Here is a 57,671-nt window from a genome sequence, read left to right as displayed (position 1 = left end):
TAATTCTGTTATCGGAAAATTTCTTTCCTCTAATACTTTTAACATAACGGTTCCTACCAGACCGGTAGCACCTACTACAGCTACTTTCATTAGTTTATATTTATTTTCGCATAAGCGCGAGGGTCATGAACTATTTAAATTCCTGCAAATTTGGGGAATATTTCCTAGACAGCAAGTGTTTATATTAAAAATATAGAAATTTATATCAATTGTTATATATGTAACAATCATAAAAAAATAACCGCCCAAAAAAGGGCGGTTTATAGTTAGAATATGTAGTATAGCGGTGCTATAGATAATACTATAAATAAGCTGTTAAGAATTTTGTTTTTTAAGCAAATCTCTTATTTCAGAAAGCAACTCTTCTTGAGTTGGTCCGGCAGGGGCTGCGGGAGCTTCTTCTTTTTTCTTGGATTTTTCGTAAGCCTTAAGTACAATAAAGATAAATAATCCAACAATAATAAAGTTGATTATTGCTTGTATTAAATTACCATAAGTCATAACTGCAGCTCCTGCTTCTTGTGCAGCAGCAAGTGTGGCATATTCTCCACCATCAAGAGCAATAAATTTTTGAGTAAAATCTGTCCCTCCTGTTAGGACACCAACAATAGGCATTATAATATCTGCAACAGCAGAACCAACAATTTTATTAAATGCTCCACCAATTACCACGGCAGTAGCCAGTGAAACAATATCTCCTTTTAAAAGGAAAGATTTAAAATCTTTAAAAAACCCCATAGTTAATTATATTTAGTTAGTAGTATGCTAATTTAACAAAAAATTAAAAGGTTGATTGAAATAAACAGAATGAATACAGCAATTTTTCCGATAAAAATCAAAAATCTTCGACAACAATACGTTTTACTCTGGAGGAAATAGCTGTAAGTAATTCATAAGAAATTGTTCCCGTATTTTCGGCAATTTTTGCGGCGCTGGAATTTGCATCAAAAATAATAACCTCATCCCCTTCTTCACAATCAATATCTGTTATATCTACCATAATCATATCCATACAAACATTACCTATAATATATGCTCTTTTATTTTGTATGGTAACAAATCCTTTTTTGTTACCATATTGCCTGCTTATTCCATCTGCATGACCAATTGGGATGGTGGCGGTTTTGGTATAATCGGTTGCTATAAATGCTCTGTTATAACCCAATGAATCTCCAGGGGACAGTTCATGAATTTGAGAAATTATGGATTTTAAGCTAGCTACAGGTTTTAATTCAGGATCGTATTTTGCATCGTTACCATATCCATACAATCCTATACCTGTTCGAACCATATCAAAATGTGCTTCGGGATAGTTAAGGATTCCTGAGGTATTAGATTGATGAAGAATAAGAGGATATCCTAATTTCTCAATCATGTTATCTGCTATTTTTTTAAAAGTATGGATTTGTTGTTCTGTAAATTTTTTCTCGTTACTATCTTCGCTGGCAGCTAAATGAGAAAGGAGTGCTATAGGCTTAACTATTTTTGTTTGGCTAAGCATATCAATAATAATATCTATCTCATTTTGACTAAAACCAATTCTGTTTAATCCGGTATTAAATTTAATATGTACAGGATATTGTTTTTGATCCAGCATAGAAGCTGTTTCTATAAATTGGTTAAGGACTCGTAAACTATATAGGCTGGGCTCTAAGTTATATTCAATTAGTTCTTTAAAGTTTACTGGTTGAGGGTGTAGTACTAAAATAGGGGTTTTTATTCCAGATTCTCTAAGGGTAATACCTTCAGATACATAGGCAACAGCAAAATAATCGGCTCCAATCTTTTCTAAGTGTTTGGCAATTATAGAGGCATCACTACCATAACCAGAAGCTTTTACCACTGCCAGCATTTTGACATTAGCAGAAACTTTGCTTTTGAGATAGTTATAATTATGAGTAAGATGAGCCAGATTAATTTCCAGAACGGTTTCTTGTGTTTTACTCATTAGGGTTTTCATTTTTTTTGGATATCATTTTAGGATCTTTAACCTCTATTTGTTTTACTTTTTCTTTTAGCATGGCTTTATAATATGCAGCCCTGCTAAGAGGTTCATACTCTTCTGTTTCTCCTAATAAAACCAAATTATCATTGGTTGATTTTCTATAGCTAAATTGTGCAAGGTTTCCTGTTCTGGTACAAACAGCATGAACCTTGGTAACATACTCTGCGGTAGCCATTAATGCAGGCATAGGTCCAAAAGGGTTTCCTTTAAAATCCATATCCAGTCCGGCTACTATAACCCGGATTCCTTTATTGGCCAGGTCATTACAAACCGCTACAATTTCATCATCAAAAAACTGTGCTTCATCTATACCAATTACATCACAGGTATCTGCAAGTATACGAATATTGGCTGCCGCAGGAACAGGAGTAGAGCGAATTTCGTTAGCATCGTGAGAAACTACCATCTCATCATCATAGCGGGTATCGATGGCAGGTTTAAAAATTTCAACATTTTGTTTCGCAAATTTAGCGCGTTTTAGTCTGCGAATCAGCTCTTCGGTTTTACCCGAAAACATAGAACCACAGATTACTTCTATCCACCCAAATTGCTCTTTATGATTTACCGTATTTTCGAGAAACATTTTGTATTTTTCAGCATCAATTAAAGAAATCCCTTCTCCTTACTCTAAAGATGAGGTAAATTTATTAAAAAACAAAAAGCGGTATTAAAAACGAAGAAGAAAGTTATGAAGAAGAAATTGGAAGCGGAACTTATAAGTATTGCACACAGAATCCTTCAGCTAAAGGACAAAACAACATTGTTTCAGTTGCAGGAAGAAGCAAGGCAGCTTTATGAAAAACTAACTATTCTTAGTTTTTCTGAATCTTATTTTGAAGATCCACAGCCTACTATTGGTCAAATTAGAACAGTTTTGGATACAAATATGTCCAAAAAAATAAAAGAACCAGAAGAATTACAAGAAGTAAAAGAACCAGAAAAAAAGGAAAAAGAAAGCGATCCTGTAAAAATAACTACTGAGATAAAAGATACGGTGCCAGACATTTTTTCTGCTCCTGTACAAGAATCTAATGAAAAGGTCGAAAATATAATCCATCAGGAAAGTAAACCCGAAATTATTATCGAAGAAATTAATGCCCGTGTTACCGAAGATCTTTTTGTTCCTGCAAACTCTGTATCTCCTGCATCTTCGTACCTAAAAAATGATATGAAAGATGTAGCTCCCACTGCTCAGGATATATCGTTGTCAGCAAAAAATGATATAAACGAAAGACCTAAATCGCTTAATGACCAACTTAGAAAAGAGATTCATATTGGATTAAATGATAGATTAGCTTTTATCAAATATCTTTTTGATGGTAGCTCCCCGGATTATAATAGGGTACTATCCCAATTAAGTACGTTTAGAAGCAAAAAAGAAGCAGAAGCATTTATTGCTACAATGATCAAACCAGATTATAATAACTGGACGGGAAAAGAAGAATATGAAGATCGTTTTATGAGTATTGTTTTAAATAAATTTAATCCATAGGGAAGCAAGATTATTATAATTATAAAGGAAGATGAACGATCCTTATGGTAATGCTCTGTGATGAATTTTGCCCCTATACAAAAAACGTAAAAAATAAACAGATGAAGATTGTATACTGGATTACAACGGTTGCTATGTGTGCTATTATGTTGTACTCTGCTCAAATGTATTTTTTTAATACACAAATGGTAAAGGGTTTTTTTGAGAGCTTTAATTATCCCCCTTATATTGTAATACCTTTGGCAATTGCTAAAGTAATGGCAGTACTAGCTATCCTTACCAATAAAATAAAATGGATTAAAGAATGGGCCTATGCTGGTTTTTTCTTTGATTTGGTATTGGCAACGGCAGCACATTATTATGCAGGACACCCCATTGGGTTATCTGTTTATGCAATTTTAATTCTAATTATTTCATATACTGTCGGTAAAAAAATAAGACCTTAATGTCAAAATTATATATTGTACCTACGCCAATTGGTAATCTTGAAGACATGACTTTTAGAGCTATAAAAGTTTTGGAAACCGCAGATCTTATTCTGGCAGAGGATACCCGAACCAGTGGTAAACTTTTAAAACATTATGAGATAACCACCCAGATGCAAAGCCACCACATGCACAATGAGCATAAAACTATAGATCGTATTGTGCAAAGGTTGCAGAGTGGTGAAATTATTGCGCTAATAAGCGACGCAGGAACTCCCGCAATAAGCGATCCCGGATTTTTACTTACCAGGGCATGTGTAGAAAACGGGATAGAGGTAGATTGCCTGCCCGGGGCAACCGCTTTTGTTCCGGCTTTGGTAAATAGTGGCTTACCTAATGACAAATTTGTTTTTGAAGGGTTTTTGCCTGTAAAAAAAGGAAGACAAACCAGATTACAACTTTTGGCAGAAGAATCCAGAACTATAATTTTTTATGAATCACCACATAAATTGCTTAAAACCCTGGGTAATTTTGCAGAGTATTTTGGCGCAGACAGGCAAGTTTCGGTGTCCAGAGAGCTAAGTAAGCTTCATGAAGAAACCATACGAGGAACTGTAGGTGAAGTTATAAAACATTTTGAAAATAAACCTCCAAAAGGCGAGATTGTAGTAGTTTTGGGAGGTAAAAAGTAAAGTATGAAAACATCCGATTTTTTTAAAAAACTAAGAACAAATCCAGAAGAAATCTCTTTTGAGGATACAATGCATATTATTGAAACAAATTATAATTTTGTGCCTACAGAATTTATAAATGGAAATCAAAATAATGCCGAAGGGCAAAATTCTGGTTCTTGCAAATTATTTTATTTTGCTAAGCTACATGATTTAACAAAAGAAGAAACCCTGCATTGTTTTGGAGCATATTACAGAGAGGACGTATTACAAAATCCCGATGCCGAAGATCATCAAAATATTCGTAATTTTATAAAAACAGGGTGGCAAGGAATTTCGTTTAAGCAACAAGCATTAATTGAAAAATAAGCCTAAGTATATTATTTTTTTGATAGCCATTATTGTATTTGTTATTTGGCAGTTACCATATTTTGGATGGGTACAGTATCCATTTATACTATTGGGAACCTGGTTTCATGAAATGGGGCATGGACTTACAGCAATTCTGGTAGGAGGGGATTTTAAATATCTCGAAATTTATGAAAATGGGGGAGGTGTTGCATATTATACAATTACCGATAGCTATATACCTGTTTCTATTGCAAACGCACTAGTAGCAATAGGAGGTTTGCTTGGGCCTGCAATTACAGGGTCTGTATTGATTATTAGTGGAAAATCACCTAAAATAACAAGGATAGCCCTAAGAGTTTTAATAGGAATCATGATACTGTCATTAATCTTATGGATTCGGTCTTTTTGGGGGATGGTTATACTCATATCCTTTATAGTTTTTTTGACAGGAATTACTTTTTTCAAAAACCAAAAACTAGAGGTAATAACCATATTGTTTTTGGGGTTGCAATCGGTTTTGAGCACATACCTTCAATTGGATTATTTATTTACCAAACAATTTGAGCGAGATGGCACTGTTCAAATATCAGATACCGAAGCTATTGCAGTAAATACTATAGGTACATATTGGATATGGGCAATATTAATTGTACTAATTAGTATTTATTTACTTTGGAAAAGTTTTCAGTTTTACTTTAGGAGAACTTCCTGATCCATTCTCACTCAAATAAATTTATATACCAACCTAAGCCTCGTATTTTTCTGAAAGTATTTCAAAATTAGTTCTATTGAAACTTAGGTTGATATGTTTTATAATCTAATTATAACAACAAATAATTGTTTTTTTACTTAGTAATTGTAAATATCACAAATGGTTGATCTCCTTTATCAATAATTCCTTTTAATGTATAACCATTTTGGCGTTTTTGAATACTGGGACGTGTACTATTTTGATTTAATTCATTTTCAGAAATAGGTTTAAAATCTACCAATACATTGTTTGTACTCGTTTGCGCCCAAGGAGCATAGGTGCCTAAACTAAATAATTGATTATTTTGTTTATAACTAATCTGGCTAAATGCACCTGTAGCGTTTCCAGTTTTATGAGTACTCATTGCAATACCATATTTTCCACTTGGTATTTTGTATGGAGCAGCAGCATAAAAATTACTTCCTACCCAGCTGTTAATATTATTTAAAATCAAGTCACTACCTGTATTATTATGTATGATAATTTTTGCTAGCGTACCAAACCCATAATCATTAGCTAATCTTTGCAATTCTTCTCTGGCTTCTTTTATAGAATTGTGAATTGTTGGGTTACCTGAAAGAACCGGAGCATTTTTAAAGTTGAACTCTGATGCAAGACCATAATGATCCGAGCAACTAAAATCTTCATTACCATAAAAACAATCATTAAGAACTCTGGAAAAAACAGGTTGTAAATTATTGGAACTCGATAATATATAATCTAATCGTAATCTGTAAATTTCTTCTTCAAAAAAGAAAGCTAGTTTATTTTCTTGACTATCATACGTATATCCTTTATTATTAGGGTTAAGAATTCGATATGAATCTTCTAATTTGAATGTGTTTCTCAAGTTGCTTAGGTTTATAGAATACTCAGAACTTTCTCCATCAAAATTTAAATCTCCTAATAGAATAACAGGTATATTATTTTTTGACAACTCTTCTTTAATTGTTTCGTCATTTATGATTTCTTTTATCTGCTTTTCTCTAATACTACTATTAGATTCTTCTGGTGCAATTACAACAAGTAGAGGGTTAATAAGTGCCTTAAATATATTTATAATAGAAATTGTTGCATCAGCTTGAAGATGACTTGAAATAACCATAAAATCACCATGTTGCGGATGTTCTAATTTGAGTTCCCAATATCCTTTGTCTGCAAAGGCATCTTCTCGACCTTCATTTTGAAATTCATTAAACACGGCATTTTTTATAGAAATCCCCCTTTTTACTAAAGTTAGTAAACCATCAGTATCAACAGGCAAATTACCTAGTGGCTGTTGCTGATTGTTAGTATAAGGAGCGGCAATATATTGTCCTTGTAAAGCATTAATTATTTCTTCTTTAGTGCTATTTTTCCATACTTCTGTTAATGCAATAACATCATAATCAAGATTTCTAAGGTACTGTATTAAGGCTTCTTTTCTTTGCTCTTCATCTTTTATGGTTGATATATATAATCTTGCATTAAAGGTGAGCACTTTTAATTGACCAGAACCGCTTTTAGCAACTAAGGCTGTGGATTGAGAATTTACTTCGTTTATATGATCATCCTGAGAGCAAGAATAAATAAACACTATAGCTAATACAGCTAAAATTTTTGATAAAACATTTTTTTTCATTTTCATTTTTTTTAAAATTAGAAAAGCTTGGTCTTATAGTGTTTCTAGTACTTACGGTAGTTGTGATATCTTTAGCAAACATTAACTAAAACCTATATTTCTCTAAATTTTAACTGTATTTATTAACAATATTGTTAATTTTTTTGAACACCTGTATAAAAACACAAGTAAAATTGTTTGTAAAACGAATTAAGAATATTTTAAACCTTGATTATTGATATCGTTTAGTCCGTTTTTTAAGTATGAAGATTAGTATTGTTTTTGACTAATACAATATAAAAGTAGGCACAAAAAAAATCGTAGACAATATTCAATAATCGTCTACGATAGTATATAGCTTTAAGAAAAACAAATAGTTGTTCAGAACATATTAGACATGTTTTCCTTTTTCCCAACCATGTCTGCCAAGGTATTTTTCACCAGATTCAATAGCACCTTCTTCTACCATTGTACCCATAGAGTCGTTCCAGCGATTTAGATATCCAAATAAAGAAATTACACCCAACATTTCAACAATTTCACCTTCATCCCAGTATTTATATAATTCTTCTTTGATTTTATCATCAACAGCGTTTGGAATTATTGAAGCGGCAAGAGAGAAATCGAGTGCTGCGCGTTCTGCATTACTAAAAGCAGGATGCGTTTTATATTCCCAAATATTATCCAATTGTTCTTGTTCTGCACCATAACGTTCGGCAGCTCGAATAGCATGCGCCTGACAATACCGACAGCCTGTAGCATTACTACTTACCCAAGCAATCATACGTTTTAATGCAGAGGTTACCCGTCCTTCATTTGCCATTACGGCTTTATTAAGATTAATAAATGCCTTAGAAATAGCTGGTCTTCTTTGCATAGTAAGTACAGAATTAGGGCAAAATCCTAATGTTTCATTAAAAAATGCTGCCAATTCTCTGGTCTCTGGATCATGATCTGCAGATAATGGAGTAACTAATGCCATGTGTATTTGTTTTTTATAAGTTTATAGTAAATCGATAATTTCGAAGCAAGCCTCGAAGAATTAATCCTCTCGTTAGGGGGATTAAAGTAAAGCAAAATACAAAACTAAAAGCAAATCAGTAGTGGTCAAGATGTTTTTTGTACTTTGGATTTTTTTAATATCAGAATTTACTAGACGAATGAGATGGACACTACAACCTAAGCCAGATGCTTCTATTATTAAAAAGTTATCCCAAGCGCTTAATGTAGATATTATAATAGCTTCTTTATTAGTACAAAGAGGAATAGAAACTTTTGATCAGGCAAAAAAATTCTTTAGACCATCCCTTAAGGATTTGCATGATCCGTTTTTGATGAAAGATATGGATTTTGCTGTTTCCAGAATTGAAAAAGCAATTACTCAAGGGGAGAATATCATGGTATATGGTGATTATGATGTAGACGGTACCACATCGGTAGCATTAGTATCTTCATATTTAAAGACATTATATACACAGATTGCTACCTACATTCCCGATCGATATGATGAAGGATATGGCGTATCTTATAAAGGGATAGATTATGCCCACGATAATGATATTTCTTTGATTATTGCTTTGGATTGTGGGATTAAAGCTATAGAAAAAGTAGCTTATGCCAAGTCAAAAGGGATAGATTTTATTATTTGCGATCACCACAGGCCGGGAGATCAATTACCAGATGCAGTTGCCGTTTTGGATCCTAAACGCGAAGATTGTGAGTACCCATATAAAGAGTTATGTGGATGCGGGGTAGGATTCAAATTGATTCAGGCATTAGCCATTGGTCATGGGCAAACGATAAAAGATTTAGTGCCATATTTGGATTTGGTAGCTACTGCAATAGGGGCAGATATAGTACCGATAACAGGAGAAAATCGTGTTCTGGCATATTATGGGTTGCAGGTTATCAATACAAATCCCAGAATTGGTTTTAAAGCAATGTTATCCAAAGTAAACAAAACAAGTTTAACAATAACCGATGTAGTATTTATAATTGCTCCCAGAATTAATGCGGCAGGAAGAATGAAACACGGATTGCATGCAGTGAATTTATTGACAGAAGAGAATATGGAAACAGCATTACAATATGCTGCAGAAATCGAACTTTATAACAGGGATAGAAAAGATGCCGACAAAAAAATTACGGAAGAAGCCCTGGTACAAATACAAAGTAATAAAGAAGAGAATAAATATACTACAGTAGTATATGAAAAAAACTGGCATAAAGGAGTAATTGGTATTGTAGCCTCAAGATTAACAGAGACTTATTATCGACCAACTCTGGTTTTTACTAAAAGTGGCAAAAAATTAGCGGCTTCTGCAAGATCTGTAAAAGGATTTGATGTATATAATGCATTAGATGCCTGTTCAGACTATATTGAGCAATTTGGAGGGCATAAATATGCTGCGGGTTTAACATTATTGGAAGAACAATATGAGTCCTTTAAACAAAAATTTGAAGAGGTTGTTTCGTCTACTATAGATAAAAAAATGTTGACCCCAGAGATATCTGTAGATATACAAATAGAGTTGCAGCAAATAACGCCCAAATTTTACCGTATCCTTAAACAGTTTGAACCTCATGGGCCAGATAACATGGCACCTGTTTTTATGACCGAAGGACTAAAAGATACCGGATATGCAAAATGTGTGGGAGCAGATGAAAAACATCTAAAATGCAGAGTCGAAAAAAATGGAAGGACAATAGAGTGTATTGGGTTTAATCTAGGGGCAAAATATGGGTTAATTACTAACGGACAGTTTTTTAAAGCAGCATATACTATTGATGAAAATGAGTGGAATGGAGAAGTATCCCTTCAATTAATATTGAAAGATATAAATTAACTTATTTTTATTTAGATTTATTATAAATAGTTGCTATTTTTGAACTAAATATGGATTCAGGATGAGCGCTATAGAAAAAATTTACAGTAACGAATTAGGGATTTCTTTTTTTTGGAAAAAGGACAAGCATATTTCTACACCCAAAATACAATTGGTATTTAGAGATATAGGTTTTTTACTCTCTTTACACGAGCTTAAGGATTTTTCAGATTCTTGTAGTGCTGCAATTAATTCTAATTGTTGTAGCCAGTGTAAAAGTTCACAAAATTGCAGATCTTTATTATTACGAACTCCTTCAGATAAAATAGATCTTGCAGTAAATAGAAAGGAGCTGCATCAAATTCGAGAATTAATCAACAGTACTATTTACAGAGTTGAATTAAAATACTGGATAAAAGATATGTGCCTTAATTAAAATGCAATTCTGCCATTTGAGTTTTCTTTGACTAATACGAGTTAATTTTCTTTAGTCAAAAAGTCTACGATTTTATAAGAGATTTCTTTTGCTTTTGTTTCTTGCAAAAAATGTTTTTCGTCTATAAAATGAATATCTTCTCCGTTTACTTTTAAGGCATTGGCAGCTCTGGTCTGTTGGGGTGGCCATTGTAACATGGTATCATGTATTCCCCAAATAACAGCAACAGGAACAGTAATGTTTTCAAAAACAGCAGAATAATCTGGCAGCTCATTGCATGTTTGACTGTAAAAATAGTACATAGCATCTGTTTTGCCTTCTAGCATAGGTGTTTTATATCCTTCAATATCCAGTGCATTGAGAGTATTTTCTTTAAGACCCTGGTTAAATAGGTTTTTTAAAAGTGTATTGGTGGTTACCCCATTTCTATATCCCCACATTGCTGTTTTGGCAAGTCCCCCTGGTTTCATACGTACAGGAGGATAAAATCCTGCATCATAAATAATGGTATTAAGGACAATCAATTTTTCAATCTTGTCCGGAGCTTGTTTTATAAGTTCCCATGTCCATAAACCACCAGCATCATGCATTACATGTGACCATTTTTCTACACCCAATGCATCCATAAGCAGCAAAAGGCGTTTAGCATGATTTTCTGCATTATATATCTCAAAACCCTCAGGAGAATCACTGGAGCCATAACCAAGCATATCTGGTACGATAACACGATATCCATTTGCGACCAAAGGATCTATCATTTTGCGATATAGCCACCCAGAAGTTGGTACACCATGTAGCAAGACAATAACAGGACCTTTTCCTTTGTCTATATATTTTATTAAACCATCATTGGTGGGATATAATCTTTGATTTGCTCTAAAATCCTCATAGGTAATCTGGTTTTTCCTAGCTTTAGTATCTTGATACGGTTTACACGAAAAAAGCAATACCCCTATTAGGGTTAGTATAAAAAACTTCTGCATGAGACTAATGATTTATATGTTGGCAATTTACTTAAAATCATTTTTGTATGCTACTCCTAAAAGACTTTGATACTAAAAAAATAATAAATGCGATTGTAGAACTTCTACAATCGCATTTATCTCTATAAAAGAGGTGCTTAAAATTATTTTCTTTTAAAGATAATTTTTTCTGTTACTGTTATATTACCATCATTATAACTACTATCTGTAATAACCAGCTCTCCTGCAATTATTTCAATATTTGCTCCTTCATAATAGATATATCCATCAGGATACTCTCGATTATCTGCTGCATTTAAGAAATCTTCATATTTAAAATCTATTACAGTTATGGTCTTTTTTTCTGCATTATAAGACCAGTTACCCGAGTATTTATCTTTATACTCATATGCTTCTGTATATACTGCAGTACAATTAAGGGAAGATGCTTGTGCATCCAAGCTTTTTCCTTTTTCATGATATGTTTCATAGTAACTACCATCTTCATTTAAAACAAAAATCCATTCGTCTTTTTCTTCCATATCATAAGGAACATCGTTAAGAGTGCTTCCATTTTCACATTCGATAGTAGTAGTGACTCCATTTCCTGTATCTGCAGGCTCTTCTCTGTCAAAAATCCACTCGCCTACAATTGCAGAGTTACCTCCCCAAGAATTAACTTGTACACATACTTCTTCTACTTGACTTATGTTGCCGTTAGCATCATAAATACAAATTGCATAACAAAATTTTCCAACAGGAACAGATTCTTCAAAATCTACGTTAATTTGAAGATCTCCTTCTTCATTTCTTTTTGTTGTTAAAGAAACTTTCTTTTTCCCATTGATTGAAGAAGTTTTTACTCCATCAGAATTGCTAAAAGCTTTCTCTGGGACATCATAATAGCCATTAGAATTATTACCATTTACATCTTTAAATTGAATGTAAGCTCCTTTAACTTCACCAGTAGATGCAAACGAAATATTGAAACCACTGTTTAAGAAAGCATCTTGTTCTGTTTTACTTATTTCAAAGTTTAATACACCCGTTGGATTAGGAGGTGTTCCTGTTTCTAGTTTTGCACTAGCAATAGTAACACCATTTGTAATTTGTTCTACAGAGATTTCATTGTTTTCTAATTCTCCAGAGTTACTGTCATCATCACTACTACAAGAGAATAATAATGTACTTGCCAAAAATACAGCTGTAAATAATAGATTTAGTTTTTTCATTAAGGATTTTTTTTAAATTTATAGTCCAATTTTTGTTTTTTAATATAACTTTTAAATTTGTTGCTTTCAACAAATTTGATTATTTTTATAGATACTATCATTAATAAACTATTTTGATTTCTATAGTGTTATCTCTAAAACGAATTTTATCTCTAGCAACTTTGCCTAAAAGAAGGTTTCCTATAGGAGAGTTTGGAGCTATAGCAAAATAAGGCGTCTCATTAACGATTAGTTGCCCAACAGAAATACTTATAAAGTAATTATTTTGTGTGGTAACTACCAAGCTACCTAAGCAAATATGATTTGCCTCAGATAAAGTAATCTTTGCAAGAACTTCTTGCAGTTTTTGCACTTCGGCTAGTTGTTTTCCTGCTTTTTCTCTTTCTAATTGCAGCATAGCACGTCCTGTTTCGTGTTTGTCCCCTGCGGTACTTTTGGTTTCAGAAGTTAACGATTCCTGAATATCAGAAATAGTATTTTGAATCCTTTGCAATCTTTGACTTACGTATTCCTGGCATTGGTTTAGTAATTCTTCTTTTATCTGTTTTGGGTTCATTATAGGTTTATGATTTAACGGCTTGTAGTCTATCTAAGGATCTTAAAAGAAAATACAAAGGATATTCTAAAACGTGTGTTTCGTTAAAGACTTTAAAACCATGTTTTTTATAGAAATGCATATTGCTTTCTGTGGTAGTTTCCAGATATATAGGTTTTGTGTTGCCATAATATTCTAATACTTCTTTTAGTAATTTAGTACCAATACCTTTTCTTTTAGATTTTGGTATTGTACCCATGATCCATAAATGTAAAAAAGATATTTTTGGATGGTTCTTCTTTAGAATTTTTTCTCTTAATATAACTTTATAAACATTATTAATACCAATACATTTAGTTACTAGATTAATATCCCAAAGAATTGTTTTTAGTGTTATTTTTTTCTTTTCAGGACTTAAAAACAGTACACAGCTTTCCTGATCATCACTAAGAAATACTTGCCCAAATTTTAAAGCCATTTTACATTGATATTTCATTAAATAGTGTATTCTTTCGGATCTGTTTTTATCTTGTTTTACAACAAAGTTTATAGAATTAGGGAAGGTTTCTGTTAAAAACGAAGAATGTAAAATGGTTATAATTGTATTTAGATCTTTATAAGTAGCTACTATCATTTGTACTATTCTTCGAGTATTAAAGTGCCATAATTGCGCATTTGCGCCTTAATCCATTCTTTTCTTTTTTGTATATAGGCAGAGGGGGGATTTGCCAAAAATTTTATTGGGTTGGGCAAAATTGCAGCTATTGCAGTGGCTTGATCCTTATGCAATGCACTAGCCGAGGTGTTAAACCAAAACCGGGCTGCTGCTTCGGCGCCATAAACTCCATCTCCCATTTCTATACTGTTTAAATACACTTCGAGGATACGTTGTTTGCTCCAAAAAGTTTCGATCAAAAATGTAAAATAAGTTTCCAGTCCTTTTCTGACCCAACTACGTTGTGGCCATAAAAATACATTTTTGGCTGTTTGTTGTGATATAGTACTGGCGCCTCTTAATCGTTTTCCGGATTGGTGTTCTGCTATTACTTTTTCGATTGCTTTTTTATCAAAGCCATGATGTTTTATAAACCTTTGATCTTCACTACAAATTACTGCAAGCTGTAATGTTCGGGATATTTTGGATAGGGGAACCCATTGATGTTTGATAGAGTATTCATTTTTGGATTGTAATTTTCGAACAACCATCAAAGGAGTGACAGATACATTAATATATTTATAAAATAATACCCAAAGGATACTTAATAAAATAAATGCGATACAACTTCTGAATATAAATTGAAAGTATTTTTTCAAAGTATGGGATTAAGCGATTTATAAAAGATCTGCTAATTCTGTTCCAACCAAACTACCTATTGCAACTCCCATTCCTCCTTGGCGCACGCCACAAAACACATTTTGAGATATTTGCTTGACGATAGATTTTTTTTGATCCCCAACTCCCATAATTCCACTCCAGCGTTGGCTAATTTCAAAATCTGTTTCGGGTAAAATTACGGTGCGCAAAATCTCTTCTAATTTTTTTTGAATTAATTCTGTTTGCCCTGATTCTGTGGTTTCTTCTGCTTTAAAATCCAGATTTCTGCCTCCTCCAAACAAAATCCTATTATCGATATTTCTAAAATAATAATATCCTTGATCCAGATGAAATGTTCCTTTAATATGCAAATCTTTAATTGGTTGTGTGATCAAAACCTGTGCCCGGGCCGGTCGCACTTCTTTAATCCCCAATTGCGATGCAAAACCATTGGTTGCGATCAATACTTTGTTTGTATAAAACGTAAAATCGTTAGTTTTTATTTCAACATTGGTAGTTGTATCCTGATACTCTTTTACACTACAATTATTTAGAATTTTAATATTAGAAGCTTGTACTTTTTTTAATAAAGCTTCCATCATTTTTCCTGTATCAATTTGACCTTCGAATGGATTAAGGATATATTGAGGTTGAATGTTTTTGAAATTAAAAGAATTATTGTGCGCACTAAAAACAGTATGGTTAAAAATTGGTTTTAATAGATGATTTACTTCTTCTATTTTAGAAAGACAGTATTGGTATAGTGCTTCATCATTTTTGGTAAAGAGTTCATATCCGCCATGTTGACAATAATCTATAGTTTGATCTCCCAAATGTTTTCGTAGTAATTGAAGTCCGTGATGCCTTTTCTTTACAAGTTCTAACACTTCTTCTTCCTGATGTGTGCTTAAATCATCTAAGATTTCAGAAAGGCTGCCAAAACAAGCAAATCCTGCATTTTTGGTACTGGCACCATTAGGTAACATGCCCCGCTCCAGGATAAGGATTTTGGCATCAGGAAATTTATGTCGTAATTTTAAGGCACAGGTAAGTCCTACAATCCCACTACCAATAATAGTAAAATCAACATCAGACAGCCAAATTTTATGTTCCCAGTAGCTAAAATTCATAAAAAAGAATGTCTAAAGAGTGGTTTTTGAGTAAAACTAAATGGATTATTACCAATAGTTAGCTTTAAAAATACGATATATTTATTAAAAGCGGAATTGATTGGTATTAATATGAAGGAATTTGCAATAAAAAAAGGGCGTTTGATTTTTCAGACACCCTTCCTTCTGTTTATTACTCTACAGGATCTTTCATTACAAAATCTTCCATAAACTTAGTAGTATAATTACCTGCTACATAGTCTGGATGATCCATAAGTTGCCTATGAAACGGAACTGTAGTTTTTATTCCTTCTACTACAAATTCGTCTAAAGCTCTTTTCATTTTATTAATTGCTTCTTCACGTGTTTGTGCAGTGGTGATAAGCTTAGCTATCATAGAGTCGTAATTTGGGGGGATACTATACCCGCTATATACATGAGTGTCTACCCGTACACCATGACCTCCCGGAATATGTAAATTGGTAATTTTACCAGGGGATGGTCTAAAATCTTTGTATGGGTCTTCGGCATTGATTCTACATTCTATAGAGTGTAATTGCGGAAAATAGTTTTTGCCTGAAATTGGCACTCCGGCAGCGACCAAAATTTGTTCTCTGATCAAATCATAATCTACTACTTGTTCTGTAATAGGGTGTTCTACCTGGATACGGGTATTCATTTCCATAAAGTAGAAATTGCGGTGTTTGTCTACCAAAAACTCTACAGTACCAGCACCTTCGTATTTAATAAACTCTGCTGCTTTTACTGCTGCTGCTCCCATTTTTTCACGTAATTCATCTGTCATGAATGGCGATGGGGTTTCTTCAGTAAGTTTTTGATGTCTGCGTTGTACAGAGCAATCTCTTTCTGATAAATGGCAGGCTCTGCCATTGCTGTCTCCAACAATTTGTATTTCAATATGGCGAGGCTCTTCGATAAGTTTTTCCATGTACATGCCGTCGTTACCAAAAGCAGCTGCGGCTTCCTGGCGGGCGCTATCCCATGCTTTTCTTAAGTCTTCTTTTTTCCAGACAGCTCGCATTCCTTTTCCACCACCACCAGCTGTAGCTTTTAGCATTACAGGATATCCCATTTCTTTGGCTAGTTTTTCTGTTTCTTCAAAAGATTCCAGAATCCCTTCACTGCCCGGGATTGTTGGTACTCCTGCAGCTTTCATAGTAGCTTTTGCAGAGGCTTTATCTCCCATTCTGTCAATCATTTCAGAACTTGCTCCTATGAATTTTATTTCATGCTCTTCACAAATTTTGGAGAATTTAGCGTTTTCAGAAAGGAAACCATATCCAGGATGTATAGCATCGGCATTAGTGATTTCTGCTGCTGCTATAATATTAGACATTTTAAGGTAAGATTGACTGCTGGGAGCAGGTCCGATACATACCGCTTCATCTGCAAAGCGTACATGTAAACTTTCTGCATCTGCTGTAGAGTATACCGCAACCGATTTAATCCCCATTTCTTTGCAGGTTCTGATTACCCGCAAAGCAATCTCCCCTCTATTTGCAATTAGAATTTTTTTAAACATAACTTCTTAGAAATTACAATATTCAAAAAAAACAAACTCCAGTTTTTGCGTGTATTGGAATTTGAGATTTGAATTTTTGGGTTTAACTACGATGGGTCTACTAAGAATAGTGGCTGATCAAATTCTACAGGAGAAGAGTCATCTACTAATACTTTTATGATTTTACCAGAAACTTCACTTTCTATTTCATTAAAAAGTTTCATCGCTTCAATAATACAAAGTACATCGCCTTCTTTTATAGAGTCCCCAACTTCAACAAATGTTGGTTTATCCGGGGATGGTTTTCTATATAAGGTTCCAATAATAGGAGACTTAATAGTAATGTATTTTGAGTTATCGTCAGATACACTCTCTGTCGCTATAGGCGTTCCAGAAGTTGTTTGTACAGGAACTGCTGCTGGTTGAGAGGTAATTGCATTACCAACAGGTATTTGTTGTACAAATGTTGTTTCTTTATTTTCGTCTGATGCAGTTTTGATAGTGATTTTAATATCATCCATCTCTAACTTTACTTCGCTGGCGCCTGATTTGGCTACGAATTTAATTAAATTTTGAATTTCTTTTAAATCCATAATGTGTGGGTATTGTGTGTGTGTTAGTTGTTTAGGAATTATAGGCCCATTTAAAATAAATAGAACCCCAAGTAAAGCCTCCACCAAATGAAGCAAATACTATGTTATCTCCTTTTTTAAGTTGTTTTTCATAATCATGCAACAATAGTGGCAAAGTGGCAGAGGTAGTGTTACCGTATCGTTGAATGTTCATAAGAACCTTGTTATCATCTAGCTCCATTCTTTTTGCAGTAGCATCGATAATTCGTTTGTTTGCTTGATGTGCAATAAGCCAATCTACGTCGTTACCTGTTAAATTATTACGTTCTAATATTTTGGTGCTGGCATCGGCCATATTAGAAACAGCATATTTAAACACGGTTTTTCCATCTTGTCTAACAAAATGAAGCTTTTTGGCAACAGTTTCTTCTGTAGGAGGCACTAAAGATCCTCCTGCTTCGATTTTTAAAAATTCTCTTCCGATACCATCGGTACGGAGATATTCGTCTTGTAAGCCCAAACCTTCATAGTTGGGTTCAAAAAGGGCTGCCCCACCTCCATCACCAAAGATGATACAAGTGGTACGATCGGTATAATCTATAATAGAAGACATTTTATCTGCTCCTATTACCAGTACTTTTTTATATCTTCCGGATTCTATATAGCTGGCTGCGGTAGACATTCCATATAAAAAACTGGAACAAGCTGCTTGCAGGTCGTAAGAAAATGCATTAACTGCACCTATCTTAGAGGCGGTGTATGCTGCAGTTGCAGCAACAGGAAGATCCGGAGTGGCGGTAGCAAAAATCACTAAATCTATCTCTTTGGGATCGAGATTTCTTTTAGCAATTAAATCTTCTGCCGCTTTTATACCCAAGTAAGAAGTTCCTTTATCCTTATCTTTTAGTATTCTGCGTTCTTTAATACCTGTACGACTGGTTATCCATTCGTCGTTAGTGTCTACCATGGTTGCTAATATATCATTGGTTAACACATAATCGGGCACGTATGCGCCTACAGCTGTAATAGCGGCTGTGATTTTACTCATATCTTAGTTTTAGTTTCGAAAACTATAGCGTCAAAATGCGCTGAAAAATTCGTTGAAATTACTAAATTCTATACAAATATGGCGCAAAATAACGGGATTTTGACACATATTCAACTAAAAACAAAAAAACTCTCACATTTGTGAGAGCTTTCTTTAAGATTTTAACAATATCTTTAAGCCACTTCTTCCTCAGTGTTATCGATAACGATCTGTCCACGGTAATATAATTTACCTTCATGCCAGTGTGCTCTGTGGTATAAATGCGCTTCTCCTGTAGTAGGGTCAGTAGCTATTTGAGGTACAGTAGCCTTATAATGTGTTCTTCTTTTATCTCTTCTGGTTTTCGATATTTTTCTCTTAGGATGTGCCATTGCTTAGCTATTATTTATCGTTTAATAAGTTTTTTAATTTATCCCAACGAGGATCTGTTTCCTCATCTTCGTCTACTATTGTTTTTTCTTTTGGACTTAATTCTTCTAGTTTTTCAAGTATGTCCGATTGTAATGTGCCGTTTTTTACACCTGGATGAACTCTTTTGGATGGTATGCCCAAAACAATAAGCTCATAAATATATTGTTGAACATTTATTTCATATTCTCCATAAGGAAGAATAAGTAACTCTTCGTTTTCATTATTATATTCATTTCCAAACTTTACTACTAAAAAAATTTCATTTTTAATAGGTAAGTCAAAGGGTTCATTAGTAAGGTCACAGTTTACATTTACAGTTCCTGTTGCTGTAAACTGAAGTTCTAACATGGTTATTTTTTTGTTAAACCTCAGAGCAACATTTATTGCGCATGCATTAAATTCGTCGTACTCAAAATGTTCAAAGAACGTATTATCAATTTGAAACTCAAACTGGTGTAATCCTTGCTTCAGCCCAACAAAAGGAATAGTATACTCTTTAAGTTGTTTCATTTCATCATCAGTTTCAGGTGCCTATCGATTTGATAAAGGCGGGTGCAAAGATAATAAAATTTTGTTACGAAAGTGTTTTTGTAAACAAAATTATATCAGATTGTTAGTTATTTGGTTTATGAGCCAGTTAGTTTTCTGTTTACTGCATAATATAAAACCTCCAACTTTCAACTTCGGTTCTTTACACACATAACAGGGACTACTGTCTTAGGATTTACTCTCTTGCTCCTTTGTTTTGTACTTTTCTGGGTTGTCTTTTTAAGGGGTTTTTGGTTAATTCGGCATATTCCTGTCTGTTTTTGTAAATTTTTAACGCTGCAAAAACGGCTTCTTTAAAGGAATTGTTGTCGGCTTCGTTCTTGCCTGCAATTTCAAATGCGGTGCCATGATCGGGAGATGTTCTTACTTTGTTTAATCCTGCGGTATAATTTACTCCTTTGCCAAAGGAGAGTGTTTTAAAAGGGATAAGCCCTTGGTCGTGATATGAAGCAACTATGGCGTCAAAAGACTTATAGTTATCAGATCCAAAAAAGCTATCTGCAGCATAAGGCCCGTACACCAGTTTGCCGGATTCGTTGATTTTGCGAATGGTTGGCTTTAATATTTCTTCATCTTCCTTGCCAATAACCCCATTATCACCACTGTGAGGATTAATGCCCAGTATTGCTATTTTTGGTTTTGATATGCCAAAATCCTGTTTAAGTGTATGGTGAATGGTATCTACTTTTTGTTCTATTAATTTTGGTGTTATGGTATTTGCAATATCTTTTACAGCAACATGATCGGTAAGCAGGCCTACTTTTAGATCTTCGGTAATCATAAACATTAAACTGTTTCCTTCTAATTCCTGATTAAGATAATCTGTATGTCCGGGAAATTTAAACTCTTCAGACTGGATGCTGTGTTTATTGATAGGGGCGGTTACCAACACATCGATTTCGTCATTTTTTAAGGCTTCTGTAGCAGAGATAAGGGATTTGATTGCATAGCTTCCTGTTTTTTCATCTTCTTTTCCAAAATTAATATTTACAGTTTCTTTCCATACATTAAGAACATTTACTTTACCATCCAAAATCTGAGAAGTCTTATCTATACCATGAAGATTTGTGTTGCTTTTGTAATGCTTTTTTAAAAAAGAAAGAATTTTTACCGAGGCAAAAATTACCGGAGTACAGAAATCTAGCATTCGCGAATCTTCAAAAGTTTTAAGTACTATTTCGCTCCCTATACCATTTAGGTCCCCAATAGAAATTCCTAATCTTATTTTTTCTTCTTTCTTCATTATATAAATTACTTTATCCATATTTTTGAAATCTAAAATCAGACCTCAAAGTTTACGGTTACAAATTTAACTAAATAATTTGCATTTATGTTTACAGGAATCATCGAAGAATTAGGAACAGTTACTTCTTTAATTAGCAACAAAGGAAATTTGGATATAACTATACGTGCTAATTTTATTTCAGAATTAAAGATCGACCAAAGTATTGCGCATAATGGGGTTTGTTTAACTGTGGTATCTATAGATGAGGACACTTATTCTGTAACGGCTATTAAAGAAACTTTGGATAAAACAAACCTTAGGACTCTTACTACGGGTGCAGTTGTAAATCTGGAAAGAGGTATGCGGCTGGGAGACCGTCTGGATGGGCATATTGTGCAGGGGCATGTAGATCAAACGGGAATATGTACCGCTATTACCGAGGCTAATGGTAGTTGGTACTTTACTTTTGATTATGATTTTGCACTACATAATATTACTATCGAAAAAGGATCTATAACGGTAAACGGAGTTAGTTTAACGGTGGTTAATTCTAAAAAAGATTCGTTTAGTGTGGCAATTATTCCTTTTACATACGGGCATACAAACTTTAACACTTTTAAAGTGGGTACGGTTGTTAATTTGGAGTTTGATGTAATTGGCAAGTATGTAAAACGAATTACAGAATTAGCATAAAAAAAGTAGATTGGTAATTATACCAATTCTACTTCGTTAAATTTAAAAAGTGAAACTTTGTCTCTTTCTATTTTTAAAAGGACTCCTCCTAAATCACTCAAGGTAGAGCAGGATTCGAAATCCAATACTTTGCCAAAATACTGGCTTTTTGTATCAATTACTTTATACTGCATAATTCTAGGTTTTGATTTGTTTTTTCCCTCTTTGTATATCTTATAATAGTAGTTCTTTCCCCAAAAAACATACCATCACTATAATCAAAGACTAAAGTAAATGTAATAGACAGATTTGATATCTGAAAATAAACTTATTAGGTTTTATTAACATATATTATATTTTTTTGTTACTAATCGTGTGGTTATTAAATAATTAATTGTGTTTCTGATTTTGCTGTAAAGTAGCTGTTCTTGTGGTTTTGAAAAAAATACAGGCATAAAGTTTTTAAAATGAAGTTGGAATTATTCCAAATTTTGTATTTTTACAATGGAAATATTCCATCAATATATCTAATTAGTTTGTCGATAATTTAAGTGTTTTTTGCTTTTTATTAGGTTAATTTTTAAACTCTTGGCATGCGTTTTGCGAAATCTGAAATAATCTTAAAACGTATATCTATGGTAATATCAATACCTAATGTAAATGATCTTTATGATATGAGTGGTATTAATTATGAAATACAGAATCGAAAATTACAATCGTATAAGCATACTTTTGATTATGACTTTTGTAAAAAAAAGTATGATGAATATGCGTGTATGTCTTTAAAAAATTTTAGAGAATGCTTAAAAGATTCTCAAAAACTGGGGGAGATAGGTCATTTATGCTGCTTTATTTTATGGGTAAAAAACAAAGCAAGGCATGAGTACAGGGATAGTCTGGGAGACTATGGTTTAATCCATCTGCTTTTTCATTGTATAGAAGATAAGTATCATGTAGAGGTACATGCAGAGTATATACACATGTTGTTTAAAGAAGATATTAAGTTAGTGTAGTTCTTTTTTGTTTATGTTTAATTTGCCATTTCCGCATTTTTTCTTTTTCGGGCACAAATTGAATTATAAAATCTATATAAAAAATCATATATAACCATTTCATGCATTCTGTTTTTTGATCTGAATAATCTATTCATGAACATATGGATATGGCTATAAAGCAAGTTCTCTAATGGTACATCTAAGAGATCTTTTTTATCAAGTTTCATAATTTCGTCTACTATCTTAGCAGTTTTAAGCTCATTTTGCTTTAAAAGTACTATTATAGGATCATATTTAGAGGTATTTGTATGTAAAGATAAAAAGGATTCTATTCTTTTTCTTTCTTTTCCATATTTAACATTTAATTGCTTTTTTAAGGATCTGCACATACCAAACTCTTCTCCAAATGCTGTTTTTAAATTTTCTAGCAAGTAGAGTTTTTTTTCTTCGCTTAAATTAAAAGAATTTAAAAAACTATCTATCCCTTTTAAAGCAAATAACCACCTTAACTCGTCTCCTTCATCTCCTTCTGTCAAGTTCAAGAAATTAATTATCATTTCACTTTCGAGATAAAAATAGCTCTCAGAATTCATGATGTTATAATTGCCATATCTCTCTATTTCTCGATTATATTTCTCGATTTGAACTTTCCATATTAATTCATCAGAGATATATGGGTTTAAATTTTTGTATACTTTATTAATGATAAGCCCCAGATTGTTTTTGTTTTCAGTATAAAAACGAATTCTTAAATGATGTTCTGGATCTTCATACCTGATAAAAAACCATTTTTGGATTAAATTATTTTCTTTTTCATCTATTCTTCGTTTAAAAATATAACCGTAACTACAGCTATGCTTGATACCAGATCAAGTCTGGTACAAACTTTTTGCCTTGAATACTTAAAAAATAAATTCAATTTCTATACGCACTATTTCAAAGTTAAAATGGTATAACAACAAAAAAGTGAAGAGGCTTATAATTGAAAGAGCAATATATTTATGATTTGTGTGGGATGGTTTTGGGTTATTTTCTGGTTTTTCGACAGCGACCAGTATTCCTGTAAATTTTTTAAGAAACTCGGTTTCAGAGCAAGATTGTTTTTTGTTTTTTGTAGTGTAGATGGTACAGGCAGGATGCTTTTTTTCGACAACTACCAGTTGTTGCCCATCGGGTTCTTTTATCTGGGCAATAAAGCAATCAGGTAATTGTTGTAGTGTTTCTGTGTTTGCAGGAACTTCGGCAGCTATGTTTTCTATATTAAAATGATCTAACACCCCTGTTATGGCATGTAGACTAGGGTAGGATGGGTGGCTTTGGATCTGAAAAGCCAACTCGGTTTTATCAAAAGAAATTTTATTTCTTTCGAGTAATTTTTGTACCAGATCGACTAAGGAGGTTTTCAATAGCATTTGTTTTTTTACTTTTATATAATGGTATATTATAAAAAAACAAAGCGCATCCTAAATATGGTTATATTTTTGGATGTTTAAATGAGGGATTTATTCCCTAAGCTTATGGGTTTTTATAAAATAAGCATTAGTGTATATATAGATAAAGGCAAAACACAGCTATAGCAAGGGAAGTAACTATGGATTTATAAATTTTAACTACTGTTTTGTACGCCTGAATTTGATGTAAGAAACTTATGATAATTTGCTTTAGGTAACAATTTGGTATTATATCCTATTGCGCATATCCTGATAAGAAACCGATAAAGAGCAAAAAAAGGAATAGTTTTTTATTATACTTTGTTTGATAGAATACTAACTTGTTTAGAAATAGTTATTCTTTAGTGATAATCTGGATGACCAGTTTGCCAGAGGGTGAAAGACTACTGATCCACTTTTTCTTGAGGTACTACAATTTTATTTTCTTCTTTCGGAATCCTCTTTTTTAACATTAATATTTGTCCTAAATGACTGGATTGGTGCTCCATAACATGAAACCACGCAAAGTGATTGTTCATAGTAGAACCTGGCCATGATTTTTCTAGCCATAAGTCATTACGTTTTTTTAATTCTTGTATAGTTTTTTTTCGTACTTCTTTGTATATATCTAAGTAATATGAAATAGGTTTACCTTTAAATTCTTCTCTGGCTTTTTCTCCAAGATCAAGACCTATCCCCCATTTTTCCTTTTCTTGTTTGTTAAACCCGCGATGTTCAAAAGTATACGTTTGATAGTATACTTCTGCAGCAGCAAGATGCATAATAAGAGCTCCTATTCTATTGGCTTTTTCATCTAATAAATGATCTGTTTGTCTTACATCAAGATTTTTAACAACTCGTTCTACTCTATTACTTAAGTTATTAAGCATAGAGATTAATGTTCCTATTTGGGGGGAGAAACCGTTTTCAGCAGAAATATAGTTAGAAGAATCTCTTTCAACTTTTCGCCCTTTTATTAATAAAGCAGATGTATTGTCTAAGTTTTCATTACTCGAATTAAATGTATATCCTTTTACTTTAAGTATATTCTTTTCCTCATCAACATCTTGCAGCCAACCAGGGATATTATCATTGGTTACTTTTTCTTCAAACTTAGGATTAGCAATGGTAACAGGTTCATAATCTCCTCCTTCTTTTTTAAAAAAGAGTTCGAAATTATCAAAATAAAAATCCCCTTCGCTTACTACCCAAGCTCCAAAAGTTAATTTTTCTGCCGCTTGATCAAAATACCCTTCTATTTCATAGGTTGTCCATTGTGATTTGTTGATAACACTATCTTTTACACTTTCACTAAAACCTGATTCCTCTGTTTTATTTTTTACCCATGCATAGAGTGTTGCCGCACTATTACTTTTGCTTCCTTCAGTTTTTATATTTGCACGTAGTTTAAATTCAATTTTTTTATCTGTTTCTAACGTTACTTCCTGAAAAAAAGCTACCCATTCTCTAGATATTTCTTTTGTTGTTTGTGATATAGTTGTGTTACTAAGAGTAAAAAGCACAATTATAATAATACTTTTGATATGTTTTAAATTCATATTTTGATATAAGGATGATTATAGGTTTTAATTTTTATAAAAGATAGTTTTAAAATCTACTCTTTTGGCTGATAATCTGGATGACCAGTTTGCCAAAAGGCGAAAGCCATAATGTTGGCATATCTTTCAAATTCTTTACGTTTTGTATCGTCAGTTCCATGACCAGTATCAGAATCTACCAATAATAAATTTGGATTATCAGATGTGTTAGAAGCTTGCATTCTTGCAGCAAATTTTACAGAAAACCATGCAGGAACTCTAGGATCATTTAAACCTGCCGTTAATAATGTTGCAGGATATTTCTCCCCTTTTTTAATATGGTGATATGCGTCCATTTCTTTTAGTGCTTCAAATTCTATCGGGTCTTTTATGGTACCAAACTCTTTTACATTATTGGCTCCATTTGGTCTGCTTTCTGATCTTAAAGTATTTAAAGAGCCAAACTCTACTATTGCAGCTTTAAACAAATCGGGTCTATCGGTTATAGATCTCCCAATCATTATACCGCCTGCACTACCACTCCAGATTGCTAATTTATTTTTTGATGTAAATTTGTTCTCTATTAAATATTCTGCGCATGCGATAAAGTCTTTCCAGGTATTGGGTTTTGTGGTTTTAAACCCTCCTTTATGCCAGGCATCTCCTTTTTCACCACCACCTCTTATATGCGCAATTGCGTACACACCACCTTCCATAACCCATAATAATCGTCGTATAGAAAAAGTAGGCCTCATTGCAGCTCCATAAGCCCCATAACCATCCATCATAGCAACATTATTGCTGTTTTTGATCAGGGATTTTTTATATAGTAAAGATAAAGGGATTTTTTCTCCATCATGAGCAGTAACTTCTACTTCTTCGATAACAATATCTTCTAACTCACTATCCTCATAGGATAGGTTTATGTTTTTTTCGATTACAGTGCCTTTTTGATATTCGTATCTTTTTTGTTGTGTTAGCCAACCTCTTGTATTAATCCATAATTCTGGATTATTTATATCTTTTACTTCTAGACTGATACTACCAAAAACATAAGGAAGTTTAATCTCTTTTTGTATACCATTATTCAATTTAAACAAATCTGCTTTGACCCCGTTTTTACTGGTTACAAAAAATAATCCTTCGCTAGTGATATTAAAATCGGTGATTATAGTGTCTTTTTTGTGTTTTACTAAAATTTCTTCACTATCAAAATTAGGATTCTTAATAGACGTTTTTCTAATTTCAAAATTTGGAGCGTTTTTAGAGGTTTTATAATATATAGAATCTCCTTTAATAAGGTAGCTTTTTATCTGATCTGATTTTTTAAAAAGAGGTTTCCAGTTTTTAGAGGTAATTTGATCAATAGGTAAATAATAAGTATCCTTATATGCTGCCACTCCAGATTTTTCTCCTATGATATAGTTGTCATTTTGATTTCCTAGAGTAACAGTAGGAAAATCTTCTTCTTTAATATCCAGATCCCTATTGTATTCTCTTGAAAAGATTTCGGTAAGATCCTCTTTTTTGTTTCCTAACGTATACAGTACAGATTTAGTGTTTTTAAGAAACGCTTTATCTTTTGGATTTGTAATAGGATGATATACATAAATAAAACCAGAATTATTTGGTAACCATGTTATTCCTCCTATTTCGGATACCCATGAGTTTGTCAATATTTCTGAGGATACAGCTTTAGAAGGGACATCTATAACGATTAATTCTGAAATTTCTTTCCCTTTTTCGGTAAGGCTTATCACTATTTTAGATCCATCCCAATTGGGTTGTATATAGTTTATTAGATATTCTGTGCTTGATGCCTCCTTAAATTTTTTGGGATCATAAAGCAGAATTTCTTCTTCATCAAATGCAGTTCTATAATAAAGCTTAGATACGTTTTCTGATGCAGATCTTTTTAGATAAAAGTGTAAATCATTGGTAGTAACAATAAGGTGTGATACGGTAAAAGATTTTTTGGCATCAAACTCCTTTTGTTTTTCTATCAGATACTTAGTTTTATTAATATGATTGAGATGTTTTTTTGCTAGAGTATTTTGTTGCTTTATCCATTGTTGTACCTCAGTATCTTCTAAGTTTTCAAGATGTCTATATGGATCTTCAATGTTTTGACCATGATATTTGTCTACTACATTTACTGTTTCTATATCAGGGTATTTATAAACCTTGTTATTTTTTGTGGTACAGCCAACGATAACCAAAAGAAGCAATAATTTTTTCATTATATTTTATAAGATAGTTTTAAAATCTACTCTTTGGGTTGATAATCTGGGTGACCAGTTTGAGAAAGAGCAAAAGCTATTCTTCTTGCTATTTTTGTTAGTGTTTTTCTTTTAGAATTTTCTCTACCATGCCCAGATTCAAAATCTACTGCAAATAGTATAGGTTTATTCGAAATACTATATTCTTTTAGACGAGCAATAAACTTAGTAGATTGCCAAGATGCAACCCTTGCGTCATTAAAACCTGTAGTAACTAAAAATGCCGGATAAGAAGTGTTCTTTTTTAAATTATGATAACTATCCATTGCAAGAAGGGATTTAAACTCCTCAATATTTTTAACAGTTCCAAATTCTTTTACATTGTTTTTACCATTTGGAGCAAACTCTGATCTTAACGTATTTAGGGTTCCAGAAGTAATAATAACTGCAGAAAACAAGTTAGGTTCTTCCAAAACAGCTCTGCCAACAGTAATTCCTCCCGCACTTGCGCCCCATGCAACTGTTTTTTTTGGGTTTGTATAATCCTGTTTTTGAAGATATTTTACACAACTAATTAAGTCTTTCCAGCTATTAGATTTATTTAATTTTTGCCCATCCATATGCCATTCATAGCCTTTTTCTCCACCACCACGAACATGAGCTACTGCATATACTCCTCCTTCATCGATCCAATTAGATGTTAAAACCGTTGATCTTGGCTTTATGCTTTGCCCGTAAGCTCCATAAGCTGTAATGAATAGAGGACAGCTTCCATCTTTTTTAAATCCTTTTTTATATATCAGAGATAGGGGTATTTCTTTTCCGTCATGAGATTGTACTAAAACTTCCTCAACAATTACATCCTTTTGCTTTAATTCTGATGTTTCTTTCTCTAATGTAAAAGATTTTGATTCTATGTCATAAAAGTATTTTGTAGAGTTATTTGCCCATCCTTCTATTGTTATCCATAAATCACTTTTTGTTGGACTCTTAGTTTGTAGGCTAATACTGCCTGCTTTTACAGGAAGATCAATTTGTTTTAAAACCCCAGTATTATCAAGAAACATTAGCTTGGCTTCTACACCATTTTTAACTTTTACAAAGTATATACCATCTGTAGTAATTGCAAAACTTGTTATTATTTCTTCAGTATATTCAGGCACTAATATATCAGGATTTGTAAAATCTGGCTTATGGATTGAAGTTTTGCATATTTTAAAATTTGATGCATCTTTAGCCGTTAAATATATCAGTTCATCTTTTAAAAGAAAAAATCGCCTTACCTTATCAGAAATTTTAAATAAAGGCTTCCAATCTTTTTTATTTTTTGAGACCTCTTTCAGAGATGCTACATAAGCATCTCTATATTTTGCAACACCTGCAATTGTTCCTATAATATGTTGGTTTTCGTGATAATCAAAATATAGAAGAGGAAAATCTTCTTCTTTAAAAGATATATTAGGATTGTTTGATTTTGAAAAAAGAATTGTTTTTTCTTCATTGTTTTCAATATCAAAATAAGTAGCTTCGGTATTAAATAAATAACCTTTCTTGATTTTGTCTGTTACAGGCACATGAGTATAATATATACCATTACAGTTTGCATTCCATTTAACACCTCCTAGAGCACCTGGCCATGATTTTTTATCGGTTTCAAATATTATTACTCTAGATTTTACATCTATAACTATGACATTAGAAAATTCCTTATCATTTTCAGTAATTCCTAAAGCAATCTTTTCTCCTGCCCAACATGGGCTAATATGATTAATAGTATATTTAATACTATCATTAACTCTATATGATTTTGGATCAAAGACCAGAATTTCTTTTCCGTTTTTCCCTTCTTTGTAAAATAATTTTGAATAATTCTCTTTGGGATCCGTTTTAAGATAAAAATATAGATTATTAGCTGTAATTATAGTTGAAGATATGTCAGAATCTTTTTTTTCATAAGACTGTAAAATTCTGTTAATAAGCTTTTTTTCTCCTTCAATTTTTTTAAAGTAATTAGTTGTTTGAGTATTATTTTGGTTGATCCAGTTTATGACAGAGGTATCATTTAAGTTTTCTGAATATCTATATGGGTCATTTATCTGGACATTATGATGTTTTTCAACCAACTCATTTTTTTTTAATGGCTTAACAATATCTTGAGAGAAAAGTTGTAGATAGAGCAAAGAGAATATGATATAAGCGAAGTATTTCAAAATCAGATAATTTTAATAAAAGAATTAATAAATAATCATTTGAATAATATTAAATACTGAAAATTTGACTTTCAGTATTTAATATTATCATTATTATTGAATTTTTTCACTAATATCACCTACACCTGTGTCATCACCATCCGAGAGCGAGTAACTCCCTCCTTTTATTTGTTTTTTGTGAAAGTTATTGAGTCTTGAAATTTGAAATTTCTCAATGCTTAATCTGTTTTTTTTTTCTCTTTTCATATTTGTGATTTGTATGTTAAATGAATTTTATCAAATTTAATATAAGAATTGAGAGCTTACAATTTTTTATTGTTTTATCACCTTTGATTTATAAATAAACATATGCAAGCAATTGATTTATATTTGGTTATGTGTTTTTTTTGTTTTTTAGATTATCTATAAAAAGAGAGGGATATATGCCTGTTTTTTTATAAAACGCTTTAGAAAATCCTTCTTGGGATTTAAAACCAACCTCATTTGCAATGGCTTTAATAGAGTATAATCTAAATTTTTTGTCCTGGGTTAATTTTTTAATACTATACTGTATTCTTAAATCACTTATATATTTTGAAAAATTTTTATTTTTAGATGAGTTTATGACAAAAGAAAGATAAGAAGTATTAGTCCCTAAAAGATTTGCTGTTTGTTTTAAAGATACATTTTTATCTAAGAATTTGAACTCTGCTTCAAATATATCCAATCCTTGTAAAATACTTATTTCTATTTCTTTAGGAATTGAATTTTTGTCCGAATTAGCCGATTTATCTTTCACGTATGATTTATCTTTAATCAATTGATCAAAACGTGCTTGAAAATCTTTTTTCTTTTTGTAGAATAGATAAATTAAAATTATAAAAAAGAGTAGTGCTATTATAAATACGAGATTAAGATATGATTGATTTTTTTTTCTTTTATCTAACGTATTAATGATATTTTCTTTTTCAAGAATTAAATTTTTATTTTCATATTCTCTAGCAATATCTTTATTTATATTCTGAAATTTTTTATCTAGAAGACTATCAACCTCAATTAGTTTGTTCATAAAAGATAATTGCTTCTCAAGATTTTTGTTTCCTCTATAGAAGTTAACTAAAGCTTCATATGATATTTTAGTTTCTTTAATAATTTCAGGATGGTTCGTATATATGGAGTCAATTTTAAGAAGGTAGTTTTCGTATTCATTATAATTACCTTTTTCACGATATATTTTAGAAATAATTAAATATATAGATGCTAGTCTGGCTTTTCTATTATTTATTAATCGAGCACTTTTTTTAAGACTATCTAATGCTTTTTCTTTTCTGCCAGATAGTTGCATTGTGGAGCCATAACAAGCTAGAAACATTGGATAAATATATTTGTTTTCAGATTTTAGAGATTCCTTTATACCTATCTTATTAATAATCTCAGCAGAATCTAATTTTCTTAGTACATTATAAATATTGGCTAATCTGAATAATGATTTCAAATATTGTCTTTCCTGTTCGTAACCTTCTTTTTTTTCTTTTGTATTAAAATATTTGATATTGTCTCTGAATATCTCGAGAGCTTCTTTTCTTTGATTAGTGACATTTTTTAGATTACCTATGTTATGTCGTACAACAATTTGCTGAAATTCGTTTTTTTCTTTAACAGCAATTTTTTGTGCCTCTAAAAACATGGATAATGCTTCATTATAGTTTGCCAAGTAATAATAATTGATACCTTTTTGAATATTACCCTTGATTAATAATTCTTTATTATTGCTTTTGTTGCCATATAATAATATACTGTCTGCTAATTCTAATGCTCTTTTTTCAGTAGAAATTTGTGACAAAAGATAATAACCATTGGCTATTTCAATATTATTTGTAGTTTTTTTAGCTCTTTTTATATATGCATTTGCATATATACCAGCAAGAGTAAAATTATTACCACTTTTATAATAGCCTTTTTTAAGATATTTATAGGCCTTTTCTTTTAAAGAATCATTTTCTGTAATTTGAAAATTTGATTTTATTATAGAGGGAAAATTTGCTCTGATTATAGTAAAAAACAACAATCCAAAAAATAAAAAAGATGAGTTAAGTAATTGTTTTTTTTTCACTTTACTTTTGTCTATAAAATTAAAATTATTTTTTTAAAGTCTTTGTTTTTAAGTTTTTATAATAAAAGTATAAAGCGTTATTTATAAATTGACATTTGCTTATTTATAAATCTCATCATACTTCCCTTGCAACAACGTAAATCTCTCCGTTATATTTGACTCCACAAAATTAACCAACGATGGAGTATTTAGAATATAACCACAAACATAAGTTTATGTCGTATGTATTAAAAATGTTACACCTTAAAACCGATATTTTTATGTACAACCTGGCACATCAATATCCTTATGAGATGCTTTTGTATTTCTGGATGAACAAATTATACGATAAAGGCACCCCCCAAGAAGCAGCCGTACAGCTTATCTATAAAGCACGAAATATACTATTACTTAACCCCAAAAACGAGATGTGTAATGCTCGATAAATGTGATGACTGAGGCTTTCGAGAGGTTTGTCCTGAGGTTCTCGAAGGACTGAGGACATCGCCCTTAACAAGTACGCTGAGGCACTCGAAGGACTGAGGACATCGCCCTTAACAAGTACGCTGAGGCTCTCGAAGGACTGAGGACATCGCCCTTAACAAGTACGCTGAGGCTCTCGAAGCGTACATAAATAGAAGCAGCACCTAGTGCCCTTCGAGAACCTCAGGGCACATCTATAAAAAGTAGTACACTGAGGCACTCGAAGTGTACGTCCAAAAAAAACAAAAACACCATGTTTATACTCTATATACATCTGGATACCGATCAAAAAAAAGTAGTGCATGCCAGGGTTGCCACAAGGACCAAAGCAACTGTAGAAGTTGTGGTAATGGCATTGGGATTGGTAAACCCTCGAGTAAAAATCGTAGATGCCGAAGTAATTATCGTATACGAAACGCTTAAAAGGATTGAAGAAGAAGTAAAAAAATTAGTTAGGGAGCTGGAAGTTTGAAGTCGGAGATCTGGATGTCTGAAGTCGGGAGTCGGATGTCCGAGGTTGGAGGTTTAAAAAAGTCAGTTAGCCTGTGAGTTTTGGAATGCCCTAAAAGCTCTCTTCCCTTTGAGAAGGGTTGGGGATGGGAGAAATGCTGAGGTTGGAAGTCTGAAGTCGGGAGTCGGGAGTCCGAAGTTGGATGTCGGGAGTCGGATGTCCGAGGTCAGATGTCCGAGGTTGGAGGTTTAAAAAAGTCAGTTAGCCTGTGAGTTTTGGAATATCCTAAAAGCTCTCTTCCCTTTGAGAAGGGTTGGGGATGGGAGAAATGCTGAGGTTGGAAGTTGGAAGTCCGAGGTCTGAAGTCGGGTGTCGGATGTCAGAAGTATAAAATAAGTTAGTTGAGTTTGTGTGGGAGTCGATAATCAAAGTAGCCTTTGTGCTTTAGGCTCCCTTTTTTGAATTAGCCCGAAGTCGGGAGTCCGAAGTCAGAAGTCGGGTGTCGGAAGTCCGAGGTTGGAAGTATTCTTTGCGTCTCTGCATCTTTGAACCTTTGCGTCTTTTAAAAAGAAATAAAAACAAAAAAACAATTAAATACATATAATAATGAGCGAATACAACAGAATCAGTAAAGTATTAACAACCGAAGAGGTAAGTACGATCCAAACCAGTCTTGCCACCTTAAAACAAGAATTGGATTTTTTACAAAACCTAACGCCAAAAGAGCGTAAAAACCTGCCAAAGATCAATAGCTCTAACAAGATTTTTGCCGAAGACAGCATCCATATTTTAGAAGGCAAACCAAAATGGATACCAGATGCATTAACTGCCGAAGAAGCCCGTAAAGACCTTACCCTTTTTGAGCAATTAGACCCCATTATATTAGAACTCGATATCCTGCTACGGCAATTAAAAGATACGCAGACCATAGCGGGTAGCGAGGTGTACCGGGTGGCCTTATCGGTATACAGTCTTGCAGATGCAGCTCGAAAAATGCCAATGGAAGGAGCACAAAGTGCCTACGAACTATTAAGAACCCGATTTACACAAAGTATCAATGCCACTCCTGTAGAAGAGAAGGAAGAATCTAATACACCAGAGTAACAGGCAAAATTTGCTATGTAAGGAGCAAAAAACACAGGCGCACTATCCTTTTTTGCAGGCTGTATCACAAAAAAGAGGAGATAGATATCAAAAATTACAAGCGGTACCTCAAAATTTGCCCTATCGATAGCAAAGTTACCCCAATGACCCGGTAATGAAGTGGGTACACTCGCAATCCCAAGTGGGTGAACTGACAAAGTTACATAGAACCCCCGGTTCTGAAGTACCCCACCCCCGGTAATGAAGTGGGTAAACTGACAAAGTTACCGCAAGCTTTAACAGTTGTAGTACCCCGGGGTACTTCGTAAGTGGGTGGGGGTACTTATATAAGTGGGTAGGGGTACTTGCTAAGTGGGGTATACCATAAAACAGTAAAGCCAAAAGTAGGGAAAGAAATAAAGAATATGCAGATAACAAACGTAAACCCATCGCTGTATTAGAAGTAACAATAGATAAAGAAACAAAACACACACCGTATGGATATTATGCTAAGACAAATACAGACTATAGAGCGTATCGATCAATTTATTAGAATGCGTGCCACGGGTGGTCCCGATGAATTTGCATCCCGATTGGGGATTTCTAAAACCAAATTGTACAGAACTATACAGCTCATGAAAAAACTAAATGCGCCTGTAGAGTATGATATATCCCAGCAAAGTTATGTATATGCAGAAGCAGTAGAATTTACTTTTGGGTTTTGTGCAAAAAATGAACGTATACGAGAGCTTGGGGTGAGTTTGTGAGTGGGAGAGTAGGAAGTGTGAAGTCGGGTGTCAGAAGTCGGGAGTATGAAGTCGGGTGTCGGAGGTCGGAAGTCGGGAGTCGGGAGTCGGGAGTCGGGTGTCCGAAGCCAAGTTCCCCTGTCTCATCGAGTGGTTTTTGTAGTGGTAACGGAAAAAATTGTATCGAGATGTTTGGGAGTGAAGTCGGGTGCTAGAAGTCCGAGGTCCGAGGTCGGGAGTCAGAAGTCGGGTGTCAGAAGCTGGAAGTCGGATGCCGGAAGTCCGAGGTCAGGTGTCAGAAGTCGGAGGTCCGAAGCTGGATGTCAGGTGTCCGAAGCTGGAAGTCGGATGTTCGAGGTCAGGTGTCAGAAGTCCAAGTGGTTCTTTGCATCTGTGCGTCTCTGCTTCTTTGCTTCTTTGGGAAGGGCCGGGGATGGGAAAAATGTAAAACAGAGAATAAGTATAGTGCTAAACAAGAAAAAATTAACATAAACCTAACAATAATTAACAGTCAAAAAAAACAAAGTTCCGAAAAACGATACTATGATGTTTTAATATTGTAGTAGAATATCAAACCTTAATAACCTAAACCAAACCACCTATGAAAACTCTTTAATATCCATTTTTAATTACTGTACAAATCTATAGCATATGTATACAAATATGCTGTGATTTTAAATACTATGCGCCTGCTTTTAGAACCCCACAAAAAGCCTAAAGGGAATTCTTTGCCCTATTTAAAAGACTTTACAGCTATACGAAAGTCTTATAAAAATCACCAAATCAATTATTTAATAACTCTTAAAATCATCATTATTATGAAAAAATTATTTTTATGGGGCATCCCATTTCTTGCCTTATGTTTTATACGTACAGGTTATGCGCAAGAACTCAAACCATTAACTTGTGATCAGAAAGCAAAGATTTTATTAGAACAGGCTTCAGATTTTAAAAACTACCCTGCGGCACTGATCGATGAAATGATTGCCTATATCACCCCATGCGCCGAAGAGGCGTATGGCAAAACCAACCCATCCTCTGCCTACGCAAAAGGGTTGCTGCACCTACAAAAAGGGGATTACACCACTTTGTTTGGGGTACGAAGGGAATTGTCCTATTTGCACCTCTTTAGGGCATCCCACTATAAATATCCCCCTGCAATGCTAGACCATACTATTAATTTGTTGAGCAACGCCTATAAAGAAAATTACCAGATCAATTACCTTAATATATCCAAGGACCTTGAAAATCTGGTAACCCTGGATCACAAAAAAGATATAGCAAATTATATATTGGGGTACATCCACCTTAAAAACTTGGTAACCAATCAGGATTTTACCAATACCACTTTGGTGAACAAAGCCAAGGGGTATTTCGACAACAGCAACCACCCCATGGCAAAACATTGGCTGGGGATCATGAACTATTTTGGGTATGGTATGCCAAAAGATACCGCCAAGGCTTTACAAATGTTGTCTGAAAACAATATCCTAAACAGCCAAACCCTAAAACAACAGTTGCAAAACCAAAATAACGATTGGGTACCGATCTCGGCAGGGGAACGGTTGGCAAGTATAGAAAACTATAGTGCCAATAACAAGCCCATAACGGTTATCGGGAGCGGAAAAACTACTTTTCAGGGGCATTTTATAGAGTTTGACTGGACTGCGGCAGGGGTAAAACGGTATATCCCTGTTACTTTGTCCATAACCATACGGGAAGATCATGGGACGTACAAAAAAGTAAGGACAGAGCTTACCATGGATGGTAAAACGATGATTAATGATCCCAGGCTCCAAAACCTTGCCCAGCATACCCAGGAGCTTCACCTGTTTTTTGGGCAATTCGTACCGCTTAAACTCCCGCCATTGCCAAATATGTTGCAAGACCATCCCGATAAAAACACGACCAGTTACAGTATCCAAAGCTTGTACCTTAAAGAAGCCAGTATAGATGGCAAGCCTGCATTAATAGCAAAAGCAGCTTTAAACACAAAAATCACAGAATTAAATGAAGTGGTACATACCCCTATCCGTATGGTTTTATACCCACAATCTCCTGCAGTACAAACATTGGCAGAAACCACCCCTTTAGAGAGCAGTAAACAACAAGGGCTACCGGATAAAGATTTTGCAGTAATATCCCCCAATCCCATAGGCGATCAATTTACTATTACGTATGATATTGGGCAACCTGCCGAGGTACAGGTATCTGTATATGATATGTATGGGCAACAAAAAATACAGCTTCCCAGTCAAAAAACCGATACAAGTGGCAAACAGACCATTACGGTAGATAGCGCAGCGCTGTTAAGTGGCACGTATATAATACAGATTACCGTAAATGGCAAAGCATATTCTAAAACCGTTGTAAAACTATAAACCAACTTATTAATATACATATACATGAAAGCTATATATAAAACACTGTTAATGGGTATGGTATACCTGTTGTCCAACACTGCCTATGCACAAATCCTGCAATACTCAGACGATGGTACTAAAGGATGTATTGATTGTGAAGAGAAATCAGGGAGGAATTACTATTGCTATTGTAATTTTCTTGAAGACTTACCTAGGTTTCACGATGCGTTATCGTTACTGGAAGCAAGTAAAAAACAAGAATGGTTGATAAAACAGGAAAATGGACTAAAGGACGTAATTGAATTTCGCTTTGGAGAAAAATTTAATGATTTCGAACAGGCACAAAGAGCTTTTTTTAAAGCTTATGCAAGTGTTCCAGCGTCAAAAGATATACTAAATAGTTTAGAACTAGAGGTTACATCTAAACGGGTTCCCAAAGAAATTGAAAAAGATATAAACTATTACCAAAACAGTACCGTAAAAAAATTAATAGAGTACAATAATGCAGGCACATCCAATAAGCTTGGAGACCTTAAAATGAATGGCAAATACCTGAGAGACATACCAAATCATGAAGCTGTTGGTTTATTAACCGGTTTGGATAACACCAAAAAAGATATAGCAAGTGAGCTAACAGATATATATCGTGTTATAAACGGAATACCAAAAATAAGGCACAATGGGGTTTTTGAAGAAAGTATTGTAAACAGTATGATAGATCATTACCGAAGTTTTGATGTTTTGAATAGGGTAATACTTATGAACAAGTATTTGATTGATCAAAATGTTCATCCCCCATTACAGTCTATAGATGCATATCCACCAAAAATGTATAATGTACATAGTTATAATCATAGGGATATTGCTTATAACATGGCTCGCTCTGCTGGGAGTTCTGTCCAGATTGCTTATCCACAAGTCACCGATGAAGAATCTGTTGCTTACTATGCGGTTAGCACATTTGGAAATAAAGAGTTTGAGTTTGTAAATAGGCAACAAGCAGTAAAAAAGGAAGTAAAGGATTATTTAGGATATCATCGATATAGTGCTGAAACTTTACAATTTTCAGAAGATATCTTTAAATCCTATGTTAATAATACTACTTTTCCTCATGACCAATATAATTATGGTTTAGATTCAGGATCATTATTTTCTATTTCTTTTCAAGATGAACAAAATAAAAACCGTTTGTTTTTGATGAGCAATCACAATGCCAATCAATTTAAAAAGTTTAATGGATTAGGTAATATGTTAAGCTCTCTATCTATGTTACCTGCTGGTACTGAACGTAACGAAGCCTTTATTGGTAATTTTGTTATAGAAATCATGAAGGACAATAATATCGATATGTCTAATGCGTTTACAGGGCAACAAGCATTTGCTCTTTTTCATTTTAGAACCTTCGGCTATCAAAATTTAGGCAGATATGATTTAGGAGTAGATTTTAATGGGTCTATTGGGTCTACTTTATGGGATAACGGACTAAAATCCCCAGATTGGTGGGATTATCCCTATGCTATAGAAGGGGCTTTAGCCCTTGCCAGAGGGGAAACTTTTGATTTTGCCTTTAGAAAAAAAGTATATGATTTAAGGATTGCTTTGCAACTTAATGATACACAAGAACAATGGTTGATTGGGAATAGAGGTAAAACTGAAAATATTTATAATTACTACTCTGACCTTAATGAAGCAGGTGCTTGGTCAAACCAAGAAGTACTATTTGTCACAAATGCTATTAATGTTTTAATGGTTGACTCTAGTGCAAATCCACTATTAGGGGCAGATTGTAGAAGTTTTGAATATGCTCTACCACCAGGAGCTTTACAAAGAGGTTGTGCCGTAAAAAATTTCGACCATAGATTTTATACTGCGGGAATTAGACCTAATGGTAGCCCATATTTTGGCACAATAGAAGTTCCTGTTGATACTATTTATTTTACAATGCCAAACTGGATGAGCAATGGTCAAGCAGCTAATAATACAGCAGTAGCAGTCACAGCTGCAATAAAGATAGCAGATGTATACTTTTTTAATAACCCTGATGCTTCAGAGTTTACTGTAGCAGATGTTTTTAGAGATGCGCTTAAAGCTGAATTAACTATAGTTGGAGGTAGTTTTAGTTTAACAGTAGAGCCTTTCCCTATACCTAGCCCTGCTCCTTATATCACAAGTGTTTTGGGGATAAGTAACCCTTTTGATTGTGACCGATGAAAAAAAATCATTAATTTCGAGTAATGAAAGGTTTTATAAGCATACTATTTATACTGACTCTCAATCTAAACACTTATTTTGTGAATACTATTAAATTTGAAGAATTATTAGGAAAACATCTTTCCTATGTTGAAAAAACTGTTGGTAGCAATTTTAGGAAAAACGATTTTGAAAAAGTCAAAATTAGCTTATACAGTAGTCAAAATTTTAATATGGATTTTCATGGCATATTTTCACACTTTATCTCTGTAGAAACTGATAAAAATGATATTGTTAAAGCTATTACTATTCATTTTGGTGAAGTCATCAACCGTCAATTTTATGATTCATTTATTGAAAAGTATGGAGAACCAAATCATATATATGTAATGTCAAATATTAAAGTGATAAGTGAAACTTCTCCTCACGAAATTGATGATCCTTTTCATCAAAATTTAACAAAACGAGAAGGGGATTTAATAGAAGGCACTTTTGAAGATAAGCCATTGTTTATGATATGGGAAAAAGATGGCTTCTATATTCAAGCATTTTTAAGACATAAACAGAATATTAGTGAAATAATGTTTAGTGTAGAAAGCCCACCCTTTAATGTGAAATCAAATAAAAAAAATTAAGATGCCAATACCCCCAAAAGAACTGAAAAGCTTTATGGGGGTATTTTTTATTACTTCATTAACCCGAAAAGTCAAGTAGATTTTATCTTTCTCGCTCTTAGACTGAAAATTCCCGCTCCGCAAAGTCTCCTGACTTCGCGGAATAATTAAAAACGATAATTAAAAGATAACAAAATAGGTAGTAGTAAATACCGAAAACTAAACATAAAATAAAACACTCAAAGCCGGGAGACTTTGCGCAGCTGGGAGTCGAGAGGATTCTCCAGTAAGATATTTTCCCTATTTTTACACCATTACATAAAAAAATAAATTATGAAGAATATAATAATGAACAAATTGGCAGCCAAAATCAATGCGGCTAAGGATACTGATATAGTTTTATTTGTATTAGCAGTAGCCATGGGATTATTTTACATAGGTTGGGAGTTAGGTAGAGCCTACGCCAGAATGTAAAAATTTAATACTACTAATTATGAAAATATTTAATTTGAAAAACAAAAAAACAATCTGGCTTATAGTTGCTATTTTTATAGGAGTTATGGTAACAGCAATTCTGTTTTTTGAAAAAGGAGAGGTCCTTGGAAGGGCAATTGCCTTTTGATATATCAAATCTTATCAAGATATTATAAAAAGAGAATACATGATGCGTATGTATTCTCTTTTTTGGTTTTATATATGCACCCCGCTCTCTCTGTTATCTCCCAAACCCTTTTGGGTGAGGTTAAGGCAACTATCATTCCTGATAGACTTGAGGCTCTTTAGCTTTTGCTACAAATTATGTTTATAATATTTGTATTTTTACAAATAACCATTATATTTTAAACTGTAATTCTTAAAAAATGTACCTATTCTTTGACACAGAAACCACAGGGCTACCTAAGAATTGGAAAGCACCAGTTACCAACCTAAACAATTGGCCTAGAATGATTCAAATAGCTTGGATTTTCTGTGATGAAAAAGGTAGTCGATTAGCATCCGATGATTTTATTATCAAGCCAGAAAATTTTATAATCCCCAAAGCAGCTTCCAATATTCATGGAATCTCTACAGAAAAGGCCATAGCAGAAGGAGAGTTGTTAGAAAATGTATTGCAACAATTTAATGATTTAGTAGCACAATCAGATTATATTATAGCGCATAATATTAGTTTTGATGAAAAAATTCTAGGAGCAGAATTATTACGAAAAAAAGTAAACAGTAATTTTAAGTCAAAAAGAAAGTTGTGCACCATGAAAGCCTCTACCAATTACTGCAAGATACCGGGTCATTATGGTTATAAATGGCCGACACTATCAGAATTACATATCAAACTATTTGGAGAAGATTTTGAAGGAGCTCACGATGCATCCGCAGATATCATGGCAACAGAGAAATGCTTTTGGGAAATGAAACGATTGGGGTGGATTTAGAACATATATAAAAAGAAAAATGATGGTTATTGATTTTATAGAACAGCAGATAAAAACATTTGTAGAAAGTAAACGACCAACAGAAGAAATTAGAGAGCAACTAGATATAGGATATAACTATGATGGCAGATCTGTAGAAATATTAGAAATCCGACCACAATGGGATGATCCCTCTATTATCCATAAATACCCTATTGCCAAAGCAACCTATATCAAGTCCCAAAAACTATGGAAAATATATTGGAAACGTGCCAGTGGAAAATGGCAATCTTATGAGCCACAATCTGAGGTTACCACTATTCAGGATTTTCTATCCATAATTGAGGAGGATACTCACGGATGCTTTTGGGGGTAAATAGATTATTTATGGGACTTAAAGAACTTAAAGAACAGCTAATACAACAAGATCAAAAACAGTTGATAAAATTGCTTTCAGAACTATACAAAAATGTACCTGCTGCCAAAGATTATTTGGATATTTATGCTACAGGAGATGTACAATTGTTGATCGAAAAACAGAAAACAGAAATTGAAAAATACGTATATCCCAGAGGGCGAAATATGGTAACTAACGAAAAAGAAGCCCGAAAGTTAATCCGAACCTTACAAAAAATGAAAATTCCAGAACTTACCATAGAACTAAATCTTCGTTATACGGATTGCTGCATTACTATGATGGAGGACTTTGGATACAGTGATGAATCCTATGAAATTTCTCTCGAAAATCATTTTTACCAAGCTGTAGAACTAATGGAAAGAGAAAATATGTCCTCTCGTTATGAGGATTTAGTCGGTAATCTTACACAAAGAGGACGAGAATTTGGGTTGCTCGAGCAGTAGTAGTGGTACTGTTTTTCCTGTTATTTATAAGTTTTAAGATCCTAAATTAGCTTGCAATATTGAGAACGAATGTATGCAAATCGTATGCACATTAAAAAAGGCTTCACGAGATAAAACTCTGCGAAGCCTTTTATTTAAAGGTGGTCCCACTTGGGCTCGAACCAAGGACCCCCTGATTATGAGTCAGGTGCTCTAACCAGCTGAGCTATGGGACCTAAAACGGAGCGCAAATTTAAACATTTGATATAAACGCACCAAACATTTTTATATAATTTTAAACACCTTTTTTATAATAGCAATTAAAAAGAGGTGTAAATTTTAGTTTTCTCCTTGATTTACAGGTTTTTCCTGACATAATTCTATCAAAACCCCATTGGTACTTTTTGGATGTAAAAAAGCAACTAATTTGTTATCGGCACCAGATTTAGGGGTTTTGTTGATTAATTGAAAGCCTTCTTTCTCTAATCGATCTAATTCTAGTTCGATATTTTCTACATCAAAAGCAATATGGTGTATACCCTCTCCCTTTTTTGCTATAAATTTTCCAATAGGACCATCCTCATTGGTACTTGCCAATAATTCTATCTTACTATCCCCTACCTTAAAAAAAGAAGTAAGTACAGCTTCACTTTCCACAGCCTCTTGTTTATATGGAGGGACTCCCAAAAGTTTTTCATATAATCTATTTGCTTGCTCTATATCTTTTACAGCAATGCCCAAGTGTTCTATTTTCTTGATAGGATTCATTTTTACTGTTTATAACGTACCCGGTAAAAATACAATTATACGATTTACGGATGAGAATTTCTTATAAAAAAACAACTCCCGGGTTAACTACTCCCGGGAGTCTAAATTGAAACATAATTGTATTACACAAACTCAACTTATACTAATCATGACAGTTTCAATTGTACTGTTATATTATTTCTACAAATTTGTATTTCCGTTTTTAATGTATTTGTACGTATATAACGTAATATAATTACGGTTACCCTATGCTTTTTAGTAATTTTGGCGAATATTTAACGTTTTCATTCATTTTAAGTGCTGAGAAATCAATTTTAAAAAAAACATCTTGAGCAAAAATCACATAAAATAACAAATGCCTGGACTTATTATTTAGTTATAATAACTCAAAGCGAGTTAAAATATAAATCGAATCCTATTTATATAATTGAAAATCTATACAACGCTTACCTTCTTTTTGAAACAGTTTAATCTGCGTCATTTCTAACACTCACAACAAAAAGCAAACAACAAATCATATAATCTAAGTCTTTAAAAGCAAAACTGCTCTATGTCTTAATGATTTTAATATGTATTTTTGTACCATGGAAACAAACAGACAGAAAAAAATTGCAGGAGTATTGCAGCAAGATGTAGCAGATGTAATACAAAGTGCATTGCGAGAAGCAGGAGTGCAAGGAATATTGGTTTCTGTAACCAAAGTAACTGTAACTACAGACCTATCTATAGCAAAAGTGTATATGAGTATTTTTCCGCATCAGGAAGGGGAAAAGGTATTAAAAGAAGTAAATGTAGTAAAATCGCAAATAAAACATAAAGTAGCGCAGCGCACTAAACACCAGTTACGCCGTATGCCAGAGCTATCGTATTTTATAGACGATTCTTTAGAGTATATTTCTAATATAGAAGAAGCAGTAAAAGGTAAAGAGGATCCTATAAATAATCCCGACCTTCTGGAAAGACGTAAAAAGAAGTGAATTTTTCGTACTACATAGCAAAGCGATATCTATTTTCGCCCGGTAGCAGTAATGCCATTAATATCATTACTATTATTGCAGCTACAGGGGTAGTAATAGGAGCAATGGCTTTGTTTTTGGTGCTTTCGGGATTTGCAGGGCTTAAAGATTTTAGCCTTCAGTTTTCTACCTATTTTGATCCCGATCTAAAGATTTTTCCAGAAAGCGGAAAAACATTTACGTTTACCAAAACCCAAAAAGAAAAACTTGCTAAGCTGGATGGTGTTGCCCATTTTTCTGAAATTGTAGAAGAACGGGTTTTTTTAGAATACAGGGATAAGCAAAAAACTACCTTTATAAAAGGAGTAGATGCCAATTATCCTAAGGTTATCTATACCGATAGTATTATAATATATGGCGAGTGGTTGACCAATAACGATTTTCAGGTAGTTGCAGGCAATAGTATTAGTAGAGAGCTTAGTATGGTGCCAGAGCAAACCTATACCAATTTGCTTAGTATCTACGTTCCTAAACCCGGAAAAGGTATCCCTAGCGATCCATCTAAAGCATTTAGTTCAGAAAAAGCAGTAACCATTGGTATTTATAGTGTAAACGAGGAGCTGGATAAAAAATATATTTTTGCTACTACAGATATGGTTCGCAAGCTGCTGGAGTTGCCAGAAGATAAAGTAACCCATATCGAACTTAAATTATCTTCACAAGCAAATGAAGAAGATATCAGACAAAACCTACAATCTATTTTTGAGAATAAGGTGGTTGTAAAAAACAGGATGCAGCTTAACGATACCTTGTATAAGATGCTAAATACCGAAAATTTGGTATCTTATCTGGTAATTACCCTAATTGCCGTTATTGCATTGTTTAACGTTGCAGGAGCTATTATAATGATGATTATCGATAAAAGAAGTAATGTAAAAACACTATACAATATTGGGGCATCCCTGGTAAATATTAGAAAAATATTTTTGTTTCAAGGTTCTCTTATGACAGTCTTAGGAGCTTTACTAGGATTACTTTTAGGATTTATACTCATTGTGTTGCAGCAACAATTTGAGCTATTAATGATCACCCCATCACTACCATACCCGACTCGCATAACCGTTATGAGTTTTGTCGTTGTGTTTTTTACAATTACCTTAATAGGATTTATAGCTTCATTATTAGCATCCAGCAGGATCAATCAAAAATTGGTAAGTTAATTTTATATGTATTTTGGGCGTTCGGGCGGGCTATCCGTTTTTACTCCTCGATACGTTGCTCCCTCGCCAAGCTTATTCTGATCTTGCCGAAAGGCTAAGGATAACAAATGACCTGAGGCAACCTCGAAGGGCAAAATAACAAAGGCTTCAGGATAGCAACTTCTCTGCGGGGTAACCACTACTATCCCTAACGCAAAATAAAACACTAGAAAGCTTTTAACTTTATTATGTTATATTTTCTGGTTTTACATTTTGTGTCCTAAAATAGATTCCGTTTTTCAACGGAATGACAAAAAAAATAGTGCCCTGAGGTGGCTCGAAGGGCAGCATTTCAACGGAATGACAAAAACCAATAGTGCCCTGAGGTGACTCGAAGGGCAAGTAAACATTTAACTTTATTATGTTACATTTTTTGGTTTTACATTTTGTGTCCTAAAATGGATTCCGTTTTTCAACGGAATGACAAAAACCAATAGTGCCCTGAGGTGACTCGAAGGGCAGCATTTCAACGGAATGACAAAAACCAATAGTGCCCTGAGGTAACTCGAAGGGCAAGTAAACATTTAACTTTATTATGTTACATTTTTTGGTTTTACATTTTGTAACCTAAAATGGATTCCGTTTTTCAACGGAATGACAAAAAAAATAGTGCCCTGAGGTAACTCGAAGGGCAGCATTTCAACGGAATGACAAAAAAATAGTGCCCTGAGGTGGCTCGAAGGGCAGCATTTCAACGGAATGACAAAAAAAATAGTGCTCTGAGGTGACTCGAAGGGCAAGTAAACATTTAACTTTATTATGTTATATTTTCTGGTTTTACATTTTGTAACCTAAAATAGATTCCGTTTTTCAACGGAACGACAAAAACCAATAGTGCCCTGAGGTAACTCGAAGGGCAAGTAAACATTTAACTTTATTATGTTATATTTTCTGGTTTTACATTTTGTAACCTAAAATAGATTCCGTTTTTCAACGGAATGACAAAAACCAATAGTGCCCTGAGGTGACTCGAAGGGCAGCATTTCAACGGAATGACAAAAACCAATAGTGCCCTGAGGTGGCTCGAAGGGCAAAATAGTAAAGCACTCAGGGAAAGGAAACTCAAAGAGCAACGTTTTTAGACAAATTCAAACCCTTTAAACGCAGATTCTACTTCGTTAAAAGCAGCAAATACATCTTCGGGCAGATCGCTGGTTACCATTTTGGTTCGATAATCTTTAAAATGGGGAATGCCTTTAAAGTAATTGGTATAATGTCTTCGGGTTTCAAAAACCCCTAGTTTTTCTCCTTTCCAGTCTATTGCCATTTGCAAATGCCTGCGTGCTGCATAAACCCGCTCTTCGATAGTAGGAGGAGGTAAATGCTCACCTGTTTTAAAGTAGTGCTTAACTTCTTTAAAGAACCAAGGATAACCAATACTTGCCCTGCCAATCATAGCGCCATCCAAACCATATTGTTCCTTCATTTCCATAGCGCGTTCCGGAGTATCCACATCGCCATTGCCAAATATAGGAATATGCATTCTTGGGTTGTTTTTTACATCACTAATTGGTCGCCAATCGGCATTACCTTTGTACATCTGTGCTCTGGTACGACCATGTATGGCAATTGCTTTTGCTCCTGCATCCTGTAATCGTTCTGCTACCTCTACAATTTTTATAGAATCATGGTCCCAACCCAATCTGGTTTTTACCGTTATTGGCAATTTGGTATGTTTTACCATTGCTTCGGTAAGTGATACCATAAGATCTATATCTTTAAGTATTCCCGCTCCGGCACCTTTGCTTACCACTTTTTTTACAGGACATCCAAAATTAATATCAATAATATCCGGTCCTGATGCCTCTACAATCTCTACAGATTTTAACATCGAATCCAGATTGGCACCAAAAATCTGGATTCCCACAGGACGTTCTTTTTCGTAAATATCCAGTTTCATCACACTTTTTGCGGCATCTCTAATCAGTCCTTCGCTGGATATAAACTCTGTATATACCACATCGGCACCTTGCTCTTTGCATAATGCGCGAAAGGGTGGGTCACTTACATCCTCCATTGGTGCTAACAATAAAGGAAATTCTCCTACATCTATGTCTCCTATTTTGGCCACGGGATTTACTTTTTTTGGCAAAAGTACAAATTCTTTTAGACCTCACAGGTCTTAGAGTCTATGTGAGGTCTAAAAATATAGTAGGAGATAGTATAAACCTTCTAAAATCGATTATATTTGCAAGTCATTAAGAGCGTGAACACTGCGTGAGGGATAGAAGCAAGCTACCATGTAGCGCGTATAGCCCGACCTGTAATGAAATGTAAGGTCACGCACTTAATTATTTCGAAAAAGAAGAATAACCTTAAACAGGTCTTAAAACAGGATTAATATACCAAACGAAACGATTATGTAGAGTAGATGGTATATAAGACAAGAGAAACCATACATGAAAAACATTAGAAATTTTTGTATTATAGCACATATTGACCACGGTAAAAGTACGTTGGCAGATCGATTGTTGGATTTTACAGGTTCTGTAACTGCCCGCGAAGCGCAAGCACAACTTTTGGATAGTATGGATTTGGAACGGGAACGTGGAATTACTATCAAAAGCCATGCGATACAGATGGAATATATGTATAAAGGCGAAAAATATATTTTGAACCTTATTGATACCCCCGGGCACGTAGATTTTTCGTACGAGGTTTCAAGATCTATTGCAGCTTGCGAAGGGGCTTTGCTTATCGTAGATGCTGCACAAAGTATACAAGCACAAACCATATCTAATTTATATCTGGCACTAGAGAACGATCTGGAGATTATACCAGTACTTAATAAAGTAGATTTGCCCAGTGCAAACCCAGAAGAGGTAACCGATGATATTGTAGATCTGTTAGGATGTGATCCAGAAGATGTGATTCCTGCCAGTGCCAAAACAGGGCTTGGTATAGAAGAGATATTAACCGCAGTTATCGAGCGTATTCCTGCCCCAAAAGGAGTAGAAGACGAACCACTACAGGCATTGATTTTTGACTCGGTATACAACCCTTTTAGAGGGGTAGAAACCTATTTTAGAGTTGTAAACGGAGAAATTAGAAAAGGACAGCAAATTAAATTTGTTGCTACCGGAAAAAACTATTTTGCAGACGAGGTTGGTACCTTAAAATTAAACCAGGTTCCTAAACAGGTTATCAAAGCAGGAGATGTAGGATATCTTATTACCGGTATTAAAGATGCTCGAGAGGTAAAAGTAGGAGATACGATTACCGATGCAAAAACTCCCACAAAAAATGCAATTAGTGGTTTTGAAGATGTAAAACCAATGGTATTTGCAGGTATTTACCCAGTAGATACCGAGGATTATGAAGAACTTCGTAGTTCTATGGAAAAGCTGCAACTTAATGATGCGTCTTTGGTATTTATACCAGAAAGTTCTGCGGCTTTGGGTTTTGGTTTTAGATGTGGATTTTTGGGGATGTTGCACATGGAGATTATTCAGGAACGTTTGGAGCGCGAATTTGATATGACCGTTATTACTACAGTACCCAACGTATCCTACCATGCATTTACCAATAAAAACCCCGATGATATAATTATTGTTAATAACCCGTCAGATTTACCAGATCCGTCTTCGATGAACCGTGTAGAGGAACCTTATATCAAAGCTTCCATTATTACCAAATCCGATTTTGTAGGCTCTGTAATGTCTTTATGTATTGAAAAACGAGGAGAAATTACCAATCAAACTTATTTAACTACAGAGCGGGTAGAATTAACTTTTGATATGCCATTGGCAGAGATTGTTTTTGATTTTTATGATCGTTTAAAAACCGTGTCCAAAGGATATGCATCTTTTGATTATACACCAATTGGTATGCGTGCTTCTAAGCTGGTAAAAGTAGATGTTTTGCTTAATGGTAATATTGTAGATGCATTATCTGCATTATTGCATAAAGATAATGCTTATGATATAGGAAAAAGGATATGCGAAAAATTAAAAGAACTAATCCCTCGCCAACAGTTTGATATCCCTATACAAGCAGCAATAGGAGCTAAATTTATTGCTCGTGAAACGGTAAAAGCACTGCGTAAAGATGTAACAGCCAAGTGTTATGGAGGGGATATTTCTCGTAAGCGTAAATTATTAGAAAAGCAGAAAAAAGGAAAGAAACGTATGCGACAGGTGGGGAATGTAGAAATCCCTCAAGAGGCATTTATGGCAGTCCTTAAACTTAATGATTAAACTGAGGTCTGTAGATAAATATTTATCTAAAGCAAAAAATAAAAATTGGACAGACAATGTTTTATACAAGTCCAATTTGTTTGTAGAGCGCAGTCGGGAACTATTTTAATTAAGCAGGTTTCGATTGCGCTCCATATTTTAATCCATTGATAAAGTAAAGCAGGAAACTATTACGGATAAATACAGAAAATAGTGTATAGGGATTATAATTCTCTAGGTTAAATACACAAATTAATATCAGGGCTAAATCAACATAAAATAACATTAATCTTTCTAGTAGAAATTCGATTTTTTTCCTTTATAAATCTTTTATGCCATTTCATATTAATTTAGCTATACAATAAAATAGTATTATATATTGATTACAGCTTTTTTGGCCTTAATCATTTTATGAAGCATGTATTCTACACCATTGTCATTATTGCTTTTTGTAGTGTAATTGGCAATGGCTTTAACATTTGGATGCGCATTTTCCATTGCAAAACTATATGTGGCTCTGGTCATCATTTCCAGATCATTATTATAATCTCCAAATACCATAGTTTCTTCTGGGGATATATTATAGCTTTCTTGTAGTTGTTGTAACGCATAGCCTTTATTGGCAAGATTATGAGAAAGATCTAACCAAATCTCGCCGGATACTTTTACTTTTAAATTATTTTCGAGATGCTTAAAGGCCGGATACAGGTATTTTTCTGCTCCTTTATGATTGCAAATAGCAATTTTAAGGTATTGATCATCGGTAATATCCGCAAGGTTTTCAACTATTTGGTAACGGTCATAAAACTCACTGAACATATCTATAAAACTTTGTCCATGATCCTCGACATATCCGCGTTTTCGTCCGCACAAAACAACTTGCGAGCCATGTAGTGTTTTAATAATGTCCAGCAACTCCAAATATGTTTGGCGATCAATCTCTGTAGTTTGCAACTCTTTGCCTTGCCGCATGGTTAATGCACCGTTTTCTGCAATAACATAAATATCATCTTTAATAGGTTTTAGCTTATCGATAATACTATAATATTGTCTTCCGCTAGCAGCAACAAAAGTTACCCCAAGGCTATGTAATTCCTCAAATAGCTCAAAGAAATGCTGACTTACTTCTCCTTTGTTGTTAAGAAGTGTGCCATCCATATCCGTAGCAACCATTTTTACCTTAGCTAAATCCATATTGATTTATAATTTATAAGATGCAAAGGTATGTAGTTACCATAAATAGAATATAGTAGAGTTGTAAAATTTGTATTAAATTAGCAAAAACCTATAAATGATTATCTTTTATTGAAGAATCTGTAATTATAGTAGGTTTTTAAACCTAATTGAATTTCATTTTAACCATTTGGCACTATCCTGCCTGTAATCTGTAAAAATGTTATTTTTAAGATGCTATATATAGAGTAATTTAGCCAAACTAATTTATGTTTTATAAGGAAATTGCACAAATTGAGACAGAGATAATAAGTGCAATAGTTTAAAAAGTAAAAAAGAACAGATGAAATTTTTTCAGAAAGAAGTACAACTTCCTCCTTATCCCAGAGGTTTTCACCTTATTACCAAACAGATAGTTACAGAAATTACTGAAATCAAAGAGATCAAAACAGGGCAATTACAAGTGTTTATTAAGCATACTTCTGCCAGTTTAACTATAAATGAAAATGCAGATGCTACGGTGCGTGAGGATTTTGAAAGCCATATTAATGCTATGGTACCAGAGGGGGCACCTTATTATAAACATACTTGTGAAGGACCTGATGATATGCCGGCACATATTAAGGCTTCGTTAATGGGTACTTCGGTTCTTATACCAATTACTAATGGGACATTAAATATGGGAGTCTGGCAAGGGATTTATTTATGCGAGCACAGAGATTACGGGGGAGCAAGAAAACTGATTTTAACAGCCTGCGGAATTGGGTGATGCGAACTATAGATATAAAAACCCTTTGATAAGCACAGTTTTTGAGCATACCAAAGGGCTTTTTTTTTATGGACTACAGCATATCTGTAGTGTATTAAAACCAATTTGCCCAAGGGATTCTGGACAACATAAGAATCCATGCAATAGTATAAAAAATAGCTAGTATTTTAAATTTTGGTGTAGAGGTAAGTTTTTTCTTGTGTTTAGAATATCCCATAGTAATAAAAACAATGGTTAAAATCATTACAATAGGATGTTCTACATTGTATAATCGCAGAGTAGCATCTTTCATGATTTCGCCCATTTTATGAGTTCCTGAGAACCAGACAACAAGGGGAGATACAAAGAAAATAATAATACCTATCAAAAGTTGAATATGTGTTACAATAAGCGCAAATAAAGAAATTCTAAAATCTTTTGGACCATATTCTTTTTTGGTAAAGAACCCAATAAGTGCATTAATAGTAGCTAAGGTAACAATAAGGACAACAAGATAAGCCCAATAAGAGTGAACGATTTGAATAGCTTCGTACATAATGAGGTTTTTAATTTGTTTCAAAGGTACATATAATGCACAAAAAAACCTCGTTTTAATAAGAAACAAAGAACCGTAAAGATAAACCCGGATTATCCATGTGGTTAAGTTAAATTGTATTAAGGCCAGACGTAGTTAATATGAATGTTTTAAGCTATTTAAAAACGTAAACTAAAACAGAACTTTGATATGTTTGCTCTTGCTAAAATACGATCATGGATAATCTGGGTTTAAAAAGTATTGGCTATAGATTATTACATATAGTTCTTACTCCAGAGCCTCTTCCGGGACTTCTCCGGTCAAGGTTTGTAAAAACAAGTGGATCTCATTTACTTGCTGTGAACTTAATTTTTGATTCAATTGGGTTTCTCCCATAATAGCAATAGCTTCTCTAAGATTTTGTACACTACCATCATGAAAGTATGGTGCTGTTTTTTCAATATTGCGCAGTGAGGGAACTTTAAACACGTATTTATCAGCCTCATTTTTGGTAAGATCAAATTTACCATTATCAATATTTTTACTTTTTGTATGCTCCCAATAATTTACGGTAAGTCCAAATTTTTGATACATATTACCTCCCAGTAATGCCCCCGAATGGCAAGTAGTACAACCAACACTTATAAAAGTTTCCATGCCCTTTTTTTCATATTTGTTTAATGCAGAATTTTCGCCTGCTATATAAGTATCAAACTTAGATGGAGTAATTAGTTTTCGTTCAAAAGCACCAATGGCTTTTTCTATATTTTTATATGTTATAGGCTGTTTTTCCTCAGGGAACGCTTTGCCAAAAAGCTCGATGTATTCGTCAATTTTAGATATTCGGTCCACTACTACTTTTTCGCTGGGCATTGCCATTTCTATTGGGTTTAATATAGGGCCTCCTGCCTGTGCTTCTACATCGGGTTCGCGTCCGTCCCAAAATTGGGATATGTGTAATGCCGCATTAAGGGTTGTGGGAGAGTTGCGCCCCCCTGGTTTGCCATCATTACCTATCGAAAATGATAAATTATCCACACCATAGGTTTTTAAATTATGGCAAGTATTACAGCTTTGTGTATTATCCTTAGAAAGCCTTTTATCGTAATAAAGTTTTTTGCCAAGAACTACTTTTTCATGAGAAATAGGATTGTTTTTATTTTCAGCTACTTTGGGTAGTTCCCCAAAAGTTTTTCGGGCTTTTTTGTCAATTTCTGATACTGTATCCTCCTTGTTTTCTGTAGAAGAAACAGGAATATAATCTTTTTCCTTTTGTTTAGAATCCTTTTTGCACCCTATACATAATGTAAGGATGAAGACCCATTGAAGTACGTTTTTCATATTGTTAATTTTGTGTTAGATGTTATATTTTAACGTTGGTTTTTTTTATGTCGTTATACGATATTGATACTTACAAAAAAGAGTATTTTTTTAGAAAAAATAAGATATTGAAAGTTTTTTGGAGTTTTGATTTCAAAACGATTTTTGAGCAGGTTTATTGCTTTTTGTGATAAGAAAATAAGGAAACTTGAAAACTCTTATCCAGAGATAAGTAAGAAAGGATTTGTATACGTTATATCAAAGTACAACAGGTCAATCAATTTTTATCAAAAATTATTTTTTAGACCCCTATCAAATTATATTTTGTAAGATTCTTTATGTCACTTTTCTTTTTTTTGGATTTCAAAAATCAATAATTCAAGAGCAAATCCTCAAGAATTAAAATAATATCATATAGGTTGTGTATGATGCTTTTTTTCTATTAGCTGAAAATAAAACGAAAGTAAAAAAGATAGAATAATGTATGCTGAAACTATAAATGTAGCGCCATAAAAAACAGAATCTATGGCAAACCAACTGCCATAGTATATTATAAAAAACAATCCTGTTGCAAATTTGATAAATTCGGCAAATAAAGAAATCAAGTGGCGATCCATAAGAGAAGTGTACGCAAATATCGAGATAGCCAAAAAGGCAGCATATTGTATAATCTGGGCGAACTTCAGGTTTCCTATACTAATAAGCAAATGATACATTAATAAAATGGTAATAACCAATTGTGCCCAGGACCATAGTTTGAACAGTAGTGAACTATCTGTTTTATATTTTTTTCGGGTATAAGGATTGGTAATGATCTGTACGGGATATTTTTCTTTTACATCCTTGGGGCGCCAACCCGTTGGCATAAACCATATTCTTATTTTATCTGCCCGGTTGTTGGTTCTCCAGGCATCTTTTAACAGTTCCCATAGGTGCATATAATTAATTAAGAAAGGATTCCAGGTATCTACAGGTTTTTTTACCCCATACACGGGGGGCTTGTCAGGGATTTCTTCCTGAAAAGTTCCGAAAAGTTTGTCCCAGAAAATGAATATTTCAGAATAATTCTTATCCACATATTCATCATTGATAGCATGATGTACCCGGTGATGTGACGGAGTTACTATAATGTACTCAAAAAACCCCATTTTATTAATTAGTTTGGTATGATACCAGAATTGAGCAAAAAAATGGACAGGGGCAACCAAAGCAACTACTTTTGCAGGGATACCAATTAATGCCAGAGGTATATAAAGAAAAAAATATATAGAAACTATTGCAGAAACATTTTGTCGTAATGCACATGCCAGATTATACTCCTCACTGCTATGATGAATAATATGCCTGTTCCAAAATAAATTTATGGTATGATTAAAGCGATGAGACCAATATCCTGCAAAATCCAAACCTATAAAAGTTAGTGTATAAACAAGTAATGTAGATTCAATTTTAAGTAATGCCAGATTTTCTGCCATCCACTCATAACTAATAATAACTACAGTAAGTCCAATTAAAGTTTTAAGGGTATTGGTGATGCCAGAACTAATACTCGAAATAGTATCCATGCCCTCATTTACAGGTGTTTTTTTCCATCTGCTTATCCAGTACTCTATAAGTATTAGAACTATAAATGCCGGGATAGCATAACTTAAGGCAGTGGCATAAGTTTCCATTTATATTTTAGATTTATATAAAAATAAGGAAAATATTTATGGATAAAAAATCAACACCCAAAGCAAACTCACAAGGGATGTTTACACAACAGACCTTGTTTTTTGAGGCAAGTGTTTAAGGATTAAAAACATTTGGGCAGGAATTAATTACTTCAGAATTAAAAACCGACACACAATATATTCTTAAAAACGCTGTATTTTTTAATCTAAAAAAAAGAGAGAATACCCCCTTTAAAAAAACAAAAGAAAATGAGTTATTTTTTTCATTTTAAAAGACTATATTTGCAGCCTGAAAAAAGCTAGTATTCAGTACTGTTGAGTGCTTGGTTTTTTTTAACATAATTAATACTAAACATTAAATAGTTATATAATGTCTAAAGTTACAGGTAAAGTATCTCAAATTGTAGGTCCGGTTATCGATGTAGAATTCGTAGCTGGTACTGAATTACCAAAAATTTATGATTCGTTAGAAATTAACAAAACAGACGGTAGCAAGCTAGTGTTAGAGGTTCAATCTCACATAGGTGAAGATACTGTACGTACTATTGCAATGGATTCCAGTGATGGATTAAGCAGAGGTATTGAGGTTGTTGCAACAGGAGCTCCAATTCAAATGCCAATAGGAGGAGAAGTATATGGACGTCTATTTAATGTAATTGGGGATGCAATTGATGGTCTTGGAAATCTTCCAAAAGCAGGAAAAGACGGGCTTTCGATTCACCGTCAAGCACCTAAATTTGAGGATTTATCAACTTCTACAGAAGTTTTATTTACAGGTATTAAAGTAATTGATCTTATTGAGCCTTATGCAAAAGGAGGTAAGATTGGATTATTTGGAGGAGCCGGAGTTGGTAAAACGGTATTAATCCAGGAGTTGATTAATAATATTGCAAAAGGGCATGGAGGTCTTTCTGTGTTTGCAGGAGTTGGAGAAAGAACCCGTGAAGGTAATGATCTTCTTAGAGAGATGTTAGAGTCTGGAATTATCAAATATGGTGATGACTTTATGCACTCTATGGAAAATGGGGGATGGGATCTTTCTAAAGTAGATAAAGAAGTAATGAAAGATTCTAAAGCTACTTTTGTATTTGGACAGATGAATGAGCCACCAGGAGCACGTGCACGTGTAGCACTTTCTGGTCTTACTATAGCAGAATATTTTCGTGACGGAGCTGGAGACGGACAAGGAAAAGATGTACTTTTCTTCGTAGATAATATCTTCCGTTTTACACAAGCAGGTTCTGAGGTATCGGCTCTTTTAGGGCGTATGCCATCTGCCGTAGGATACCAACCTACTCTGGCAACAGAAATGGGGGTAATGCAAGAACGTATTACTTCTACAAAAACAGGATCGATTACATCTGTACAAGCGGTTTATGTACCTGCGGATGACCTTACCGATCCAGCACCAGCAACTACATTTGCTCACTTAGATGCAACTACAGTATTGTCTCGTAAAATTGCTGAGCTAGGTATTTATCCGGCAGTAGATCCATTAGATTCTACTTCCAGAATCCTTTCTGCAGATATCCTGGGAGACGATCACTACAACTGTGCACAACGAGTAAAAGAGTTGTTACAACGTTATAAAGAATTACAGGATATTATAGCTATCCTGGGTATGGAAGAATTATCTGAAGACGATAAACTGGCAGTAGGACGTGCTCGTCGTGTACAACGTTTCTTGTCCCAGCCATTCCATGTAGCAGAACAATTTACAGGTATACCGGGAGTATTAGTAGATATTAAAGAAACCATAAAAGGATTTAATATGATTATGAACGGAGAATTAGATCACCTTCCAGAAGCTGCGTTTAACCTTAAAGGTACTATTGAAGAAGCTATCGAAGCTGGTGAGAAATTGTTAGCAGAAGCATAAAAATAGTAGCGAGAGGTTAGGTAATAAATAAGATTGGTTTCTCTCTTATTTATTACCTAAGTGCTAATTGCTCAATACTTAATACTTAAAAAATATGTATTTAGAAATAGTAACTCCAGAAGCCGTATTATTTAGCGGAGAAGTAACCTCAGTTGCAGTGCCTGGAGTAAATGGAGAATTCCAGATGTTAGATAACCATGCACCGATAATTTCTTTATTAGGAAAAGGAAATGTTAAAATATACGGAGACATGAATATAGAGGAAGAAGTAAACGATAAATTTACCAAAGGGGAAAATGGATCAACACTACTTTCTATTTCTTCAGGAACTATCGAAATGAAAGATAATAAAGTAATTATTCTGGCAGACTAATTATTCTAAATAATTATCATTATATATATCCCTGTTAATAGCTCTATTAACAGGGATTTTTTGTTGTCAAGCCCGGGATTATGCAATAGAAAATCTATAACACCTTTAATCTACTGCAAATGATAAATGGTATAATATAACCGTTACACTTGATTTTTTAATTGATAACCATAGCCCTTCGATAAACTCACGGTAAACTACTATGCTAAAACTAAGAAAATCATTGTATTTATGATGTCTAAAAGTCTCATAACCAAGTTATATTGCATGATCCGGACAATGTCATTAAGTTACCCCTGTATCTTTTTGAGGATTAAATATCTGTAAAAGCAAAATACCCCTTTACTTCCATAATGGATTCCAGATCAAACATAGGATGACAAGCAGAAAGCATTGTGTTTTGGTTATTTTGTCATCCTATGTTTGTATAGGGTTTAAATTTCAATAATGATTTACTTTGTT

Annotated in this window: 59 protein-coding genes and 1 tRNA gene (1 of these 60 running past the window's edge); 27 read left to right on the top strand and 33 right to left on the bottom strand. The window is 33.7% G+C overall.

Annotated elements, in window-relative coordinates:
* From ACZIYX_RS03540 to ACZIYX_RS03525, 4 genes are all read right to left on the bottom strand, one after another.
* On the bottom strand, nt 1-90 hold the 5' portion of the coding sequence (locus tag ACZIYX_RS03540) for an aspartate-semialdehyde dehydrogenase (RefSeq protein WP_462680814.1). 903 nt of this gene lie to the left of the window's left edge; the window shows 90 of its 993 coding nt (coding positions 1-90); the start codon lies at nt 88-90; the stop codon falls past the left edge of the window.
* 225 nt (nt 91-315) lie between these two features.
* Nucleotides 316-738, bottom strand: a complete 423-nt coding sequence (gene mscL / locus ACZIYX_RS03535; protein WP_462680813.1) for a large conductance mechanosensitive channel protein MscL — start codon at nt 736-738, stop codon at nt 316-318.
* Between the two features lie 97 nt (nt 739-835).
* Nucleotides 836-1,948: an alanine racemase gene (gene alr / locus ACZIYX_RS03530; protein WP_462680812.1), complete on the bottom strand. Its 1,113-nt coding sequence runs from the start codon at nt 1,946-1,948 to the stop codon at nt 836-838.
* Nucleotides 1,941-2,588 carry a thymidine kinase gene (locus tag ACZIYX_RS03525; protein WP_462680811.1) on the bottom strand — a complete coding sequence of 216 codons (648 nt, stop codon included), beginning with the start codon at nt 2,586-2,588 and terminating at the stop codon, nt 1,941-1,943. Before ACZIYX_RS03525 ends, alr begins: the two co-directional genes overlap by 8 nt.
* A 105-nt stretch (nt 2,589-2,693) precedes the next feature.
* Between ACZIYX_RS03525 and ACZIYX_RS03520 the strand changes: the two genes are divergently transcribed.
* From ACZIYX_RS03520 to ACZIYX_RS03500, 5 genes are all read left to right on the top strand, one after another.
* On the top strand, nt 2,694-3,497 hold the full coding sequence (locus ACZIYX_RS03520; RefSeq protein WP_462680810.1) for a hypothetical protein: 804 nt from the start codon (nt 2,694-2,696) through the stop codon (nt 3,495-3,497).
* A gap of 101 nt (nt 3,498-3,598) precedes the next feature.
* Nucleotides 3,599-3,943, top strand: a complete 345-nt coding sequence (locus tag ACZIYX_RS03515; RefSeq protein ID WP_462680809.1) for a DoxX family protein — start codon at nt 3,599-3,601, stop codon at nt 3,941-3,943.
* Nucleotides 3,943-4,614 carry a 16S rRNA (cytidine(1402)-2'-O)-methyltransferase gene (rsmI, locus tag ACZIYX_RS03510; protein ID WP_462680808.1) on the top strand — a complete coding sequence of 224 codons (672 nt, stop codon included), beginning with the start codon at nt 3,943-3,945 and terminating at the stop codon, nt 4,612-4,614. Before ACZIYX_RS03515 ends, rsmI begins: the two co-directional genes overlap by 1 nt.
* Nucleotides 4,615-4,617: 3 nt before the next feature.
* The gene (locus ACZIYX_RS03505) at nt 4,618-4,962 is read left to right on the top strand and encodes a HopJ type III effector protein (protein WP_462680807.1); all 345 of its coding nucleotides are present in this window, start codon (nt 4,618-4,620) and stop codon (nt 4,960-4,962) included.
* On the top strand, nt 4,952-5,656 hold the full coding sequence (locus ACZIYX_RS03500; protein ID WP_462680806.1) for a M50 family metallopeptidase: 705 nt from the start codon (nt 4,952-4,954) through the stop codon (nt 5,654-5,656). Before ACZIYX_RS03505 ends, ACZIYX_RS03500 begins: the two co-directional genes overlap by 11 nt.
* Nucleotides 5,657-5,789: 133 nt before the next feature.
* Here the strand turns inward: ACZIYX_RS03500 and ACZIYX_RS03495 are convergent, their stop codons facing one another.
* Nucleotides 5,790-7,316, bottom strand: a complete 1,527-nt coding sequence (locus ACZIYX_RS03495) for an endonuclease/exonuclease/phosphatase family protein (RefSeq protein ID WP_462680805.1) — start codon at nt 7,314-7,316, stop codon at nt 5,790-5,792.
* Nucleotides 7,317-7,686: 370 nt separating this feature from the next.
* Entirely contained in the window at nt 7,687-8,277 is a 591-nt protein-coding gene (locus ACZIYX_RS03490; protein WP_462680804.1) for a carboxymuconolactone decarboxylase family protein, read from the bottom strand.
* A gap of 178 nt (nt 8,278-8,455) precedes the next feature.
* Here ACZIYX_RS03490 and recJ point away from each other — a divergent pair, with 178 nt between their 5' ends.
* Nucleotides 8,456-10,141, top strand: a complete 1,686-nt coding sequence (gene recJ, locus ACZIYX_RS03485) for a single-stranded-DNA-specific exonuclease RecJ (protein WP_462680803.1) — start codon at nt 8,456-8,458, stop codon at nt 10,139-10,141.
* A gap of 61 nt (nt 10,142-10,202) precedes the next feature.
* Complete coding sequence (locus ACZIYX_RS03480; protein WP_462680802.1) at nt 10,203-10,556, top strand: hypothetical protein; 354 nt, start codon at nt 10,203-10,205, stop codon at nt 10,554-10,556.
* 41 nt (nt 10,557-10,597) lie between these two features.
* Here the strand turns inward: ACZIYX_RS03480 and ACZIYX_RS03475 are convergent, their stop codons facing one another.
* From ACZIYX_RS03475 to pdxA, 12 genes are all read right to left on the bottom strand, one after another.
* Nucleotides 10,598-11,539, bottom strand: coding sequence for an alpha/beta fold hydrolase (locus ACZIYX_RS03475; RefSeq protein ID WP_462680801.1), 942 nt, complete (start codon nt 11,537-11,539; stop codon nt 10,598-10,600).
* A gap of 143 nt (nt 11,540-11,682) precedes the next feature.
* Entirely contained in the window at nt 11,683-12,750 is a 1,068-nt protein-coding gene (locus ACZIYX_RS03470) for a hypothetical protein (protein ID WP_462680800.1), read from the bottom strand.
* Between the two features lie 100 nt (nt 12,751-12,850).
* Nucleotides 12,851-13,306 carry a 3-oxoacyl-ACP synthase gene (locus tag ACZIYX_RS03465; RefSeq protein ID WP_462680799.1) on the bottom strand — a complete coding sequence of 152 codons (456 nt, stop codon included), beginning with the start codon at nt 13,304-13,306 and terminating at the stop codon, nt 12,851-12,853.
* 7 nt (nt 13,307-13,313) lie between these two features.
* Nucleotides 13,314-13,919, bottom strand: a complete 606-nt coding sequence (locus tag ACZIYX_RS03460) for a GNAT family N-acetyltransferase (protein ID WP_462680798.1) — start codon at nt 13,917-13,919, stop codon at nt 13,314-13,316.
* Between the two features lie 5 nt (nt 13,920-13,924).
* Nucleotides 13,925-14,599 carry a monofunctional biosynthetic peptidoglycan transglycosylase gene (mtgA, locus tag ACZIYX_RS03455; protein ID WP_462680797.1) on the bottom strand — a complete coding sequence of 225 codons (675 nt, stop codon included), beginning with the start codon at nt 14,597-14,599 and terminating at the stop codon, nt 13,925-13,927.
* An 18-nt stretch (nt 14,600-14,617) separates the two neighbouring features.
* Nucleotides 14,618-15,730 carry an NAD(P)/FAD-dependent oxidoreductase gene (locus tag ACZIYX_RS03450; protein ID WP_462680796.1) on the bottom strand — a complete coding sequence of 371 codons (1,113 nt, stop codon included), beginning with the start codon at nt 15,728-15,730 and terminating at the stop codon, nt 14,618-14,620.
* Between the two features lie 172 nt (nt 15,731-15,902).
* Nucleotides 15,903-17,252, bottom strand: coding sequence for an acetyl-CoA carboxylase biotin carboxylase subunit (gene accC / locus ACZIYX_RS03445; RefSeq protein WP_462680795.1), 1,350 nt, complete (start codon nt 17,250-17,252; stop codon nt 15,903-15,905).
* 86 nt (nt 17,253-17,338) lie between these two features.
* On the bottom strand, nt 17,339-17,824 hold the full coding sequence (accB, locus tag ACZIYX_RS03440) for an acetyl-CoA carboxylase biotin carboxyl carrier protein (RefSeq protein WP_462680794.1): 486 nt from the start codon (nt 17,822-17,824) through the stop codon (nt 17,339-17,341).
* 31 nt (nt 17,825-17,855) lie between these two features.
* The gene (locus ACZIYX_RS03435; protein ID WP_462680793.1) at nt 17,856-18,851 is read right to left on the bottom strand and encodes a beta-ketoacyl-ACP synthase III; all 996 of its coding nucleotides are present in this window, start codon (nt 18,849-18,851) and stop codon (nt 17,856-17,858) included.
* A 173-nt stretch (nt 18,852-19,024) separates the two neighbouring features.
* The gene (gene rpmF, locus ACZIYX_RS03430) at nt 19,025-19,222 is read right to left on the bottom strand and encodes a 50S ribosomal protein L32 (protein ID WP_025743674.1); all 198 of its coding nucleotides are present in this window, start codon (nt 19,220-19,222) and stop codon (nt 19,025-19,027) included.
* A 10-nt stretch (nt 19,223-19,232) separates the two neighbouring features.
* Nucleotides 19,233-19,772, bottom strand: coding sequence for a YceD family protein (locus tag ACZIYX_RS03425; RefSeq protein WP_462680792.1), 540 nt, complete (start codon nt 19,770-19,772; stop codon nt 19,233-19,235).
* Nucleotides 19,773-19,986: 214 nt separating this feature from the next.
* The gene (gene pdxA, locus ACZIYX_RS03420; protein ID WP_462680886.1) at nt 19,987-21,054 is read right to left on the bottom strand and encodes a 4-hydroxythreonine-4-phosphate dehydrogenase PdxA; all 1,068 of its coding nucleotides are present in this window, start codon (nt 21,052-21,054) and stop codon (nt 19,987-19,989) included.
* Between the two features lie 87 nt (nt 21,055-21,141).
* Between pdxA and ACZIYX_RS03415 the strand changes: the two genes are divergently transcribed.
* On the top strand, nt 21,142-21,729 hold the full coding sequence (locus ACZIYX_RS03415; RefSeq protein WP_462680791.1) for a riboflavin synthase: 588 nt from the start codon (nt 21,142-21,144) through the stop codon (nt 21,727-21,729).
* A gap of 17 nt (nt 21,730-21,746) precedes the next feature.
* Here the strand turns inward: ACZIYX_RS03415 and ACZIYX_RS03410 are convergent, their stop codons facing one another.
* Nucleotides 21,747-21,902 carry a hypothetical protein gene (locus tag ACZIYX_RS03410; RefSeq protein ID WP_462680790.1) on the bottom strand — a complete coding sequence of 52 codons (156 nt, stop codon included), beginning with the start codon at nt 21,900-21,902 and terminating at the stop codon, nt 21,747-21,749.
* Between the two features lie 441 nt (nt 21,903-22,343).
* Between ACZIYX_RS03410 and ACZIYX_RS03405 the strand changes: the two genes are divergently transcribed.
* On the top strand, nt 22,344-22,721 hold the full coding sequence (locus ACZIYX_RS03405; RefSeq protein ID WP_462680789.1) for a hypothetical protein: 378 nt from the start codon (nt 22,344-22,346) through the stop codon (nt 22,719-22,721).
* 17 nt (nt 22,722-22,738) lie between these two features.
* On the opposite strand, the gene ACZIYX_RS03400 is transcribed toward ACZIYX_RS03405, so the two are convergent.
* The 7 genes from ACZIYX_RS03400 to ACZIYX_RS03370 form a co-directional block, all read right to left on the bottom strand.
* A complete protein-coding gene (locus tag ACZIYX_RS03400) occupies nt 22,739-23,524 on the bottom strand; it encodes a thiopeptide-type bacteriocin biosynthesis protein (protein ID WP_462680885.1) in 786 nt (261 codons plus the stop codon).
* Nucleotides 23,525-23,605: 81 nt separating this feature from the next.
* On the bottom strand, nt 23,606-24,109 hold the full coding sequence (locus ACZIYX_RS03395) for a cysteine peptidase family C39 domain-containing protein (RefSeq protein WP_462680788.1): 504 nt from the start codon (nt 24,107-24,109) through the stop codon (nt 23,606-23,608).
* Nucleotides 24,110-24,537: 428 nt separating this feature from the next.
* Nucleotides 24,538-25,692 carry a mycothiol transferase gene (locus ACZIYX_RS03390; protein WP_462680787.1) on the bottom strand — a complete coding sequence of 385 codons (1,155 nt, stop codon included), beginning with the start codon at nt 25,690-25,692 and terminating at the stop codon, nt 24,538-24,540.
* Between the two features lie 56 nt (nt 25,693-25,748).
* Nucleotides 25,749-27,911: a prolyl oligopeptidase family serine peptidase gene (locus ACZIYX_RS03385; protein WP_462680786.1), complete on the bottom strand. Its 2,163-nt coding sequence runs from the start codon at nt 27,909-27,911 to the stop codon at nt 25,749-25,751.
* Between the two features lie 26 nt (nt 27,912-27,937).
* The gene (locus ACZIYX_RS03380; protein ID WP_462680785.1) at nt 27,938-30,100 is read right to left on the bottom strand and encodes a prolyl oligopeptidase family serine peptidase; all 2,163 of its coding nucleotides are present in this window, start codon (nt 30,098-30,100) and stop codon (nt 27,938-27,940) included.
* Between the two features lie 93 nt (nt 30,101-30,193).
* Complete coding sequence (locus ACZIYX_RS03375; RefSeq protein ID WP_462680784.1) at nt 30,194-30,346, bottom strand: class I lanthipeptide; 153 nt, start codon at nt 30,344-30,346, stop codon at nt 30,194-30,196.
* Nucleotides 30,347-30,473: 127 nt separating this feature from the next.
* Nucleotides 30,474-31,922, bottom strand: coding sequence for a helix-turn-helix domain-containing protein (locus ACZIYX_RS03370; protein ID WP_462680783.1), 1,449 nt, complete (start codon nt 31,920-31,922; stop codon nt 30,474-30,476).
* Nucleotides 31,923-32,371: 449 nt separating this feature from the next.
* Here ACZIYX_RS03370 and ACZIYX_RS03365 point away from each other — a divergent pair, with 449 nt between their 5' ends.
* The 12 genes from ACZIYX_RS03365 (at nt 32,372) to ACZIYX_RS03310 (ending at nt 42,371) form a co-directional block, all read left to right on the top strand.
* A complete protein-coding gene (locus ACZIYX_RS03365) occupies nt 32,372-32,617 on the top strand; it encodes a hypothetical protein (RefSeq protein ID WP_462680782.1) in 246 nt (81 codons plus the stop codon).
* A gap of 290 nt (nt 32,618-32,907) precedes the next feature.
* Entirely contained in the window at nt 32,908-33,126 is a 219-nt protein-coding gene (locus tag ACZIYX_RS03360; protein WP_462680781.1) for a hypothetical protein, read from the top strand.
* Between the two features lie 585 nt (nt 33,127-33,711).
* Nucleotides 33,712-34,209, top strand: coding sequence for a hypothetical protein (locus tag ACZIYX_RS03355; RefSeq protein WP_462680780.1), 498 nt, complete (start codon nt 33,712-33,714; stop codon nt 34,207-34,209).
* A gap of 476 nt (nt 34,210-34,685) precedes the next feature.
* Entirely contained in the window at nt 34,686-34,955 is a 270-nt protein-coding gene (locus ACZIYX_RS03350) for a hypothetical protein (RefSeq protein WP_462680779.1), read from the top strand.
* A gap of 797 nt (nt 34,956-35,752) precedes the next feature.
* Nucleotides 35,753-37,315, top strand: coding sequence for a T9SS type A sorting domain-containing protein (locus tag ACZIYX_RS03345; protein ID WP_462680778.1), 1,563 nt, complete (start codon nt 35,753-35,755; stop codon nt 37,313-37,315).
* A gap of 24 nt (nt 37,316-37,339) precedes the next feature.
* Nucleotides 37,340-39,508 carry a hypothetical protein gene (locus ACZIYX_RS03340; protein WP_462680777.1) on the top strand — a complete coding sequence of 723 codons (2,169 nt, stop codon included), beginning with the start codon at nt 37,340-37,342 and terminating at the stop codon, nt 39,506-39,508.
* An 80-nt stretch (nt 39,509-39,588) separates the two neighbouring features.
* Nucleotides 39,589-40,122 (top strand): hypothetical protein, encoded by a 534-nt coding sequence (locus ACZIYX_RS03335; protein ID WP_462680776.1) that lies wholly within the window; start codon nt 39,589-39,591, stop codon nt 40,120-40,122.
* Between the two features lie 327 nt (nt 40,123-40,449).
* A complete protein-coding gene (locus ACZIYX_RS03330) occupies nt 40,450-40,575 on the top strand; it encodes a hypothetical protein (protein WP_462680775.1) in 126 nt (41 codons plus the stop codon).
* Nucleotides 40,576-40,594: 19 nt separating this feature from the next.
* Nucleotides 40,595-40,723, top strand: coding sequence for a hypothetical protein (locus ACZIYX_RS03325; protein WP_462680774.1), 129 nt, complete (start codon nt 40,595-40,597; stop codon nt 40,721-40,723).
* Nucleotides 40,724-40,961: 238 nt separating this feature from the next.
* Nucleotides 40,962-41,531, top strand: a complete 570-nt coding sequence (locus ACZIYX_RS03320; protein WP_462680773.1) for a 3'-5' exonuclease — start codon at nt 40,962-40,964, stop codon at nt 41,529-41,531.
* Between the two features lie 19 nt (nt 41,532-41,550).
* Nucleotides 41,551-41,886: a DUF3024 domain-containing protein gene (locus tag ACZIYX_RS03315; RefSeq protein WP_462680772.1), complete on the top strand. Its 336-nt coding sequence runs from the start codon at nt 41,551-41,553 to the stop codon at nt 41,884-41,886.
* 11 nt (nt 41,887-41,897) lie between these two features.
* Nucleotides 41,898-42,371, top strand: coding sequence for a DUF6155 family protein (locus tag ACZIYX_RS03310; protein ID WP_462680771.1), 474 nt, complete (start codon nt 41,898-41,900; stop codon nt 42,369-42,371).
* A gap of 141 nt (nt 42,372-42,512) precedes the next feature.
* Here ACZIYX_RS03310 and ACZIYX_RS03305 read toward each other — a convergent pair.
* Nucleotides 42,513-42,586: transfer RNA gene (locus ACZIYX_RS03305), tRNA-Ile, on the bottom strand.
* A gap of 103 nt (nt 42,587-42,689) precedes the next feature.
* A complete protein-coding gene (gene mce, locus ACZIYX_RS03300; RefSeq protein ID WP_462680884.1) occupies nt 42,690-43,109 on the bottom strand; it encodes a methylmalonyl-CoA epimerase in 420 nt (139 codons plus the stop codon).
* Between the two features lie 593 nt (nt 43,110-43,702).
* Between mce and rbfA the strand changes: the two genes are divergently transcribed.
* Entirely contained in the window at nt 43,703-44,095 is a 393-nt protein-coding gene (rbfA, locus tag ACZIYX_RS03295; protein ID WP_462680770.1) for a 30S ribosome-binding factor RbfA, read from the top strand.
* Nucleotides 44,092-45,294: an ABC transporter permease gene (locus ACZIYX_RS03290; protein ID WP_462680769.1), complete on the top strand. Its 1,203-nt coding sequence runs from the start codon at nt 44,092-44,094 to the stop codon at nt 45,292-45,294. The genes rbfA and ACZIYX_RS03290 overlap by 4 nt, the downstream gene beginning before the upstream one ends.
* A 1,117-nt stretch (nt 45,295-46,411) precedes the next feature.
* On the opposite strand, the gene dusB is transcribed toward ACZIYX_RS03290, so the two are convergent.
* On the bottom strand, nt 46,412-47,404 hold the full coding sequence (gene dusB, locus ACZIYX_RS03285; RefSeq protein WP_462680883.1) for a tRNA dihydrouridine synthase DusB: 993 nt from the start codon (nt 47,402-47,404) through the stop codon (nt 46,412-46,414).
* A 328-nt stretch (nt 47,405-47,732) separates the two neighbouring features.
* On the opposite strand from dusB, the gene lepA reads away from it, so the two are divergent.
* Nucleotides 47,733-49,529, top strand: coding sequence for a translation elongation factor 4 (gene lepA, locus ACZIYX_RS03280; protein WP_462680768.1), 1,797 nt, complete (start codon nt 47,733-47,735; stop codon nt 49,527-49,529).
* 351 nt (nt 49,530-49,880) lie between these two features.
* On the opposite strand, the gene ACZIYX_RS03275 is transcribed toward lepA, so the two are convergent.
* A complete protein-coding gene (locus ACZIYX_RS03275; RefSeq protein WP_462680767.1) occupies nt 49,881-50,702 on the bottom strand; it encodes an HAD family hydrolase in 822 nt (273 codons plus the stop codon).
* A 322-nt stretch (nt 50,703-51,024) separates the two neighbouring features.
* On the opposite strand from ACZIYX_RS03275, the gene ACZIYX_RS03270 reads away from it, so the two are divergent.
* Nucleotides 51,025-51,450: a secondary thiamine-phosphate synthase enzyme YjbQ gene (locus ACZIYX_RS03270; RefSeq protein WP_462680766.1), complete on the top strand. Its 426-nt coding sequence runs from the start codon at nt 51,025-51,027 to the stop codon at nt 51,448-51,450.
* A 94-nt stretch (nt 51,451-51,544) separates the two neighbouring features.
* Here ACZIYX_RS03270 and ACZIYX_RS03265 read toward each other — a convergent pair whose 3' ends face one another.
* From ACZIYX_RS03265 to ACZIYX_RS03255, 3 genes are all read right to left on the bottom strand, one after another.
* The gene (locus ACZIYX_RS03265) at nt 51,545-51,985 is read right to left on the bottom strand and encodes a hypothetical protein (RefSeq protein WP_462680765.1); all 441 of its coding nucleotides are present in this window, start codon (nt 51,983-51,985) and stop codon (nt 51,545-51,547) included.
* Nucleotides 51,986-52,252: 267 nt separating this feature from the next.
* On the bottom strand, nt 52,253-53,305 hold the full coding sequence (locus tag ACZIYX_RS03260; protein WP_462680764.1) for a cytochrome-c peroxidase: 1,053 nt from the start codon (nt 53,303-53,305) through the stop codon (nt 52,253-52,255).
* Between the two features lie 389 nt (nt 53,306-53,694).
* The gene (locus tag ACZIYX_RS03255; protein ID WP_462680763.1) at nt 53,695-54,957 is read right to left on the bottom strand and encodes a sterol desaturase family protein; all 1,263 of its coding nucleotides are present in this window, start codon (nt 54,955-54,957) and stop codon (nt 53,695-53,697) included.
* Nucleotides 54,958-55,327: 370 nt separating this feature from the next.
* Here ACZIYX_RS03255 and atpD point away from each other — a divergent pair, with 370 nt between their 5' ends.
* Together atpD and ACZIYX_RS03245 are read left to right on the top strand one after the other, a co-directional pair.
* Nucleotides 55,328-56,836, top strand: a complete 1,509-nt coding sequence (gene atpD / locus ACZIYX_RS03250) for a F0F1 ATP synthase subunit beta (RefSeq protein WP_462680762.1) — start codon at nt 55,328-55,330, stop codon at nt 56,834-56,836.
* Between the two features lie 94 nt (nt 56,837-56,930).
* Complete coding sequence (locus ACZIYX_RS03245; RefSeq protein WP_462680761.1) at nt 56,931-57,209, top strand: F0F1 ATP synthase subunit epsilon; 279 nt, start codon at nt 56,931-56,933, stop codon at nt 57,207-57,209.
* Nucleotides 57,210-57,671 lie beyond the last annotated feature (462 nt).

It is taken from the genome of Aquimarina sp., assembly GCF_977115655.1.
The sequence above is the reverse complement of the archived record's forward strand: the minus strand, read 5'-3'. Positions and strand labels throughout refer to the sequence as shown.

Bases quoted from the DNA above. Each gene is read 5' to 3' on its own strand.
- mscL (WP_462680813.1), bottom strand. From the start codon at position 738: ATGGGGTTTTTTAAAGATTTTAAATCTTTCCTTTTAAAAGGAGATATT.
- alr (WP_462680812.1), bottom strand. From the start codon at position 1,948: ATGAGTAAAACACAAGAAACCGTTCTGGAAATTAATCTGGCTCATCTT.
- ACZIYX_RS03525 (WP_462680811.1), bottom strand. From the start codon at position 2,588: ATGTTTCTCGAAAATACGGTAAATCATAAAGAGCAATTTGGGTGGATA.
- ACZIYX_RS03520 (WP_462680810.1), top strand. From the start codon at position 2,694: ATGAAGAAGAAATTGGAAGCGGAACTTATAAGTATTGCACACAGAATC.
- ACZIYX_RS03515 (WP_462680809.1), top strand. From the start codon at position 3,599: ATGAAGATTGTATACTGGATTACAACGGTTGCTATGTGTGCTATTATG.
- rsmI (WP_462680808.1), top strand. From the start codon at position 3,943: ATGTCAAAATTATATATTGTACCTACGCCAATTGGTAATCTTGAAGAC.
- ACZIYX_RS03505 (WP_462680807.1), top strand. From the start codon at position 4,618: ATGAAAACATCCGATTTTTTTAAAAAACTAAGAACAAATCCAGAAGAA.
- ACZIYX_RS03495 (WP_462680805.1), bottom strand. From the start codon at position 7,316: ATGAAAAAAAATGTTTTATCAAAAATTTTAGCTGTATTAGCTATAGTG.
- ACZIYX_RS03490 (WP_462680804.1), bottom strand. From the start codon at position 8,277: ATGGCATTAGTTACTCCATTATCTGCAGATCATGATCCAGAGACCAGA.
- recJ (WP_462680803.1), top strand. From the start codon at position 8,456: ATGAGATGGACACTACAACCTAAGCCAGATGCTTCTATTATTAAAAAG.
- ACZIYX_RS03480 (WP_462680802.1), top strand. From the start codon at position 10,203: ATGAGCGCTATAGAAAAAATTTACAGTAACGAATTAGGGATTTCTTTT.
- ACZIYX_RS03475 (WP_462680801.1), bottom strand. From the start codon at position 11,539: ATGCAGAAGTTTTTTATACTAACCCTAATAGGGGTATTGCTTTTTTCG.
- ACZIYX_RS03470 (WP_462680800.1), bottom strand. From the start codon at position 12,750: ATGAAAAAACTAAATCTATTATTTACAGCTGTATTTTTGGCAAGTACA.
- ACZIYX_RS03465 (WP_462680799.1), bottom strand. From the start codon at position 13,306: ATGAACCCAAAACAGATAAAAGAAGAATTACTAAACCAATGCCAGGAA.
- ACZIYX_RS03460 (WP_462680798.1), bottom strand. From the start codon at position 13,919: ATGATAGTAGCTACTTATAAAGATCTAAATACAATTATAACCATTTTA.
- ACZIYX_RS03450 (WP_462680796.1), bottom strand. From the start codon at position 15,730: ATGAATTTTAGCTACTGGGAACATAAAATTTGGCTGTCTGATGTTGAT.
- accC (WP_462680795.1), bottom strand. From the start codon at position 17,252: ATGTTTAAAAAAATTCTAATTGCAAATAGAGGGGAGATTGCTTTGCGG.
- accB (WP_462680794.1), bottom strand. From the start codon at position 17,824: ATGGATTTAAAAGAAATTCAAAATTTAATTAAATTCGTAGCCAAATCA.
- ACZIYX_RS03435 (WP_462680793.1), bottom strand. From the start codon at position 18,851: ATGAGTAAAATCACAGCCGCTATTACAGCTGTAGGCGCATACGTGCCC.
- rpmF (WP_025743674.1), bottom strand. From the start codon at position 19,222: ATGGCACATCCTAAGAGAAAAATATCGAAAACCAGAAGAGATAAAAGA.
- ACZIYX_RS03425 (WP_462680792.1), bottom strand. From the start codon at position 19,772: ATGAAACAACTTAAAGAGTATACTATTCCTTTTGTTGGGCTGAAGCAA.
- pdxA (WP_462680886.1), bottom strand. From the start codon at position 21,054: ATGAAGAAAGAAGAAAAAATAAGATTAGGAATTTCTATTGGGGACCTA.
- ACZIYX_RS03415 (WP_462680791.1), top strand. From the start codon at position 21,142: ATGTTTACAGGAATCATCGAAGAATTAGGAACAGTTACTTCTTTAATT.
- ACZIYX_RS03410 (WP_462680790.1), bottom strand. From the start codon at position 21,902: ATGCAGTATAAAGTAATTGATACAAAAAGCCAGTATTTTGGCAAAGTA.
- ACZIYX_RS03405 (WP_462680789.1), top strand. From the start codon at position 22,344: ATGGTAATATCAATACCTAATGTAAATGATCTTTATGATATGAGTGGT.
- ACZIYX_RS03390 (WP_462680787.1), bottom strand. From the start codon at position 25,692: ATGAATTTAAAACATATCAAAAGTATTATTATAATTGTGCTTTTTACT.
- ACZIYX_RS03385 (WP_462680786.1), bottom strand. From the start codon at position 27,911: ATGAAAAAATTATTGCTTCTTTTGGTTATCGTTGGCTGTACCACAAAA.
- ACZIYX_RS03375 (WP_462680784.1), bottom strand. From the start codon at position 30,346: ATGAAAAGAGAAAAAAAAAACAGATTAAGCATTGAGAAATTTCAAATT.
- ACZIYX_RS03365 (WP_462680782.1), top strand. From the start codon at position 32,372: ATGGAGTATTTAGAATATAACCACAAACATAAGTTTATGTCGTATGTA.
- ACZIYX_RS03360 (WP_462680781.1), top strand. From the start codon at position 32,908: ATGTTTATACTCTATATACATCTGGATACCGATCAAAAAAAAGTAGTG.
- ACZIYX_RS03355 (WP_462680780.1), top strand. From the start codon at position 33,712: ATGAGCGAATACAACAGAATCAGTAAAGTATTAACAACCGAAGAGGTA.
- ACZIYX_RS03350 (WP_462680779.1), top strand. From the start codon at position 34,686: ATGGATATTATGCTAAGACAAATACAGACTATAGAGCGTATCGATCAA.
- ACZIYX_RS03345 (WP_462680778.1), top strand. From the start codon at position 35,753: ATGAAAAAATTATTTTTATGGGGCATCCCATTTCTTGCCTTATGTTTT.
- ACZIYX_RS03340 (WP_462680777.1), top strand. From the start codon at position 37,340: ATGAAAGCTATATATAAAACACTGTTAATGGGTATGGTATACCTGTTG.
- ACZIYX_RS03330 (WP_462680775.1), top strand. From the start codon at position 40,450: ATGAACAAATTGGCAGCCAAAATCAATGCGGCTAAGGATACTGATATA.
- ACZIYX_RS03325 (WP_462680774.1), top strand. From the start codon at position 40,595: ATGAAAATATTTAATTTGAAAAACAAAAAAACAATCTGGCTTATAGTT.
- ACZIYX_RS03320 (WP_462680773.1), top strand. From the start codon at position 40,962: ATGTACCTATTCTTTGACACAGAAACCACAGGGCTACCTAAGAATTGG.
- ACZIYX_RS03315 (WP_462680772.1), top strand. From the start codon at position 41,551: ATGATGGTTATTGATTTTATAGAACAGCAGATAAAAACATTTGTAGAA.
- ACZIYX_RS03310 (WP_462680771.1), top strand. From the start codon at position 41,898: ATGGGACTTAAAGAACTTAAAGAACAGCTAATACAACAAGATCAAAAA.
- rbfA (WP_462680770.1), top strand. From the start codon at position 43,703: ATGGAAACAAACAGACAGAAAAAAATTGCAGGAGTATTGCAGCAAGAT.
- lepA (WP_462680768.1), top strand. From the start codon at position 47,733: ATGAAAAACATTAGAAATTTTTGTATTATAGCACATATTGACCACGGT.
- ACZIYX_RS03275 (WP_462680767.1), bottom strand. From the start codon at position 50,702: ATGGATTTAGCTAAGGTAAAAATGGTTGCTACGGATATGGATGGCACA.
- ACZIYX_RS03270 (WP_462680766.1), top strand. From the start codon at position 51,025: ATGAAATTTTTTCAGAAAGAAGTACAACTTCCTCCTTATCCCAGAGGT.
- ACZIYX_RS03265 (WP_462680765.1), bottom strand. From the start codon at position 51,985: ATGTACGAAGCTATTCAAATCGTTCACTCTTATTGGGCTTATCTTGTT.
- ACZIYX_RS03260 (WP_462680764.1), bottom strand. From the start codon at position 53,305: ATGAAAAACGTACTTCAATGGGTCTTCATCCTTACATTATGTATAGGG.
- ACZIYX_RS03255 (WP_462680763.1), bottom strand. From the start codon at position 54,957: ATGGAAACTTATGCCACTGCCTTAAGTTATGCTATCCCGGCATTTATA.
- atpD (WP_462680762.1), top strand. From the start codon at position 55,328: ATGTCTAAAGTTACAGGTAAAGTATCTCAAATTGTAGGTCCGGTTATC.
- ACZIYX_RS03245 (WP_462680761.1), top strand. From the start codon at position 56,931: ATGTATTTAGAAATAGTAACTCCAGAAGCCGTATTATTTAGCGGAGAA.